Here is a 55,975-nt window from a genome sequence, read left to right as displayed (position 1 = left end):
CGTGCGCCTGGCAGACAATCGCCGGCTGTGCGTGGCGACTCGCACTTACCTGAAGCAACACGGCACACCGGCCCACCCCCACGATTTGTCCAAGTTTGACTGCCTGACCATGTCCAGCGATGCATCGCAAACGCGTGGCTGGGCCTTCCGGGTGCCCAAAGGCAATGGCCATGAGCTCGTTCACCTCAAACCCGGCGGCCCGCTGAATTGCTCGGACGGCCAGGTGCTGCATGACTGGTGTGTGGCAGGGTACGGTATTGCCTGGCGCAGCACCTGGGAGGTGGCGGCGGAGGTCGCAACCGGTGCGCTGGTGCCGGTGCTGGAGGACTTTGCAGCGCCGCCCAACGGCATTTACGCGGTGTTCCCTCACGCCAAGCATTTGCCCTTGCGTGTGCGCTTGTGGGTTGATTTTCTCAAGCACCATTTCGGCGAGTCCGGGTTTTGGCAGGCGCAATGAGCGCCCCCGATCAAATGGGCTTGAGGGGCGTGATCCTGTGCGCTGACGACTTCGCGGTGCATGAGAGCGCCTCGCGGGGTATTGCCGCACTGGCAGCGCTGGGTCGTCTCAGTGCAACCAGCGCCATGGTGTTGTCGCCGCGCTGGCCGCAGGATGTCGCCCTGTTGCAGGAGGTGCGTGGGCACATCGACGTCGGTTTGCACCTGGACTGGACCAGTGACTTTGCCATCGCCGCCGGGCACGGCAAGTCGCTGCGCGCGGCCATGCTCAAAGCCGCGCTCGGCGGCTTTGACCGAACCGCAGCGCGCGGCGTGATCGAGCGCCAGCTGGACGCGTTTGAGGCGCAGTGGATGGCACCGCCCGACTTTGTGGACGGCCACCAGCATGTGCAGCAGTTTGCCGGCATTCGCGAAGCGCTGGTGCAGGCGCTGGCCAGCCGCTACGGCGGCAAAAGCGATCACACGCCGTATGTGCGGATTTCGCGCGCGCCAGCGGCATCGGCCGATCTGAAAAGCCGGGTGATCGCCGCGATGGGCGCTTCTGCTCTTGAAACGATAGCTACCAAGGCAGGAATAACGGGGGCTGCGGCCTTGTTGGGCATATATGATTTCTCTGGCGATGGGGCACGTTATGCCAGTCTGATGGCGGGCTGGCTGCACGCCGCCCCGGCGCGCAGCATCATCATGTGCCACCCGGCGCTCGCGGATGAGGTCGGCGATGCCATCGGCGCGGCGCGCGCACGGGAGTTTGCCTACCTGGGCAGCGCGGACTTCCCCCAGGCGCTGGCGCACGCCGGCGTCCAGCTGGTTCGCGGTGTTTCACAGTAGCGGGGTACAGGATCAGGATCGCAACGCTGACCGCTAAAATTCGTTGGTGAATACCTCCCTGAACGAACGAAAAAAATCCTGGCTGACGCTGGCCGGGCTCTGGCTGCTGCTGCTGCTGATGGCCGCCATGCGGCCGCTGGCGGTGCCCGACGAGGGGCGCTACGGCGAGATCGGACGCTGGATGCTGCAAAGCGGCGACTGGCTCACCCCGCGCCTCAATGGCATTCCTTTCTTTCACAAGCCGCCCTACGTCTACTGGCTGGAGGCCATGTCGCTGGCCACCTTTGGCGTCAACGAACTGGCCCTGCGCCTGGTGCCCGCGCTGCACGTCGGCCTGATGCTGGTGGTGCTGTACCTGGCGGCGCGAACCATCAGTACGGAGCAGATCGCCCGCCGCGCCGCCCTCATGCTGGGCACCAGCATGACCTTTCTGGTGGGTGGCCAGTATGTGAACCACGACATGGCGGTGGCATCATGGATCGGCGTGGCCATCTGGTGTTTTGCCTTTGCCTTCATGGCGGGGGACAAACCGAATGCCACACTGGCGCGGCTGGGCTTTGTGGCCTGCGCCATGGGCATGCTCAGCAAGGGCCTGATCGGCATTGCGCTGCCGGGCCTGGTGATTTTCATCTGGCTGGTCTGGACCCGGCAGTTCAGGAAAGTGCTTTACCTGCCGTGGCTCAGCGGCCTGACGCTATTTGCCGTGATTGCGCTGCCGTGGTTTGTCGTCGCCCAGCAGAAGTACCCGCAGCTGTTTGACTACATGTTCATCAACCAGCACTTCAAACGGTACACCGCCACGACCTACAACAACCCGCAGCCCTGGTGGTTTTACCTGGCGTCGCTGGTGCTGCTGCTGTTTCCCTGGGTGTTCTTTGCATTGAACCAGCTTCGCCGGCAGACCAGCCAGACATCGGGCGCGGCGGCACCGCTGGCCAAGGCATGGTGGAGTCTGTGCTGGATCTGGGTGGCGGCCATCGTCGCCTTCTTCTCGATTCCCAATTCCAAGCTGGTGGGCTATGTGCTGCCGGTGATGCCGGCGCTGGCACTGCTGGCGGCACTGGGCTGGGAGCGCGTCATGGCGCACCGCGCCCGCGCCGGGCTCGTGTTTGTCGGCTTGTGCCTGCTGAACGTCGCCATCGCCCTCACCCTGGTCCTCAAGGTGGGCGACGTCACCCGCACCGGGCGTTCGCAGGACATCGCCCAGGCGCTGGCCTGTGCCGCCCGGCCCTCGGACACGGTCTACGTGTCGGATGCATTTCCCTACGACCTGCCGTTTTATGCCCAAACCACCCGCCCCATGGTCGTGCTGGGGAACTGGGCCGCCTTGCGTCAACAGGTGGGCGACGGCTGGCAGCGCGAGTTGTTTGAAGGGGCGGATTTTGATGCGCAGGCTGCCAGGCTTTTGCAGTCGCCTGAAGAACTGGCCAAGGCCGGTGCCGTGCCAGGAAACTGGTTTGCCACGCAGACCGGCAACCGCATAGCCGAGGGCCTGACGGGCTGGAAGCTTTTTTACCAGGGTGCCGGCTGGTCGCTTTACCAGTCCGCCACGGCGTCACCGGCGGAAGGCCCAAAAGCGGCTGAGCAAAAAGGTCTGCCCGGCTGCAAACAGCAGAGCAATAAATAGCGCCAGCAGCGAAGGCCAGTCCAGGGCGCGCAACAGTACGATAAAGACGGCTTCATTGCTGGCGAAGCCGGCCAGTGCGGTGATGGCAAACCGGCGCAGGCTGGTGCCCACGCTGGTGCCCGCATCCTTGAAACTCAGCAGCCGGTGTCCGGCAAAGCTCACCACAAAGGCAACGCAGAAGCCCAGGGCATTGGCCAGTTCGGGCCACATCTGATGCTGGGTCAGCGCAAAGACCCCCATGTGCGTCAGGGCGGCGGCGCCTCCGACGGCGAGAAACCACAAAGTTGACGCGCTCAAAGCAGGGACGTTTCCTGATGGGCCGAGGGCGATCCCATGGCCCCGGGCGCCGGTACGCGCGGCATCAGCCCGCCGCCTTCACGCTGGCTGATGAGGTAGGCGGGCCGCTGTTTGACCTCTTCGTAAATCCGGCCCACATATTCAGCCAGCACGCCAATGGAAAGCAGCTGGATGCCGCTGAAGAACATCATGCCAACCACGATCGTGGCATAGCCGGGGACCGCGATGCCGTTAACCCAATAGTCCACCACCACCCAGCTGCCATAGCCCAGGGCAAGTGCTGACAGTACCAACCCGACCAGCGTCAACGCCCGCAGGGGCGCAATGGAAAACGCCAGAATCCCGGTCAGCGCCAGCGAAAGCGACCCGCGCAGACCAAAATTGCTTTTTCCATCCGCGCGAGGCAACGGCTGGTAATCGATGGCCGTGCTGTTGAAACCGACCCAGGCGTACAGCCCTTTCATGAACCGGTTGCGTTCGGGCAGGCTCTTCAGGGCATCCACCACCTTGCGGTCCATTAGCCGGAAATCGCCCGCATTGGCCGGAATTTGCACGCGGTTGCCGAAATTGACCATCTTGTAGAAAAGCCCGGTCAGGCTCACCTGCAGCCCCGACTGGTCTTCGCGGGTTTTTCGCACCGCGTACACCACGTCCGAGCCCTGCCGCCATTTCTGCAGCATGTCAGGCAGCAGAGCCACCGGATGCTGGCCATCGGCGTCCATCAGGATCACGACCTCGCCCCGGGTGGCATCGATGCCGGCTGTGAGCGCGGGCTCCTTGCCGAAGTTGCGCGAGAGCTTGAGATAGACCACTTCACGGTGGGCGGCGCACAGGGTCTGCATGACCTGCGTGGTGTCGTCGCGACTGCCGTCATCCACCACAATCAACTCAATGCGGTCGCTCAGGGCAGTGAGTGTCGCCAAAATCCGCGGCACCACGGTGCCCAGATTGCGCGCTTCGTTGAAGGCGGGAATGACGCAAGAGATCGAGAGGGGCTGGTCAGAACGAGAAATCATGGCCGCATCATGCCAAAAGAAAACCCCGCCGGGCAAGACCGGCGGGGTTTTTTATGCGAACGACTTATTTCTTCGCTGCGGGCGCTGCAGCCGCTGGTTTGGCGGCCGCTTCGGGCTTCGCCGCTGCTTCCGGCTTGGCGCCGGCCTGTTCATCGGCCATGCACTTCTTGATGTGGCTGCTTTTCGCGGCGCCGGCGAGCTTCTTGTCCGCGGCGGACTTCTCACAAGCCGGGCTTGCGGCCGCAGGTTTGGCACTCAAACACTCTTTCATGAAGGCTTTTCGCTCATCTCCTTTTTTGTCACCCGCCTCCTTGTTGCACATGCCCATCTTGCTTTGCTGCTTGGTGGCGGCCTTGTCGTCCGCGGCGTGGGCAGCACCGAGGGAAAGGGACAAGCCCAAAGCGAGGAGGGTCAAAAACTTCTTCATTGTGTTTCCTTTAAAAGCGGGTTTGGAGGGAGATTCCGGCCGGAATTCGAACACACAACGCGCCGATTGGCAAACCTGAAGACAAAGCGTTACCGTTGCGCCGATTGGGCGCGACCGGCTCGCCCCGTAAAATGAAATCATGTTGTCTGTAAAAATTGAATTGCTCGAAGCCCTGCGCCATGCGCTGGAAAACCTGTCCCCCGGAGCAGGTGCCAAAGCCGCCTTTGAGTCGCCCAAGGTGGCCAGCCACGGCGACCTCGCCACCACAGCCGCCATGCAGCTGGCCAAACCGCTGAAGCTCAACCCGCGCCAACTGGCTGAAAATCTGCGCGCCGCATTGCTGACAGCAGCCCCTTTTCAGCGCTGGGTTGATGCGATCGATATTGCCGGCCCCGGCTTCATCAATATCAGGCTCAAGCCCGAGGCCAAGCAGCAAATCGTGCGTGAAGTGCTGGCGCGCGGCTCAAGCTTTGGCGGCCAGGCCACAACCGGCCACCGCATGCTGGTGGAATTTGTCTCGGCCAATCCGACGGGTCCGCTGCACGTGGGGCATGGCCGCCAGGCCGCCTTGGGCGATGCCATCTGCAACCTGTACCAGACCCAGGGTTGGGAGGTGTACCGCGAGTTCTATTACAACGACGCCGGGGTTCAGATTGGCACGCTCGCCACCAGCACCCAGCTGCGCGCCAGGGGCTTCAAGCCGGGCGACCCCGAGTGGCCCGAACAAGCCTACAACGGCGACTACATTGCCGACATTGCGGCCGACTTCTTGGCGAAAAAGACCGTCCACTCGGACGACCGCGAATACACCGCCTCGGGTGACGTGGAGGCGCTGGACGATATCCGCCTGTTCGCCGTGGCTTACTTGCGCCACGAGCAGGATCTGGACCTGAAGGCGTTCTCCGTCCGGTTCGACAACTACTACCTGGAGTCCAGCCTGTACCTGAGCGGCAAGGTCGATGACGTGGTGAAGAAATTGCACGACGCCGGCAAGACCTACGAGCACGATGGCGCGCTGTGGCTGAAGTCGACCGAGTATGGTGACGACAAGGACCGCGTCATGCGCAAGGGCGACGGCACCTACACCTACTTCGTGCCGGATGTGGCCTACCACATCACCAAGTGGGAACGGGGCTTTGAGAAGGTGGTCAACATTCAGGGCACCGATCACCACGGCACTATCTCAAGGGTGCGTGCCGGCCTGCAAGCCGCCGGCGTCGGCATCCCGCAAGGTTACCCGGACTACGTGCTGCACACGATGGTGCGCGTGGTGCGCGGCGGTGAGGAAGTGAAGATCTCCAAGCGGGCCGGCAGCTATGTGACGCTGCGCGACCTGATCGACTGGACCAGCAAGGACGCCGTGCGCTTCTTTCTGCTCAGCCGCAAGCCTGACACCGAATACACCTTTGACGTGGATCTGGCGGTGGCCAAGAACAACGACAACCCGGTGTACTACGTGCAGTACGCGCATGCCCGGATTTGTTCGGTGCTCGCGGCGTGGGGTGGCGACGTGGCCACGCTCCAGGATGTGGACCTCACGCCCCTGCAGAGCCCGCAGGCCCAGGCCCTCATGCTGCTGCTGGCCCGGTACCCCGAAATGCTGACCGCCGCGGCCGTGGATTTTGCACCGCACGACGTGACTTTTTACCTGCGCGAACTCGCCGCCTGCTACCACAGCTATTACGACGCGGAACGTATTCTGGTGGATGATGAAACGGTGAAACGGGCCCGGTTGGCACTGGTCGCCGCGACGGCGCAGGTGCTGCACAATGGCCTGGCGGTGCTGGGTGTGAGTGCCCCGCAAAAAATGTAAATTGAAATTGAAATGCAATACATGAAACAGCAACGCGGTGGAACTATTCTGGGCTTCGTCATTGGGGTAGTGGTAGGCCTCGGAGCGGCGCTGGCGGTTGCCGTCTACGTCACCAAGGTCCCGATTCCGTTCGTCAACAAAGGGCAAAGTCGCAGCGTTGATCAGGATGTTGCGGAGACCCAGAAGAACAAGAACTGGGACCCCAACGCCCCCTTGTACGGGAAAAATCCAGCCAAACCGGCCGCACCAGCGGTGACAGCGCCTGCGCCAACGCCTGACGTCGGCGCGGCGCCAGGCCCCGCGCCGAAAACCGAAGTGAAGCCGGCTGTGTCTGCAGACCCCCTGGGTGATCTGGCCAAAGCGCGCTCGTCTGGCACCACGGCTGAGCCGTTCGCCTACTTCGTTCAGGTCGGAGCCTTTCGCACCCCTGAAGACGCGGAAAGTCAGCGGGCCAAATTGTCACTCAGTGGCGTGGAAGCCAAAGTATCTGAACGTGAACAGTCGGGCCGCACGGTCTACCGGGTACGTGTCGGCCCCTTCGACAAAAAAGAGGATGCCGACAGGACCAAGGAAAGACTGGAGTCTGCCGGCATGGAGACGGCCTTGGTAAGGGTGCAGCGATAGCTGCGGCGGCGCTGAACTTTCCATGGTTGACCTGGTCTGATTGATTTAACAGGAGTGTTTGAAGATGAAGCGTCGTGATTTTTCCCTTGCCGGTGGCGTCGCGCTGGCGGCAGGTGCACTGGTATTGCCAGCAGCACGGGCCCAGACCACTACCCCGGCCCAGGTTCAGGGCAAAGCCCCGCAAGCAGGCGAAGACTATCTGGCGCTGGACAAGCGGGTGCCCGTGGACGCTCCTGCCGGCAAGATTGAAGTCATCGAATTCTTCTGGTACAGCTGTCCCCACTGCAATACCTTTGAGCCGGCACTCGATGCCTGGATCAAACGCGCGCCCAAAGACCTTGCGGTGCGACGGGTGCCGGTTGCCTTCCGCGACGATTTTGTGCCGCAGCAGCGCCTGTTCTATGCCCTGGAGGCCATGGGTTTGGTGGACCAGCTGCACCGCAAGGTGTTTGCCGCCATTCACGTTGAAAGACAAGACCTGGCCCGGGCCGACGCCATCGCCGCCTGGGTGGCCAAGCAAGGCGTGGACAAAGCGAAGTTCCTGGAGCACTACAACTCATTCTCGGTCGCGACCAAGGCGACGCGTGGCACCCAGCTGCAAAACGCCTACAAGGTCGAGGGCGTTCCCGCACTCGGCGTGGCAGGTCGTTTCTACACCGATGGCACACTCGCCAAGAACATGGATCGCGCCCTGCAGATCGTGGATTTTCTCGCCGCAGGCATCCGCAGCGGCCGATGAACTGACCCCGCCGACATCAACGCGGCACGAGCCCAAAAGCGGCTCTGCAGCCAGCTCGCGTCCGGGGTAACGCGCCCTTGCGTTAGCTCAAGCGCCCGCCGCTGAATCAGCGCAAGATGGGTCCATTGTCTGGGCATGATTTCCCGACCGTCTCAAACAATCTCGTGATCAGGACCGCCCGGGTGCTGTCCGGGTGGTAACACACTGAATCTGGTCGTTACAATGAAGAAACAAGTCGTTAATGCAAGATTCGTGCCTTTATGAAATCACCACTCCCCCCCCTGCTTCTGATCGCGGCCTTGGCCCTTTCCGGGGGTTGGGCCAACGCCGAAAAAGCCGACCGCAACAAGCCCATGAATGTGGAAGCGGATGCCTTGCGGCACGACGATCTGAACCAGACCAGTGTCTTTACCGGACGGGTGGTTTTGACCAAAGGCACCATCCTGATCCGCGGCGCCAGGATCGACGTACGCCAGGATGCCGAGGGTTATCAATTGGGCGTAGTGACCGCAGAGCCGGGCAAGCTCGCGTTCTTCCGGCAAAAACGGGAAGGCGTGGATGAATTCATTGAGGGCGAAGGCGAGATCATTGAGTACGACAGCCGGGCCGACACAGTGAAGTTCATCAAAACAGCGCAGCTGCGTCGCTATCAGGGTGCCAAGCTCAATGATGAGATGACCGGTGCCGTGATTGTTTACAACAACCTCACAGACGTCTTCACCATCGACGGCTCAGTAGCCAAGAGTAGCCCGGGTGCGCCGGCCGGGCGCGTGCGGGCCATGCTGACGCCAAAGCCTGACGCGGCGACGGCAGTTCCGCCGGCCAACGCCACAGCGCCGCAAGCGCCGGCCCCAGCGCTTCGCGCCACCACGACTCTAGGCGGGGAGAAGAAGTGACCGAAGACCTTGCCGTCAGTGTGACCCCTTCCCGGATCGACGCCGCCAGTGGCGAAAGCCGGCTCGAAGTCAGTCACCTGCAGAAGTTCTATGGCAGCCGCAAGGCCGTCAAGGATGTGTCCCTGGTAGTGCGCAAAGGCGAGATCGTCGGCCTGCTGGGTCCCAACGGCGCCGGCAAAACCACATCGTTCTACATGATCGTGGGTCTGGTGCACGCCAGTGCGGGTGACATCACCATTGATGGGCAGTCGGTGGAGCACATGCCCATCCACCAGCGGGCCCGGCTGGGCCTGAGTTACCTGCCGCAGGAAGCGTCCATTTTTCGCAAACTGAACGTGGAAGACAACGTGCGGGCGGTGCTGGAGTTGCAGCATGACGAGTCGGGCAAACCCCTGGCCAAGGCAGAGATCGAACGGCGCCTGACCGGTCTGCTGCAGGATCTGCGGGTGGAACACCTGCGGGAGACGCCGGCGCTGGCTTTGTCAGGCGGTGAGCGGCGCCGGGTGGAGATTGCGCGCGCGCTGGCCACCCAGCCGCGCTTCATCCTGCTGGACGAACCGTTTGCGGGGATCGACCCGATCGCCGTGATCGAGATCCAGCGCATCATCAGCTTCCTGAAGAACCGGGGCATCGGGGTATTGATCACCGACCACAATGTGCGCGAAACGCTGGGCATCTGTGACCATGCTTACATCATCAGCGATGGCACCGTGCTGGCGCAGGGCACCCCTTCCGAGATCGTCAATGATGCGAATGTGCGTCGCGTGTATCTCGGTGAACACTTCAAGATGTAGATGAAACAGGGTCTTTCACTTCGTGTTTCACAACACCTGGCGCTAACGCCGCAGTTGCAGCAGTCCATCAGGTTGTTGCAGCTGTCGACGCTGGAGCTCAGCCAGGAGGTTGACCAGATGCTGGATGAGAACCCGTTTCTGGAGCTTGGCGCCGACGAGCCGCCGCGCGAGGAGTTTGGCTTGGCGCAGGCCGACACGCCGGTTCGCAATGACGATCTTGACGCAGAATCTGCGACACATTCAGTAGCAGAGTACACAACCGAGACAAGGGTTAGCAACGAATCTGACAACGAAGTCACGCCACTCTCAGCAGACGATGGACAGAGCTGGGACGGCGACGGCAATGCGGTGATGTCCCCCGACGACAGCGAGTGGGGTGGCGACGCCAAGGCGCACAACAACAACCTCAACGGCAACGAAGACGCCGACGTGACCGAGATGGCGCGCACCCAGGAGTCGCTGCAGGCCCACCTGCATCGACAGGCGCTGGCCTTGCGCCTGAGTGAAGAAGACCGTGCGGCGCTGCGATTCCTGATCGAGTCGCTGAATGATGACGGTTACCTGGAAGACTCACTCACCTCACTGGCCGAGGGACTGGCCGGCAAGGATGAAGCGCAGATCGAACAACTGGTGCACCACTTCACGGTGGCCTTGTCCCTGCTGCAAAACCTGGAGCCTGCAGGCGTGGGTGCGCGGGATCTGGCTGAGTGCCTGACCTTGCAGTTGCAGGCCCTGCTGCAGCGGGGCGGTTCGGCCCCGAAAGAGAAGGCAACGGCGAATGTCGCCCTGCGCATTTGCGCCCAACCCATGGAGTTACTGGCCCGGCGTGACGTGAAGCGTCTGGTGCAGTTGTGCGGCGCCTCTGATGCCGCCGTGCGCGAAGCCATTGCGCTCATCGGCCGCCTGGAGCCCAAGCCGGGACGGCGTTTTGTCGATGTGGAGCGCAACGTCGTCGTGCCGGACGTGCTGGTCATCAAGGTCGGCAAAGGTGCGCAAGCCAAATTTCAGGTGCGACTCAATACGGATGTGATGCCGCGCCTGCGGGTGCACGACATCTACGCCAATGCCCTCAAGCAGCACAAGGGCGGCGGCAGCGACGCGGCAAGCTATGCCGCGCTGCAGCAGCGCCTGCAGGAGGCGCGCTGGTTCATCAAGAACATCCAGCAGCGCTTCGACACCATTCTCCGGGTCAGCAACGCCATCGTGGAGCGGCAAAAGAACTTCTTCACCCATGGTGAGCTGGCCATGCGCCCGCTGGTGCTGCGTGAAATTGCCGACGAGCTGGGCCTGCACGAGTCCACCATCAGCCGGGTGACCACCGCCAAATACATGGCGACGCCATTCGGCACCTTCGAGCTCAAGTATTTCTTTGGCTCCGGCCTGGGCACCGACTCGGGCGGCAACGCGTCCAGCACGGCAGTGCGAGCCCTGATCAAGCAGTTCATCAGCGCCGAGAGCGAGAAAAAACCGCTCAGTGACAACCAGATTTCCGAGATGCTCAAAGAGCAGGGCATCGAGTGTGCACGCCGCACCGTGGCCAAATACCGCGAGGGGCTCCGGATTGCCCCCGCCTCCTTGAGAAAAGCATTGTGAACCAACTTCAATTATTTTTGCCGTGCGCCGCCGGCGTGGAAGACTACCTGGCACCTGAAGTGCTGCGCATCACCGGCTTGCCGCCGGGCTGCGTGACCAAGCAGCGCGGCGGGGTCGCCGTGCGCACCTCGCTGGCGCATGCGATGCTGCTCAACCTCTACAGCCGCCTGGCCCAGCGCGTGCTGGTGCTGCTGTCGTTTACCGAGTACCGCAGCGAACAGGACCTGTACCGCGCCGCCAGCGAGGTGGCATGGGAGCGCTGGTTCACGCCACGGGAAAGCATCAAGGTGGAGGTGACGGCACAGCACAGCCCGCTGACCTCGCTGAACTTTGCAGCACTCAAGATCAAGGACGCCGTGTGCGACCGCTTCCGCGTCACCGCGGGCGGTGTGCGCCCCGACGTCAACACCCAGTGGCCCGATGCCCGCATCTACACCCACCTGACCACCGACCACTGCTCGCTCTACCTGGACACGTCGGGCGAGCCGCTGTTCAAGCGCGGCTGGCGCGAAGACAAAGGCGATGCGCCCCTGAAGGAAACCCTGGCCGCCGCCATGATCGCGGCCAGTGGCTGGGCCGACGGGGATGAAGATTTGTTGCCCTTGTATGACCCCTGCTGCGGCAGCGGCACGATCGCGATTGAAGCCGCGCAGATGGCCTGCAACATCGCCGCCGGCAGCCGCCGTCGATTCGCCTTCGAGAAGTATTTGCCGTTTCGCCGTGCGGAGTGGGATGCCATGAAGAAAGAAGCTGCTGACGCCGAAGTGGTGCGCGAACCCGGCCAAAAACCCATTATTTTTGGCAGTGACGTGGCGCACCGCATGGTCGACTTTGCGCAGCGCAACGCGCAGCGCGCCGGCGTCGCCGACGTGATCGAGTTCCGCGGTGGCGATGCCCTGCAGCGCATGCCGCCCTGTGAGACACCCGGTGTCATGCTGCTGAACCCACCCTACGGCGAGCGCATCGAGGTGGCGGGTGTGGCGAAAGGGGCGCACAACGCAGCGGACTTCGAGGTTGACGCGCAGGAGGGCCGCTTTGGCGCGCGCGAACTGGCGCATACCGAAGACGGCGGTGAGTTCTTCAGCCAGTTGGCGACGCATTGGAAGAAGAACTATCCCGGCTGGACGGCCTGGGTGCTGACGCCCGACCTCAAGCTGCCCAGCAAGATGCGCCTGAAGGAATCGCGCCGCGTGCCAATGTGGAACGGCCCCATTGAGTGCCGCATGTTCCGCTTCGACATGGTGAAGGGCTCGGCGCGGGTCAAATGATCGTCCTGGATACCAACATTGTCCTGGACGCCTTCGTCTTTGATGACCCGGACGCCCAGCCGCTGAAGGTGGCGCTGGCATCCAAAACAATCCAGTGGCTGGCCACGCAGCCCATGCGCGATGAGCTGGAGCGCGTGCTGACCTACCCCAAGATCATGGTGCGCCTCGCGTTCCACCAGATCGCGGCCAGCGACGTGCTGGCGCAGTTTGACACCCAGGTGCGACTGGTCGATCTGGCGCCCAAAGCCAGCGTGACCTGCCGGGATCCGGACGACCAGAAATTCATCGACCTCGCCGTCGCCCACAAAACCGTGCTCCTAAGCAAGGACCGCGCCGTGCTCTGTATGAAAAAACGCCTGCTAGCCCTTGGCGTGCGGGCGTACACAGCTATTGATTTTGTAGCGTCTGCCGGTGAAAGATAGGCACCCGCCCGGATCTCTCTCGCCTTTCTGGCTGGACCGGATTGCCACCTGATCAAACATAAACGGTTGACGCAGGTCATGGACATCGACCCCCAGAGCGGCTCATAGTGGAACTGTTGAATTTCAAGGAGCCACGACGATGAAACTGCTGACCGACCTTTTTACGACTGACTATGGCTTGATGAGCATTGCCGGTATTGCATTCATGCTCGGAATGGGCGTGTTTTTCATCCTCCTCTTCAAGCGCAAGATGGCAGAAGACGCCCGCGCTGCAGGCCTGAAGTAAGGGCGTATCCCGGTCTGGCAGAGGCCGGTTGTGCTAGGGCAGCGGCGGTGTCTGAGCCCTGCGTTTTGCAGCCAGTCGATGGTGGCAGGGCAAAATGCGGGTATTCCCCAATCCAACGCCAGACCGCGAACATGAACCAAGAAATCCCCCCTTCCCCTGCGAACGCTGCAGATGCCGCGCCTGTCCTTACGCCAGAGCCGCTGAGCCCGGACGAGTTTGACGAAATCGACACCATTCTGGACGAGCTTCGCACCCGCTACGACGAGACGCCGCAGTGGGAGTTTTGCGAAGGCTTCATGGCGGCGCTGATCTGCTGCCGCCGTGTCATCCCGTCGTCGGAGTACCTGCCGGTGCTGCTGGGCATTGGCGGCGAGGATGCGGAGGACGAGGGCTCGTTTGCCGATGACGCCCAGCACAAGCGATTCATGGACTTGTGGACACGGCGCTGGAATGAAGTGACGCAGGCACTCAATGCCGAAATCGAAGGACTGGACGACGAGGCCGCCTACCAGCCTGAGGTGATGGATGTGCGTGGCGCCATCGCGGCACTGCCGGAAGATGAGCGTGCGGCCATTGACATGGATGAGGTGCCTTCATTTGGCCAGGTGTGGGCGCTGGGCTTCATGTTTGCCGTCGAGTCCTGGCCTGACGAGTGGGCCGCGCCGCGCGACAAGGAAGCCGTCAAGTGGCTGAACGCGGCGCTGGAGGCCATCGTCGCCCTGACCGAAGACGATACCGAGCCCGCCACGATGTCCGTCTTTGAAGACGACGGGCCGCCCAGCGTCAGTCTCAAACGCCTGAACGCGTTCGCCGATGCGGTGTGGGCGGTCTACGACCTGCATGAACTGTGGCGCAACTTCGGTCCCCGCGTGGAGACTGTGCGCAAAGAGGCAACGCCGGGCCGCAACGACCCGTGTTTTTGCGGCAGCGGCAAGAAATACAAGAAGTGCCACGGCGCGAGCTGAGCCAGCATGACACTGCGGGTGCAGTGGCATCCATGTGAATTGCAGCGAGTTTGTGTTGCAGCATCAGTCTCAATAGACACACCGGATACACCGGTTGCTTCAACCCAGCGCGACAAGAAATCAATTGGTATGCCTACATCCCCCAAACGGGGGATAGTTTCGTGATGTCGGTCTAGGTAACATGACTTGGCGGAACTTCAGTCCAATACGAGGCCAAGCATTCATTCTGAGTGCGGAAGTGAAGCGGTTAGAAAAATATCACAGAGGAATAGGTTCACATGAGAATTCTTGCGATAGCACTAAGTGCATTGACGTTGGTTGCGTGCGGTGGTGGTGGCGGCGAAACGTCAACTGCAGCGGTGGCAACGCCATCGGCTGAAGGTGTTTACGGTGGTACGCTGACAGGCAGTACTAGTAGTGCATTTCAAATGCTGGTACTGGAAAACGGCGAATTCTGGTCTATGTACGGCATATCAACGCCAACAGCATTTGGTGTCGCAGGCTTTGTTCAAGGGTTGGGGACATCGAATAACGGCACTTTCACGTCGGCAAATGTGAAAGATTTTGGTTTCAGACCGGCTGCAGCTGGCACTGCAAGTGCCACGTACAACGCAACCGCCGGGACGATTGCGGGGACGGTTTCCACAACAGCAGGTCCTGTCACATTTAACGGCGGTCCAATCGCTGGCTCACTCTACAACTACAGCACACCTGCATCTTTGGCAACTGTGTCGGGTTCATGGTCAACCACCACCTTGACTGGTGAAACAGTCACATTGAATGTTGCGTCCACTGGTGCATTCACGGCAGCGGGCTCGTCTGGATGTCAATTCGCAGGAACAGTCACGCCACGAGCATCTGGCAAAAATGTGTTCAATGTCGCATTGACGTTTGGTGCGGCACCGTGTGCCCTACCGGGTCAGGCTGGATCAGGCATTGCTGTTGCGTATCCCTTAGCCAATGGCAAAACACAACTACTGGTGACGGCCATGGAAGGAAGTCGTACTTACGGTACAGCAGTGTTCGGCACTCGATAACACGCCAAGGCCCATTGTTGGCCGACGGCCGGCCCGGCGTCAGCCGCAAACGCCGGGCCGCAACGACCCGTGTTTTTGCGGCAGCGGCAAGAAATACAAGAAGTGCCACGGCGCGACTTGAGTGCTTCAGGGACGGGCAGAAATCGGGCAGGCGAGGCCTTAACATTGGGTGCATGAAAACAACCTACATCCTCGGCGCCATCCTCGCCTGCAGCGTCATCGGAACACTGGTCGGCGCCCGCTCAGCAAAAACCGCACTCCTGGTGATATCCGGAGCACTTTCCCTCTATGGCTTGGTTCGTCTATTGGGTTGAGCGCACTGGAGCGGCCTGACCTGATGCCCAACGTGAATACCTCGTGTACCGGCTCCCCGATGCCCCGTTAGCGGCGATCTGAGGTTTCATTGGGCGCAGACCAGTCGAATGGGTGCGGACCGAAATTCTTAATTGTCCTGCCCAAAAAAATCGAGCAACGCTGCCGCAGTGGGTAGCGGCAATTCTTCCGGAATGAAATGCCCGGCCGCCATAGCCTGACCGGTCACCTTGCCCGCGCACTGCGCCTGCCAGAGCGCCAGTGGTTTGAACAGGCGCTGCACCACGCCGCGCTCGCCCCACAGCACCAGCAGGTCGCAGGCAATTTTGTCGCCCCGGGCGCGGCTTTCGCGGTCGTGCGCCAGGTCGATGCCGGCGCTGGCGCGGTAGTCTTCGCACATGCTGTGGACGGTGGCGGGATTGCTGAAGCACCGCTCGTATTCAGCCAGCGCCGCGGGCTCGATGTAGTCCAGGCCGCGCGAGCCCCAGCCGCCGAGCTTGGCGTGCAAATAGGCCAGCGCGCTGCCGTTGATCATGGTCTCCGGCAGGGGCGCGGGCTGGATCAGGTGGAACCAGTGGTCGTAGGCGCAGGCAAATTCAAAGTCGGTCGCGTTGTACATATCCAGCGTGGGCGCAATGTCAATGACGCACAGTTGCTTGACGCGTGCGGGAAAATCGGTGGCCAACCGGTGGGCCACGCGCCCTCCCCGGTCATGTCCGCACAGATCAAATCCGTCAACCCCCAGGACATCCATGACCGCCACCATGTCCTGCGCCATGGTGCGCTTGCTGTAGTTGCTGTGATCCGGCAAGCCAGGAGGCTTGGAGGAGTCGCCATAGCCGCGCAAATCGGGCATGACCAGGTAGTAGTCCCGACCGAGTTGCCGCGCAACGCGGTTCCACATGGCGTGGGTTTGCGGAAAACCGTGCAGCAACAGCAGGGCCGGACGGTCGCCCGGCAGACCCGCCGAGACTCGCGCATAGATCTGCACGCCATTGACGTCGAAGTGACGGGTCTCAAACCCTTCAAACCAGTTCATGCTGACCTCCCGGCTGGACGCGCTTTTTGCCCCGACGCATCGTGGCGCAGGGTCAGGGTGTTCTGATTGATGTTCATGGTCGAAGGTTAAGGCAAATTTTCAAATCACGTCCGGCAGGGCCTGCGCGAGAAAATCGTAGACCGCCCGGATGCGGCGGTTCGTGCGTATCTCGCGGTGTACCGCCAGCCACATGGGCAGTGGCGGTATTTTCAGCAGACCCGGCAGCACCTGCACTACGTCCGGCTCATGGCGTGCCAGGTAATCCGCGCAGAAGCCTACCCCCAGCCCCGCGCGTACGGCCTGCCACTGCACGATGAAGTCGTCGCTGCGCAGCACAAACACCTCGCGCGTGACCGGGTAACCCATGGCCTGAAAGCCCTGCAGGATGGCTGTGTCGGTGTCGCTGCCGATGAGGTCATGGTGCAGCAGATCGGTGGGTTTACGCAGGGGTCCGCGGCGCGCCAGGTAGCTGCGATGCGCGTAGGCGCCCAGGCCCACCTCGCCGATTTTTCGGGCGACCAGCGAAGACTGGTCCGGCCGCACCATGCGCACCGCAATGTCGGCCTCACGACGCAGCAGGTTGCTGACCTGGTTGCTGGAGACCAGTTCGACCTGTATGTCGGGTAATGCCAGGCGCATGCGGGCCAGCAAGGGGGGCATCAGATTGACGGCCACCGGCACGCTGGCCGTGATGCGCACGGTGCCGGCAGTCTGCGTTTGCACACCCGAGAGGGTGCGCGCCAGCTGCAGGGCACCGGCCTCCATGCCCCGCGCCGCTTCACAAAGCTGCAGCGCCGTGGCCGTTGGCAACAAACCTCTGCCGGTGCGCTCGAACAGCACCACCCCGAGCTGGCTCTCCAGTTCGGCGATATGCCGCCCCACCGTCGGCTGGCTGATTCCCAGCACCCGCGCCGCACCCAGCAAGCTGCCCTGGTCCAAGGCCACCAGAAAGGAGCGCACCAGGTTCCAGTCAAAGCCGTGCTGCCACGAGGTATTCACAAATGCATCGCTGGTATAAACATTTATGCAATTGTGGGGCAAGCCATTTGTTTTGACAATTCAGCCATCGATCAACTCAAGGGAGATGAAGTCATGCAAGCAACGGTTCTGATTCTGGGCGCCCGTGGACGTTTTGGCCTGGCAGCCGGCCGCGCCTTTGCCGATGCCGGCTGGCGGGTGCTGGGGCAAATCCGCCCTGGCGCCGCTGTGCCAGCGGACACGCGCATCGAGTGGCTGGGCATTGATTTGAACGACACCCCGGCACTGCGCGCCGCAGCGCACGGTGCCGCCGTGGTGGTGCATGCCCTCAACCCGGCCTACAACCACCAGGCCTGGCGCGCACAGGTGGCGCCGATGATGGATGCCGCCATTGCCGTCACGCGCGCGCTGGATGCCACGCTGATGGTGCCCGGCAATGTCTACAACTTTGGTGCCGCCATGCCCCCGGTATTGCGCGAAGAGACACCCCAGGCGGCGCAGACGGTCAAGGGCCAGATCCGTATCGCCATGGAGGCGCAGTTGCAGCACGCCGGCGTGCGCGGCGTGGTCATCCGTGCCGGCGATTTTTTTGGCAGCGGCCGCGGCAGCTGGTTCAACTCGGTCATCGTGCGGGCCATCCACAAAGGCGTCTTCACCTACCCCGCCCGGGGCGACGTGGCAACGGCCTGGGCCTACCTGCCCGATCTGGCACGCACCTTTGTTGCCGTGGCGTGCAAGCGCGCGCAGCTGCGGCCTTTTGAGGTCTTTCATTTCGCCGGTTACAGCATCACCGCGCAACAGTGGCTGGAGGCACTGGAGCCGCTCGCGCAGGACCAGGGCTGGATCAAGCCCGGCGCCCACGTGAAGCGGCGTAGCCTGCCCTGGCCGCTGCTGCGCCTGGGCGCCTGGTTTGTCCCCACCTGGGCGGCTCTGGTGGAGATGCGCTATTTGTGGCGCACCCCGCATACCCTGGCCAATGACAAACTCACCGCCCTGATCGGGCCTGAACCCCACACGCCCCTGGCGCTGGCAGCGCAGGCCGCGCTGGCTGATCTGGGCCTCACCGTTCTTGCGCCGCCTCAAGTGCGGACGCCGCCAGCGCTTGCATGATGCTGGCGTCATTTCTTTTTTTGGAGACCCCATCATGCAACGCCGCCATTTCATTCGCATCGCCGGCGGGGGCGCCATTGCCGCCGCAACGGTGACCAGCGCGGGGCTGTCGGGCTGCAGCGCCGGCATGCCCGCTGAGGCCATCGAAGCCTGGCAGGGGCCCGGCCGCGATGCGGCGCCCGACGGCGATGTGCGGCGCTGGTTGCTGAGCTACGCCATTTTGGCGCCGCACTCGCACAACCTGCAGTCGTGGGTCGTCGACCTGGGCACACCCAACGAGATTCTGTTGAGCTGCGACTTGAAACGCCTGCTGCCGCAGACCGATCCGCAATCGCGCCAGATCATGATGAGCCACGGCACCTTTCTGGAGCTGCTGGACCTGGCCGCCCGGGAGCGCGGCTTGCGCGCCGACGTGGCGCTGTTTCCCCAGGGTGTGTTTGGCGCTGAGAAACTGGATGGCCGCCCGGTGGCGCGCATCCGCTTGTCGCCCGATGCGTCGGTGCAGAAAGACCCCTTGTTTGCCCAGATTCTGCGGCGCCACACCAACCGCAGCGCCTACGACCTCGCGCGGCCGGTACCGGCCGGGGCCTGGGCAGCGATGCTGGCGGCGGTGAAGCCCCATCCGCTGCGCTTTGGCTTTGCCGGCCCCGAGCAGGCGGACCGCTTGGCCGAGCACCGCAGGATTGCGGCCCAGGCCTGGCGCATCGAGCTGACCACGCCGCGCACCGTCATGGAGTCGTTTGCCGTGCTGCGCGTGGGAGCGTCCGAAGTTGCGGCGCATCGCGATGGCCTCTCGTTGCTGGATCCCATGGTGGTGCTGCTGGACCGGGTAGGCCTGTTCGACCGCAGCAAGGCGCCGGGGCCCGACGATTACGCCACCACCAGCCAGGTCAGGGATTTCGGCAAGACGCTGGACGCCACGCCGGGCTTCCTGTGGCTGGTGAGCGAAGGCAATGACCGCGCGACGCAAATCAACGCGGGCCGTGCCTATGCGCGGGTGCAGCTGGCGGCCACCGCGCAGGGCCTGTCCATGCAGCCGCTGTCGCAGGCCCTGCAGGAGTATGCCGAGCAGGAAAAACCGTACCAGGAGATCCACGCGCTGGCTGGTGCAGCCGGCCCGGGCCAGACGGTTCAGATGTGGGCCCGCGTGGGCTATGCACCACCGGTGCCGCCGGCACCGCGCCGACGGCTGCAGGATTTCATCCGCGCCTGAAACCCGCTCCGACCGCTTTGCTCAGCCGAGCAACTCCACCAGCCGCGTCAGGGCGTGCTGCACAGTCGCAGTCCGCACCGCGGCGCGGTCGCCCTCAAAGTGACATTTCTCGGTGATGACCTGGCCCGGCACCGCAAAGCCGAACCAGACCGTGCCCACCGGCTTGGCCGGGCTGCCGCCCGTGGGGCCGGCCACGCCGGTGACCGCCACCGCCACTTGCGCATGCGAATGCGCCAGCGCGCCCAGCACCATGGCCCGCGCCGCGCCTTCGCAGACGGCCCCGGCGCGCTTGAGCAGCCGCTCTTCGACGCCCAGCAACTCGGTCTTGGCGTCGTTGGAGTAGGTGACGAAGCCGCGTTCAAACCAGTTGCTGGAGCCGGCCAGGTCGGTGCAGGCGGCCGAAATCATGCCGCCAGTGCAGCTTTCGGCGGTGGCCAGTTTCAGCTCTTTCTTCAGAAGCAAATCAGCCAAAAGCTCACATAGAACGGGCGTTGGCAGCTCCTTTTCTGATAGCGTCTGCGTCATTGAAAAAATCTCCAGATGGCGATCACCAGCAGGGCACAAGCGGCCGCCACCACGTCGTCCAGCATGATGCCAAAGCCCGCCTTGCGCCAGGCGGCGCGGTCGGTCGCCACATTGACGTGATGAAACAGTTGGTCGGCCCAGCGCACGGGCCCGGGCTTGACCGCATCAAAGTAGCGGAACAGGCCAAACGCCACCAGCTGGCCCCACAAGCCGGTCGGCATGACCAGCCAGAGGATCAGCCAGAAAGCGGCAATCTCGTCCCACACCACGCTGCTGGGGTCGAGCACGCGCATGTTCCTGGCAGTCACCGTGCTGGCCCACCAGCCCAGCGGCAGCGAGACAGCCAGCAGGATGGCCCAGCGCGTGTCGTTCATCCAGGGTTGCAGCGCCAGGAAGGCCAGCCAGGCCCACAGGGTGCCGGCAGTGCCGGGCGCCACCGGACTCAGGCCGGAGCCAAAACCCATGGCAATGAAGTGCGCCGGGTGCGACAGCATGAAGCGGGCGCTGGGCCGCACAGGCCCCGATGCCACCGGGCTGGGTGTTAGCGGATTCTCAAAAGGAAACTCGTTCTGAAGCATGGCGCGATTATCGCGGAGGGGGGCTTGCCCCTTGCATCATCTCGGCCAGCCACAGGGCCCAGTAATCGATGCAGGCGCGGATTTTGGGCAGACGGTGGCGTTCTTGCAGCATCACGGCGTAGATGGGCACACTTGGGCTGTCAAAGTGGCCGGGCAGGACAGGCACCAGGGCACCGCGGGCCACCAGCGGTTGCGCCAGCAGATCATTGAGCCGGGCAATACCTACACCCTGCTCCACCAGCGTCAGCAGTACGGCAGAGTTGTCGGTGCGGGTGTGGCCCTGCACCACCAGTTCGGCCCCTTTGCCAGCGCCTGCCAGCGGCCAGTGATTGAGGGTGGGGCTGGCGCTGTTGCCAATGAGGCGATGGTGCTTCAGCTCATCGGGATGCTGCGGCGTGCCATGGGCGGCCAGGTAAGCGGGTGAGGCATAAAGCGCACGCCGGTTGGAGCCGATCTGGCGCGCCACCAGGGTTTCGCTGTTCGGCGTGCCGGTGCGGATAGCAATGTCAATGCCTTCGCGCGCCATGTCGGCCATGCGGTCGTCGGCGGCGATGTCGATGTGCAGTTGGGGGTATTGCCGGTAAAGCCCGCTCAGGCTGGGGGCTATGACCATTTGCGCCAGCAAGGGACTCATGCTCACGCGCACCCAGCCGCTCGGGCCACTGAGCTTGCCCGTCAGTTCGCTGCTGAGTTCCGCCGTGGTGTCCAGCAGACGCCGGCCATAGGCCAAAAAAGTGTCGCCCTCGTCGGTCAGGCTCAGGCCGTGCGTGCTGCGGTGCAGCAGGCGCACGCCGCAAGCCGCCTCCAGCCGGACCAATGAACGCGTCACCTGACTGACTGGCACATCGCGCTCGCGGGCGGCCGCCGACAGGGTCCCCAACTCGGCAATGCGGGCAAAAAGAGCGACGTCATCGAGCTGTAGTTGCATAAGTTAATTTTTGTCTTTGTTTTGCGAAAAATGCAAAAGCAATATGGTTTTTTTACGGTTTCCAGTGCTTGGATTATCCAATAAAGTTCAAACCATCGTCAACTCACCCGGAGCCCGCCATGTTCACAGACCGTCCCGATGCCGTCACCCTCGCCCGCCTGCACGATGAGGCCAAGGCCGAGGCAGTCCGCCTGCGCCGCGAGGCCATAGACGATTTCTGGCGTGGCGCCAATGCTGTGTGGCAGCGCTGCGTGGAGACCGGCCAGGCGACGGCAGAACGTAGCGCGGCGCGCTGGAAGGCCCGATTGATCCGTCGGACCCACGAGCGCACGGGCAGCGCACCCACCCCCAATCCAACTGTGCACTCAGGAGTTTGACCATGCCCACCCTTTATCTCAAAGTCTCACCCCGGCAAGTCCCGTCGCGCTACCGGGCACTGGCCGGTGCACTCACCCGTCTGACGGCCTTGCATCTGGGCAAACGCCCGGAAGTCACGGCCGTGATGATTGACGATGTGCCCGCCGCCCGCTGGCATGTCGGCGGCAGCGATGTGCAGGGCCCGACAGCGTTCCTGGAGATCAGCGTCACGGAGGGCACCAACACGGCGCAGGAGAAGGCCGCCTACATCGCCGCTGCGTTTGCAGAGCTGCAAAACCAGCTGGGAGAAGGCCAGTCGCTAGAGCCGGCCAGCTACGTCATCGTGCGGGAAGTCCCTGCCACCGACTGGGGCTACGGGGGGCAGACGCAGGCGGAACGGCGCCTGCTTGCCGCTGCGCAACCCTGATGACTGTCTGCGCGCGGTGGCCCGGCCGCCCGTTCAGGCGAAGTGGTCGAACGAGGTGTAGGTGTTGGCCACGGCTTGGCCCTGGCCGTCCACCAGGCGCAGACCGCGCGCCGGGTCAATGTGGCCAATGCGCGTGACGGGGGTCTGGCTGGTCCGGCCCGCGGCGGCGACGGCTTCACGCGCTGACGCCGGCGCGGTGAACAGCAACTCGTAATCGTCGCCCCCCGCCAGCGCCCAAGCCAGCCATTGATTCCGGCCGGGTTCAGTGTCAAATCGGCCTCCAGCCCCCGAATAATATGCACGAGCAGCTATCAATTTAATTGCAACATCAACATCCACGGTGGCCCCGACGCCGGACTGTTTCAGGATATGCCCCAGGTCGCCCAACAGGCCGTCGCTGACATCAATGGCCGCCGTGGCAATGCCGCGCAGCGCCAGGCCCAGCGCAACGCGCGGGGCAGGAGACTCCAGGCGCAAACGGGCGGCGTCCAACACCGGGGCAGGCACTGACACCGCGCCCCGCAACACCTCCAGCGCCAGCCCGGCGTCGCCCAGTGTGCCGCTGACGTACAGGTCGTCGCCGGGCTGGGCGCCGGATCGCAGCAGCGCCTGCGAGCGCCCGTCCAGCACCGGCACTTCGCCAAACACCGTGATGCAGATATTGAGCGGGCCCTGGGTGGTGTCGCCACCCACCAGTTCGCAGCCGTGCGCATCGGCCAAGGCCAGCAAGCCCTGTGAAAACGGCGCCAGCCAGGCGTCGTCGGCGCGCGGCAGGGCGAGGGCCAGGGTGAAGGCCAGCGGCCTGGCGCCACAGGCCGCGAGGTCACTCAAATTCACAGCCAGGGCTTTGTGGCCCAAGGCGCGCGGATCGACCGAGGGAAAGAAGTGGCGCCCCTCCACCAGCATGTCGCAGGAGATCGCCAGTTGCGTGCCGGGGGCAGGTTGCAAAATGGCGCAGTCGTCGCCGACGCCCAGCACAGCCTGCCGCGCCGGTCGCTTGAAATAGCGCTCGATCAGGTCAAATTCACCCACGACGTCAGTCCTTTACCGGCGTCTGCGACACGGCATCCCTTGTCGGCCAGAAAAAGCTCAACGGGGCATCACGCCAGCGACGCCGGATGACGGCCCCAATGCGTGCCCGGTCAACTCCGGTGACGTTGTGGGCGCGCAAGGCCAGCCGCAGAGCCAGATAAAAACTCACCCCCAGATTCAAGGCACCAATCACGGGCAGGGCCGCCACACTCCACCAAAGCGCGGGTTCGCGCACCACGTCCCACCCGATTGCTGCACACGCCGCGGCCAGTTGCCCGGCCGACAGGGTGACGTGACGCACGTCCAGCCCCAGTCCGAAAAAGCCGGTAAAGGCCGGGATCAGCCCCAGCATGAAACCCAGCGAGATATTGGAGGCGAAACCTGAAACATTGGCGCGGGTGAAATCGGCCCAGCGCCTGGCGCGTTCCACGCCCAACACAGCGGTGATGCGCGGGTTGTAGCGCATGGCGGAATCGAGCCGGTGCAACACAAACCAGTTCTCCACCCAACCGGCGATGATGCTCGCCGCAAACAGCAGCACGCCGGTGAACGCCGCAAACAGGGCGGTTGGCCCGAGCAGCGTCAAGGAATGAAACACATATTCCGCGCCTTTGGCGTCAATCATGGAGCGGCCCATGGTCAGTTGCAGGGCGCCGGATATCAGCAGCACCGCCGGGAACACCATCAGCACATTGCCCAGCACCGCCGCCACCTGGGAGCGCACCAGATGGGTGACCTCATCCGCAAAGTCGTCCAGGGCGCGTGGACCGCTGAGGTCCTTGAGCTTGGCGGCCATGGCCGGCGCCGTCATGGCCGGCTGCTTGGTGGCCAGCGTGAAGTGCAGCAACTGGATGAGCACAAAGCTCGCCGCGTACACCACACCCGCCCAAAAACCACCCCAGAAGGCCGAGAGTCCGATGGTCATCACCAGAAACTTCAGCCAGGTTGTCAACGCGGTCAGTGCGCCGCCGCCGGCCGCCTTGCCCAGCATGTCGCGGTATTCCGCCAGGGTCCGGGTAATGTAGTGCTCGCCCGTCTCAGAACTGCGCTCGGCCACCTTGGCCGCCAGCATGGAGGAGTTGGAGGCAATCAGTGCGCGCACGCTGCGCCGCTCCTGGCCCACCGTCACCAGGTGCGACAGCAGCCGCGCGGTGCTGGCCGCGGGGTGAACCGACATCAGGCAGTCCAGCAGGGCGCGAATACGCAGCACCCGCTCGCGCAGCTGACGCAGCTGAAACACCAGGTTCACTGAAATGCCGTGCGCGTCCAGATGGGTGTAGACCGAGGCCGCCGCACCGCGACAGGCTTCGAGCCGTTCGCGAAACTGCTGCAGCGCCGCCTGGCGTTCGTCGCTGTCGTTGTCCGGTGCGGCCAGGTACACGTCGCGTAGCGTTTCAAAGTCGCGCATCAGGCAATGAAAGGGGCCCGCGTCGCGGGCTGGCGCGCTCATGCGCAGGCGCAGTTCGGGCGAAAACCCGGTGGCACTGACCTGGCTGGTGCAAAACGTGATGGCCTCCAGCACCGTGCCCTGCCACCGCGAGATGCTTGGCGGCGCGCAGGCAGCTGGCGCCGCCTGAGGTGTCTGCAGCAGCGATGCAATGCGTGCCAGCGCGGCCTCATCGAGCGCGGCCAGCCAGCGAGCGTCAAAACCGTGGGACAGGACCAAGGAAAACAGCGCGGAGGCATCCGCTGTTTCCGGCGTGCCCGGCAGCACTTTTTGGCGAATGCGTTCCGCGAACTCGCTGACAAAGGCACTGCGCGAGGAAAATCCGTAGTCGGCCAGCAGCGTGGTGCCATCAATGGTTTCGACCAGGGTCTGCCACCACGCCTGCACGCGCGCCTGCATCTCGGGCCGGGCCTGCACGGCGTCCAGCAAGAGCTGGACCCGGGCAATCGATGCCGGGACCGAACTGCAGTCGCCGCGCAGCCATTCAAACAGAGAAATCAGCCACAAGTGCCGCTGCACCAGTGCAGCCCGGGGGTCGATGGCATCCAGCAACTTCGGCAGATCGTGCATGGATTTCATGCGGGGCAGGAACGTCAATGCAGGGTGCGCGTGCCGCCGCCCGCACTCAGGGCATCCAGCACAAACATCGGCACGTCGGTGTCAAACTTTTCACCGTCCTCGGCGACACAGAAGAAGCTGCCGTGCATGGTGCCGGTGGGTGTGCGCAGGCGCGTGCCGCTGGTGTACTCGAAGGTCTGGCCCGGTTTGAGCAGCGGCTGCTGCCCCACCACACCCAGCCCCTTGACCTTTTCGGTGTGGCCGTTGGCGTCGTTGACGTTCCAGGTGCGCGAGATCAGCTGCGCCGGTACATCGCCAGTATTGGTGATGGTGATGGTGTAAGAGAAGACATACAGCCCTTGCTCCGGGGCCGATTGCTCGGCCAGATACTGGGGTAAGACTTCAACTCGAAATTGGTACTTGGACATGCTGCAATGCTACCTGCGAAAATACCCTTCCTGAAGACCCCGTCTTTTCATCCCGACTGCCCACCAGCCTATTAAGGTTTATCGCCATGACCTACCGCATCGCCCCGTCCATTCTCTCTGCCGACTTTGCCCGCCTGGGCGATGAGGTCAAGAACGTCATCGCCGCCGGCAGCGACTGGATCCACTTTGACGTGATGGACAACCATTACGTCCCCAACCTCACCTTCGGCCCCATGATTTGCAGCGCCCTCAAACCGCACGCCAAAACCGCGGCCGGCGTGGCAGTGCCAATCGATGTGCACCTTATGGTGCAACCCGTTGATGCCCTGGCGGCGGCCTTTGCCGAGGCCGGCGCCGACCTCATCAGCTTTCACCCTGATGCCTCGGGCCATGTACACCGCAGCATTCAGGCCATCAAGTCCAAAGGCTGCAAGGCCGGTCTGGTGTTTAACCCGGCCGAGCCGCTGGACGTGCTGGACTGGGTGATCGACGACATCGACCTGGTGCTCATCATGAGTGTCAACCCCGGCTTTGGAGGTCAGAGCTTCATTGACTCGGCACTGCGCAAGATCGAAGACGTGCGCCGGCGCATCACCGCCAGCGGCAAGGACATTCGCCTGGAGGTCGATGGTGGCATCAAGGTCGACAACATCCGCCGCGTGGCGGATGCCGGGGCTGACACCTTCGTGGCGGGCAGTGCCATCTTCGGCAAACCCGACTACAAGTCGGTGATTGACGCCATGCGCGCGGCACTGTCCTGAACGGGCAACCCGGCCCGCCCTTCTGGTAGCATCATCCAATTCTTTCAAGGCAGCCAAAGGTAACGCTTTCGTGGGCAGTGTCCATGCATGACTTGTGTCAGCAATCCCAAATCCGCTTGCGCTGCGGATGTGGGATTCTCACGAGTGACATCCTTGACAAAGCCCGGCCTGCCTTCCTTCATCCAGACGGCGCTTCATCGTGACGCCGCTTCAGTTATGGAGTGGGCTGACGATGCTGTTGCTGGCCGCTCTGGCCATCACCATGCGCAAACCCGCCGCGCGTGCACTCCAGCGCTTGTATCGGGCCCTGACCACGCAGACGCAGGAGATGAAACGCCTGGCATTGGTCGCGGAACGCACCAGCAACTGGGTTCTCACCACCACGCCTGATCGCGTCGTTCTCTGGGCCAACCAGGCCGCCTTGCAGGGACTGGGCTTGACCGAGTCTGAAGCCGTTGGAAAGAATCTTCTGGCCTATGCCGCATCGCAAGGCAACGATGCGCAGGAAATGGCGCTGTTGGCTGACGAACTGGACCGTGGCCTGAGTGTCAAGATGGAGATTCTGGTCAGAGCCCACAACGGCCAGAACATCTGGCTGGATGTGGAATACCAGCCCACCTACGATGAGCACCGCAAGCTGTCCGGCTATATGGTGATGGGACTGGACATTACGGAGCGGGTCAATCAGCGCCACAAAATGACCGCCGTGTTCAATGCCCTGCCCGTCGGCGTGGTCGTGCAGTCAAGTACCGGCGAGGTGATTGACTGCAACCCGGCCACCAGCGAGATATCGGGCCTGAGCCGCGACGAGCTGATGGGGCTTGCCTCGACATCGGTGGCCGGCGGCAGTGTGCGCGATGACCTGACGCCCTACCCGACCTCCGAGCTGCCCACGGCGCGCACGTTGCGCACCGGCGAGGGCCTGCGGGGTGAATCACTGGGGCATATCAAGCCCAACGGGGAAATGCGCTGGTTGATGGTGAATACCGAGCCCTTGCGCGACGCACAGGGGGATCTGTCGGGCGTCGTGTCTTCGATGGTCGACGTAACGGAACAGCGCGAGCAACAGCAGCTGCTCGCTCTGGCGGTGGATGGCGCCGGTCTGGGCACCTGGCAATGGGACATTGCGGCTGATGAAATGACATGCAACGACCGGCTGCTGGAGATTTTTGGCTGCCGTCGTGGCGATGTCGAGATGACGTCAAAGGGCTTCTACAGACTGATTCATCCGGAGGATGTGCCGGCCTGGATGTCCTTGATGAAGGAACAGATGGTTACCCCGGGCATGCAAAGGCGGTTTGAAATCCGCATCCGCCACGGCAATGGTCTTTGGGTCTGGATGATGTTCAGCGGCGCTGTTGTCACCCGGGGCCCGGAGGGCCGGCCGCTGCGCATGGCAGGCGTATGCATTGACATCAATGCCAAACGCCTGCTGGAAGAGCAGCTCCGCGAAATGGCCCGGACGGACACTCTGACCCAGATGCCCAACCGTGCCGTCGTGATGGAGCGGGTGCGCGACGCCATCATCCGGGCGCGGGCCGAGCCGGGCTACAACTTTGCGGTCCTGTTCATGGATTTTGACCGCTTCAAGCAGGTCAACGATACCCTGGGGCACAGCGTGGGCGATGAACTGCTGCGCCAGATTGCCCAACGCCTGCAGCAGAGTCTGCGTCCCGGCGACTCCTACACCCCCAGCAGCGACTTCAGCCAGATGGCCGCGCGCATTGGCGGAGATGAATTCGTGGTGGTGCTGGACGACATTCGTGGCGATCTGGATGCTGAAATTGTGGCCTCCCGCCTGCTCGATGTGCTGGCGCAACCCTATGTGATCGAGTCGCACACCGTCAATTCCAGCGTCAGCATCGGCATCGTGACGTCGACCCATGCAGCCGACGACGTCGAAGCCGTTCTGCGCGACGCCGACATTGCCATGTACGAGGCCAAGCGGACCGGACGCGGACGTTATGTCCTGTTCGAACCCTCCATGCACAAGCGTGTGCGGGATGATGTGACGCTGGAGGCGGAGTTGCGCCGGGCCCTGCGCCAGGATGAACTGTTTGTGGTGTACCAGCCTCTGGTCGACCTGGTCAGCGGGGAGCTGGCGGGCATGGAGGCACTGGTGCGCTGGCAGCACCCGCTACGCGGCCTGGTATCGCCGGTTGAATTCATCCCCGTCGCCGAGGCTTGCGGTCTGATTGAGTCAATCGGGCACTTTGTGCTGCAAACCGCCTGTGCTGAGTTCGAGCATCTGCAGGCCCTGCTGGGCCGGGAGGCGCCGCGCTCGGTGTCGGTCAACCTGTCACGTGCACAGCTGCGTGACCCCGCGCTGGTTGGCAATGTGCGCGACGTGCTGCGCGCCAGCGGCATGGAAGCCGCCCAACTGCAGCTGGAGGTCACCGAGAGCCTGGCCGCCCAGGACAGCGTCGTGCAAGCCAGATTGCAGGAGCTTCGGTCGCTGGGCGTGACCCTGGCGCTGGATGACTTCGGCACCGGCTATTCGTCCTTGTCCTGTCTGCACGAACTCCCGGTGCACACAGTCAAGATTGACCGCTCCTTTGTCAGTATGGCGCAGACCAGTGACTACCACCGGGTGCTGATTGAAGCCACCATCCTCATGGCCGAGACCCTGGGCATGAACACCGTGGCCGAAGGCATTGAGACCACCGGGCAAGCCGACCTGATGCGGGCACTGCGCTGCAACAAGGGTCAGGGCTTCCTGTTCAGCAGGCCACTGGGGCTGGTCGCGCTGATTCAGTGGATTTCAGCGCATGCAGCGAAAGCGCCTTCACGATCGGAACAAGTGCACGCTGGCGTCACGGTTGCGCCAACTTAGGCAGATCCAGGATGATTGACACCGGTGCGTCAGCACTGGCCGCCAGGGCCGCGCTACGCGGTGCCACAGACTGCAGCACCAGGGCGTTGTCCACGAGGGTGCCCACCCGATAGGGTCTGGCGGGTTTGCCGTCAACGGAGATCAGGGCGTAGCCCCCTTTGGCGCGGTCTGCCACCACGCCGGTCAGTTTGAACCGACTGGCCGCAGTGTCGATTGTCACGGCCTGCGCAGCGGCGATGCCGGTCTGACCGCCGCCCAGCAGGCGTGCCACCACTTGCGGATCTCCCTGGCTGGGCCCGGCAAAATTGACGGCTGCGCCTAGGCGCGCAGGTGCTGGCGCAGTCCACTTCAGAACCCAAAAGGTGGCGCTGGCGGCGGCCAATGCGGCAACCGAGAACGTGGCAATCCGCAGCCACCAGATACTATGCGAATGAGTTTGCATAAAACAATTATCAATGAAGTGACCCGATGATCCCGATCAAGATTGAATCCGCATACCGCGGCACCGCCGACTGCCGCCACTGTGGAATTCGCGACATGGTGTTGTTTGGCGACCTTGATGAGCCTGACTTCGACATGCTTCATGTGCCCATTGACCAACTTGAGTTGAAAGAAGCGGCGTCGCTCTATGCCGAGCGTAGCCCGTCGCAGGGCATATTCACCCTGCGCACCGGCATGATCAAACTGGTGCGCGTGACCACCGACGGACGGCAGCGCATTGTGCGGGTGCTGCGTCCCGGCGATGTGGCAGGGCTCGAAGCACTGGCCACATCACGCTACGACAGCGAGGCGGTTGCCTTGACCGACGTGGCCGTCTGCCGGATTCCGCTGGACGTGATTCACACGCTGGAGGCCAGCAGCGAGCACCTTCACCGCCGGCTCACGTTGAAGTGGCAACAGGCACTCAAGGAGGCCGATGACTGGCTGGCCGACCTCAACTTTGGAACTGCAAGGCAACGGGTCTGCAACTTCATTCTCAAGATGCGAAGCCCAACCGATAGTCGAGTTGCCATGCTTTTTTCTCGCGACGACATGGGCGCCATGCTGGACCTGAAACCCGAAACCATCAGCCGCGAAGTCACCCGGCTGGTGCGCGAGGAAGTGATTGAGCCGCTGGACAAACTCGGGCGCATCTACCGGGTGCTGCAACTGGAGCGCTTGCAGACCGTGTGACGGCGCTCAACGCCAGCGCTAGCTTACTTCTTGCCGCCGGGGCCTCCGCCCATCCCACCACCCATGCCGCCCCCTGCCCCGCCGCCGGCAGCTGGGCGGGGTCCAGGTCCAGCGCCTCGCGCAGGCGGCTCATCGGGCAGCGAGACACCCTTGGCGCGGGCACGCTCCTGCATCTGTTTGTGATGCTCCAGACGGTAGGCTTCACGCTCCTGTTCCGTCTTCATGCTACGCATCCGCGCCTGGTATTCGTTGCGCTCGCCGTCCGTCATGAACTGGCTGCCATAGATCTGGTCCTGGGTGCGAAGTTGTGTGCGGTCCTGGGTTTTATCCTGCGCCACAGCACTGGTGGTCACCACCGCGGCCGACAGTGCAACTGCAGCAACTAGCGCCAGACCCGTCAAATTTACTTTGCGTTTCAACATGGTTAACTCCTTTGTCATCAATAAAAAGAGTCCGGGAAATGAAATTCTCCCAAGACCGTGGTGTATCGAATACACAGTTGTTAGTCTGATCGCAAATACCCCACCTGGTACTGATATAAATCAAGAGTAATCCAGCGCCGCAACCCTAGACTTTTACAAATGCTTACGGTTGTAAGCTTTTCGACGGTCCATTTTTTTAGGAAAACCGCATGAAACTTGAACTGAAACACGGCAAGGTCGCCATTGCACTCACCGCTGTGGCGGTAGCGACCGCGGCGATTGCCGCAACACTCATCCAGCTTGACGCGCCCGTCGTTGTATCGACCAGCGATCCTGCCAATAACGCCTACAAGGCCAAGATGGGCTGGATTTCGTACAAATCGGATCCAGCGGTTCCGCAATACGACGTCAAAGCCCAGTTGCTGGTCTATGCCGATGGTCCTGCCGGTGCGCAAAACATCTGGATTGCGCGTTCGACCGACAACGGCGCCACCTGGACGCAAACGCAAGTCACGAACAACGGCGGCAACGCCATCAGCGTGACTGACCCGGTCACCACCGTGACGGAAGCTTTCACTGTCACAAACAACAAACCCAACATCTTCGTGCCCCCGATTGGCGTTCTGAACGCAGGCAAAGGGGCGGACGCTTTACTGACGTGGACCAGTTCGGATTGCGAGGGCGTTGCGACACAAAAAATCAATACCAACCTGGTTACCCTGACGGGACACAACCAACCCTACATGTGCCTGTGGGCAGCGCGATCTGTTAACGGCGGGACGAGTTGGTCTCTGCAGCGCCTGACGGATGGCTCGATGGATCCGGACGAAGATGTCCCGGCGGGATCCGTGCAATACACGACGGACACAGCATCGACCGGTCACTTTGCCATCACGTTCCAGGCTGACCCCAAGGGTCTTCAGCTGGGCGATGCCGAGGGTTCGGGCGATGGCGCCTCGGGTGCCAACGTCAGCCCAGGCACCAACATCTGGTACACCTACCTGTCCAAAACCGGTTTCGAGGCGGGCACGGCCTTTCCTGCACCGGTCCAAGTCAGTGACAACAATGACACGGCGACAGGCACGCCCGGTGCATCCCGCGCCAACCTTGCCATCAGCGGCAGCACCGCCGTCATTGCCTACGAAGAAACCAAGGGTGACGGCACCAGCGGCAAGCAGATCATTTATCACAACTTCCCCGCCAGCAGTTATCCGAACCTCGACAACAACAAGGCCGGCACCGGGATCAGCAACACCGCCAACAACGCCCGTCGCGTCCGTTTCCTGCTGCAAGGCAACGAAGCGCTCGATACCGCAGGGGACAAGGACGGCGATGCAGCCGACGGCGACACCAAGGGCGTCCACGTGATGCTGCTCTGGCGCGAAACCACACTCACCACGCCGGCAGCGGCTTCGGATGTGGTCGTTCGCCGCGGGATCAAGAACACGGCGTTACGCGGCACTCTCTCTACTGGTTTTGCCCCGGCCGATGTGCTGGCGGACACCGCGATCAACCTCAGCGATCCGACCGCCGCATCCCTGACCGACAACTCTCTGGCACAACGCGGCGTGTTGCGGGGTGACTTCGCCGCCATTGCGTACGACATGACGCCGGACAAGGCTGCCGCCGATGCCTATACCGCCACCTACAACCTGTACGTCAAGCGATCGACCGACGGCGGCAACACTTGGGGTGCGGCAAGAAATATGTCCAACATCACGAACCCGGCCCTGCGTGTCGTCGAACCTCGTCTCGTGGGCACACCGGGCACGATCAAGCTGCCCACTGCGGTGGCGACATCCGATGCGACCGATGTGCAAAACCGCAATGTGATGTTTGCGTCCTGGGGTACGGAAACGAATTCGGCCACGCCGCTGCCGCAGGATATCTACCTGACCCGCAGCACGGACCAGGGCGCCACTTTCGAAACGGTACAACTGCTGGCTGGGGATGGCGGCGCTACTTTGCAGGCGTCGGAAGCCCAGCTGCGCTCGCCGCCTGACGGCAAGACTCTCGGAGCCCTGTGGATGCAGAAAAGCGGGACTGCGACTGATGTGATCTACCGCAACGGTACTGAGGGTACGGTCGCTGATCCGGTGGTTCCACCCGTCACACCGACCACATCAACCGCAACCAGCGACAGTGGCGGTGGTTGCACCATGGCCGCCGGCCAGGCACCGTTCGACCCGATGCTGCCGGCGCTGGCTGCGCTGGGCCTGATCGGCGTGGGCCTGCGCCGCGCACGTCGTAGCTAAACATCCTTGCTGCACCGGGGCTGGCAAGCCCCGGTGTCTGGTAGGAAGCAAAGTGTCGCCCGTTACCGGGCGGCATTTATTTCATGACTGAACCGTCAGGTCCTCGCACCGCAGTGAGGGCAAGCGTTCTGTTTTTTTATTTGACTGAAGAGAGATGAATTTATGACACGCACGAAACCACGAGCACGACGCGCCACTGCGGTGAACCTTGCGGTCGCCGGCATGCTGCTGACGACCAGCCTGTATGCGGGCGAGATCAACAACTCGAACAACACCGCCGGCCTGCTTGGGGCCTGCGGGGTGGATAACCCTGCCACCACGGATGTCGACGAATCGAAAACCACCGCCTGCGTGGGCGCCTGGAATCTCGACAATGTGGACGTGAAACTGGTCCGTACGGTCGACGGCACCGAGTTCGGAACGTTTGACAAAGCCACGGGCGCCTACTCGGCCATGGCGATTGGGGACAGCTTTGTGAGCTACATCAAGGATGCGGCTAACACGATCATGGCCAAGCTGACCGGCAAGGTCTGGCCAGTCGGCGAGCCTGCCGGCATCAAGGCGGTCTATGGCGATACCGCCACCAAAAACGGCAAGCCACAAAACTGCCTGATCAATACCTCCTACTTGAGTGCTGCCGAAACCGGCAATGCCGCTGCGGCGTACCTGGACAGTGCGACTCCGCAACCAGTCATCTGCTCCAGCGAGTTCCAGACGCACAAGCGGTTCAAGATTGCCATGCAACCGGCGACCGTGGATGGCGTGGCGAATGGTGGAGAGGGCAAACCCATCGATCTGCTCTTCAATGTGGCGAACAGTGGCGGTCTGCAGCCCTATCAGGTATTCAGCAAGATCAACAACTACACCGGCGTGCGCCTCAAGGGCTACAAAGTTGTGGTCGGCACAGGCTTGGGGGCCAGCTTCCAGTCTGCAGCCAACCTGGGCATTGAGAACAATCTGCACATTTCCCTCGGCATCGCCGAGGGAGGCACGAAAATCTCAGGCGTCTTTACGCGTGACGGCTCGGATATTTTTGACGCTGTCGAAGGCTTGGCGACCTTCTCGCACGGTCTGTTCGGTCCACAGCAGCTGCCTCATTTCCCGACTAACGGTTTCTTTGATATCCGTACTGCCGGATTTGGCGTGGTACAGGAGTGCTCGAAGGCGGGCAGCTGTGCTACCACCTACATCGACCCGGTCAGTGGAGTCCCTGGCTTGAACCCGTACGACACCATCAAATCAACCACCGCGTTGCCGAGCAACTACACGGCGTTGTTTGGTGACTGGCTGCCAAGCAAATGGCAGCCCAAAGGCATTTTCTGGGACTTCGACAACAATCCAAGCACCGATGCCGATCTCGTCGCCTGGTGGGACGGCACCAATTGGCGCAAGAACAACGACTCGGGTTCTGCCATCGTCAGTGATGCCGAATTCAAGGCGTGGCAAGCAGACAAGCTCTACGCCATTGACGACATTGAGGACGTGCTGAATCTGGGCCTCAACTACATCGTCAAGGTGGGTAATGGTCTTGGTGATAGCAACGCTGACGGCAAAGAGGATTTCACGATCCGCATCATTCCCGTGGTTGCCGATTCGCAGGTTGCACCCAGCTATGTGGGCACGACACCGACACCGCTGGAGGGCACGACACCCACACCGCTGGTGGTTCCGACCGCCGCCGTGGCTGCTTCCAGCAGCAGCGGTGGCGGTTGCACCACGGCCACCGGCAATGCACCGTTCGACCCCATGCTGCCACTGTTGGCTGCACTGGGTGTGATCGGTCTGGGCGTGCGCCGCCTGCGCCGTCGCTAAACTGGGGACGCGACCGGGGCTGAAAGGTCCTGGTGCATCACGCAAAGCGCCGTCCGGTAACAGACGGCGCTTTTTTCATGGGAAGATGAGAACCGTGCATTCAACGCAGCCAACCCTTATGCAGGAGTGCGGCCTCACCTGGCCCAAACCCGCCCTGACCGCCTGGCCGCCAGACGCGCATCTGGCGCTGGCCGTACTGCTGGCGCTGCCGGCCTGGCTGGCGCTGGGTCTACTGGTGGGTGGGCGCATGCACGCACCGGTGGGCTGGGTCGCCTGGGCCTCGTTTGCGCTGGTGCAACCGCTGCTGGAAGAGCTGGTGTTTCGCGGCATCCTGCAGGGGCAGGCACTGCGGCTGACCAGCCCCAGTGGCCAGCCGCGCCGACTGGGGCCGCTCACGCTGGCCAATCTGCTGGTAACGCTGGGGTTTGTAGCGCTGCATCTGCGGGCGCAGCCGCTGGCCTGGGCGCTGGCGGTGGTGGTGCCATCACTGGTGTTGGGCCACCTGCGGGAGCGCATGGGAAGCGTCTGGCCGGCCGTGCTGATGCATGCCATTTACAACACCGGTTTCGGGCTGACCGCCTGGCTGGCACAGCGATAAAAAAGATCACCCCCCGCAGGTCTCCGCGGGTGCGCTGGCAATCGCATCCCATTCAGCCTGGGTGATGACCTGCGGCACATAGGTCACTCCTTGCGCGAGCAGATTCCCGTTGAAGGCGCGCAAGTGGTTGCCCGAGCCGCACAGCAGGCTGCTGTACACGTTCACGATATCCGCCTCGTCCGTAACGGCCTTCTTCTCGTTGATGTCGTGGATGTCGGTTTCCTCGATCAACGCGCCGACTTTGAGCGCTTCAATCAGGTTGGGCCGCCCCATGGCAATCAGTGTGTTGTAGAGGGTCTGGAGCGCGGGGTCTTCAAACTCACCCGGCGCTTTGCCCGCCGCCGGATCAGCGATACCGTACTTGGTCAATAGCGCCAAAATGGTTTCAGTGTGGGTGGTCTCACTCAGCGCGATCTGGCTGAAGACATTGGCACCCCAGAGGTCAAACAGGGCCACATAGACGTCGTGCGCCAGCTTCTCTTCCTCGCGCATGAACTTCAGGCCGGCGATTTCTTCCGGCGACAGGCTTGTCACAGTTGCCGCCGGGTCTGCCAGCCGGTCCGTCGCGGCCTGGGCTGCCAGCGTCGCGGGGATGGCTGTATTCGCAAGGTCACCACCACCGCCGCCACACGCGGCCAATGCCGCTACACCCAATGTGACGCCCATGTAACGCAAAAATTGCTTTCGTTGCATTTTTCGTCCTTCAATGCGATGCAAAGGCACCGCTCATGCAGGCAGAGTAGGGGCGCACTCCGCCAATGCAACTGAGCTATCTCAGTCGATTGGGCGAGGATGTAAGCCGATGTGTCAATACACGTGCGTCACGGTAACGCGCAGTTACAGTTTTGCGGCACAAACCGGCGGGTGCCAACCCGCATCGGACGACGACCCACTGCGCGCTCCGGGTGGCGCAGAGTGGCAAATTCATCGGCTGGCTCTGACAATTCTCAGGGGCTAAATGCGACGCAGAAACCATACTGGAAAGAATGAACATCGGGATGTCCAATGTTCATCTGCGAAAGGCATGGCATGCAGGGCAAGCGCTTGAGAAAGCAAACGGGTGGATCGGCTGCTGCAGTGGCAGCGGGGCTGGTGCTGGCAGTGACCGCGTGCGGAGGTGGAGGTAGTGGCAGCGGGGGAGGCTCGGAGACGCCCGCAACGACGCTGGTCAGTCCTGGTGCGCCAGCTTCGCCCAGTGTCGCGGTCTTCACGGCCGCCACGGCTCCTGCCAGGCTCTCGGCATGGAACCTCATTCTGAGCAACGGCCAGACCCTTTCCCTCCAGCAGGGCGTGCAGCCCTACAGCCTGAATACGGCGCTGTTCTCCGACTACTCACACAAATTCCGCACGCTGTGGCTTCCCAAAGGCACCCAGATTGGCTATATGGCGGAGGGGCAGCTGCAGTTTCCGGTCGGCGCCATCATCAGCAAGACGTTTTTCTACCCCAAGGCCGTCGCCTCTGCACCGGGATTGGTAGGGGCCGCGCAGACAGACCAGGTGGACGGCGGCGAAACCGTCGATCTGGTGAACAACCGCCTGATCGAGACGCGCCTGATGGTGCGTGAGCCCAGTGGCCGTTGGGGCGCGGTCACCTATGTGTGGGACGCCGACCAGAAGGATGCGACATTGGTGCGCGCGGGCCAGAACGTCAGCGTCGAGCTGGTATCCGCGCAGGGGGCGCGCACCCCGTTCACCTATGCCGTTCCCAGCGACAACCAGTGCCTGACGTGTCATGCAACGAATGTGAGCACAGGCACTTTTGAAGCCATCGGCCCCAAGGCCAACAACCTCAACCGTGACTACGCCTACACCACCGGCAGCGCGAACCAGCTGGACACGCTGGCGGCGCTGCAGTTGCTGGCCGGCTATTTGGCACCGGCCCCCCGGATGGTGGTGTGGAATGACGTGCTGGCAGCGCCCGTTGCGGCGCGCGCCCGGGCCTATCTGGACGTGAATTGCGCCTCTTGCCACAGCGCCACGGGCCGGTCGGCCAACACAGGTCTCTGGCTGGAGCTGGCGGTGACGGATACAACCCGTCTGGGCGTCTGCAAGCCACCGGTGGGCGGACAGCGTAGCGGCCAGTTCAACTACGACATCACGCCCGGCAATGCAGATGCGTCCTTCCTCTTTTACCGTATCGGCAACTACCGCAGCGGTGTCAATCCGCCCAGCGTGGCCATGCCTGAACTGGGCCGGCACGTGCTTCATGCAGAAGGCAACGCGCTAGTGCGCGACTGGATCAACGGCATGGCGCCGGCTTGCCCCCCGTAATACATCGCCCGGCGGGCGCACATTGGCACAGGGAGACGGTCGCCAGCCAAGTGCCCCTGGAGTCACCCGCCGCAGGTTTCAGGTAGTGCGTTGGCAATCGCGTCCCATTCGGCCTGGGTGATGACCGTGGGCACATAGGTCACCCCCAGCGCCAGCAGCTGTGTATTGAAGGCACGCAGGTGGTTGCGCGAACCGCACAGCAGGCTGTCATACACCTGCACGATGTCCACCTCGTCGGTGACGGCCTTCTTGGCGTTGATGTCGTGGATGTCGGTTTCTTCGATCAGGGCGCCGACTTTGAGCGCCTCGATCAGACTGACCTGCCCCATGCCGATCAGTGTGTTGTACAAGGTCTGGAGAGCAGGGTCTGTAAATTCACCAGGCAATTTCCCTGCCGCCGGATCGGCTATGCCGTACTTGACCAGCAGCGCCAGAATAGCTTCGGTGTGGGTAGTCTCGCTCAGCGCGATCAGGCTGAAGACAGTGGCATTGGGATTGGCGCCCCACAGGCCATACAGGTACACATAAACATCGTGGGCCAGCTTCTCTTCTTCGCGCATGAACTTCAGGCCCGCAATTTCTTCAGGCGACAGGATGCCTACCGTTGCAGCGGGGGCTGTACTGACAAAGTCACTACCCCCTCCGCATGCCGTCAACACCGGACCCAAAGCGGCTACGCTCAACGCAGCCCCCGTGTAGCGCAGGAACTGCTTTCGTTTCATTGCGACTTCACCTGATTGTGTGTTTTCAAAAGAATCTGCTCCGCGTGTCGCCAATCGAGCCTTCAAGGCTGTTGATTCAACGGTACAACGTAGAAATTCTAGATTCTGAGTAGCAAAAACGTGTTGCGTAATGTCAATGAAAAAGGCCGGGCAATTGCCCGGCCTTTTGATGCGGCTGTGGCGCCGCGATGCTTACTTGAACACCACCAGGCCACCTGCGCCAGCAGCCACGTAGACGCGGCCGTTGTTGATGGCGGTCGCTGACGCCCCACCCACGACGCCCTTGATGGCCATCATGGTCGGTGCGGCCACGTTGCTCCAATCGAGCTTGACCACACCGGACTCGCCGTAGGCCACGTAGAAAAGCAGCCTGGGCTTGTCAAGCACGTACACCTGCCCGGCCTCGTTACGGATCGGCACGTTCGCCGGGAAGTACTGCGGCGTCATGTACAGCGCGCCACCCTCCTCGGCTTCATAACCTGTCAGTTTCTGCAGCTTGAGGTAACCCACCGCGGTTGGCCGGCATTCGCCCACGCCACCCTGTTTGGCGCTCAGCTTGGTCACGTCGGTGATGGTGGCGCAGACATCAGCGGCCTGGCCGGTCGGCACCTTGAGCGGACGCTCCTCGGTGGCGGGCCGGATCAGGTCGGTCATGCGGTAGGCCACCAGACCAAAGCTGTCGTAGCTGAAGTAAGCGATGTCGTCCACCACATGTACGTCCACGCTCTTGCCGTCGGCGGCGCCGAATGCGTTGTCGTCATCGGCCTTGAGCGGCTCAAAAGTCTTGATCAGCTTGTTGATCCCCAAGTCCGCAGCGTTTCCGCTGGCCAGGAAGGCCGTCATGTCAACCACCGAGATGCCGTAAGCACCTGCCGCCACCACCGCATACGTCTTGCCAGTGGCCGAGTTGGTCCACAGCTTGACAGTCGCCGCACGACCCAGCGGGGGCTTGCCGCTCGTCCCCAGCGAGTCGCCGATGTTGGCGACCACGCTCGCGTCCGTGCCGGCAGCTGCCGTCGTGTCATACACCGTCACACCGTTGTCGCCGTCAGCCACGATGGCGTACTTGCCAGAGAAGACCACGCCGTAGGCATGGTCTTGACCGGTCACCTTGTTTATGCCGACGCTGCCGGCTTCGGTGTTGTGCTCGAAGATGTTGCCGTACGCGTTCAGCAGTGCGGGTGCGCCTACCGCTGCGCTACCGCCGGTGACGGCCGACACATCAACCCGACGCATGCCCAAGCTCTGGCTCATCACGTACGCCTTGGTCGGATCACTGCCGAAGCCTACCTTGAAGGCGTGCGGCGTTGGCGCCACGTTGATGCCCGGCGTGGGGTACTCGTCTGTCAGCGTGTTGGCCACGAGATGCAGGTCGTCGATGGGGCTAAGGCCATTGGCGATGCGCCAGACACTCATGCCGTGCGGGCCGTCGGCCAGATACAGGTGGTTGCCAGACACTGTCACGCCCTCGGCGTGGCCGATCGCGATCGCCTCCCCGGCGCTGCCATCAATCTTCGCGCCCACCTCGTTGGTGCTCACCAAGTTCACCGGTACGGCGAAGCGGTTGGCCACTGCCACGTTGCTGCTCGTCAGATTGACAAAGTCGACGAAGCTCACGCCGCCGGCGCCGGAAGATTGCACCGCATCCACCTGGCCTGCAGCAGCAGGATTCCTTGTGGGCATCAGGAACAGCGCGCCGCCGTGGCCGTTGATCTCACCCGTAGCCAGCATCGCCGGGCCGGGGTAGTTACCGTTGGTTGCCACCAGGAACGCCGGCATCGACTCGTCACCCACCACCACGGGTGTCATGTCGTAGGACTTGACGAACTCGTAGTCAGGCCAATACACCCTTGGCTCGGCAACACCATTGATCTTGTTATTGTCAAACGGCCCTCCGGCATTCTTCCACTGTGTGGCCGGGGCCTCGGCACCGCTGACCACCACCAGACCAGCGAAGTGGTCGGTGTAGTAAGCGCGGTACTTGTTGGGATCGGTCGGGTCAGTCACCACGCGCACGTCCATCACGCCGGCTTCCTTGAGCATGCCGGAGCCGAAGTGCGACAGAATGCTTTTCTTGTCGACATTGATCGGCGGCTCGTCCGGGCCATGGGCCGGAACTGCCGGCACGTAGCCCGCATAGACCGGCTTGACGCTTGCCGTCGCGTTGGTGACGTCCACCGCCACCAAGCCGCCCAAAGAGTAGGCCACGTAAGCCATGGTCTTGCTGCCGGGCAGGTCCACCAACTCCATGGTGCGGGCGTAGTAGTAATACTTGCCGTAGCGGTCGAACTCAGCCCAAGGGTAGAAAACACGATCGTTCTTGTTACCCAACTCTTCGGCTGCCTGCAGGTGGGTTGGCATGCCATCGGCATCGACACCCCCGGCGACCACGCCTGCTGTCAAAGAGGCATCAGGGCAGGAAATCTTGCGTTTCGGATAGCCGAACCAGTCTTCTTGTGCCGTGTTGGTGCAGTCGGCATACAGGTTGTAGGCACCTGCAGGCGTCAGGTCAGCCGGGTCGAATATGCCGATGCCGAGGAAGCCCAGCGCCGCATACAGCTTGCCGCCGTGCTCCTTCAGGCTAACCGGCCCGCCCCATGGATTCTCGCCGGCGTACTTGAGCGTCCATTTCTGTGCAGTAAAGGCGGAAAGTGCGCCACCATCCGTGCCACCCATCAAGTTCGACAGCGCGGTCTTCTGGATGCCATAGGACCCGTTGGCGATGAACAACTGGTCGTCGCTGGCATCGGTGGGGGTGGCCTGATCGTCATAGACCAGCAGGTCATTCACCGCGCCCGAGGTGCGGTCAGTTGTTGATGCTGGCTCGGTAAAGACTGTGCCGCCACCGTCCGAATAGGTGTACGCGGGCGTCATGTAGTTCACCGTCATGGTGCGCAGATAAGCCGCCGAAGTCAGTGCCCCGGGGGTGGTGAGATCGACCACGCCAATGCCTTTGCTTCCCATGGACAGCAAGGCGTAGTTCTTGCCGCCGTAGTCTTTGACCACCGTGATGTGCTGGATGTAGCCCGGCACAGTGATTTCGGACACCGTGTCCTTGCTCATGCCGACTTTGGTCACCGCGAAGCGGTTGGCCATGCTGTACAGCGTCCAGTCCGTCGTGCCATCGTTGTACAGCGTCACGGCCTGCGTAGCGCCGCCAATCTGCGCCGCTTGGGCGTTCAGGTTGGCCTCGATGATGTCCAAGGGGACTGGGCTGGTCGAGGAGCTGGTGCCTGAGCCGGAGCCGCACCCTCCCAAAACCAACGCGACTGCGGATGCAGCCGCCAGGCATGCTGTGCGCATGCCCCTACCAGACCAGAGCTGTGAAGTTCTATTTTTCATAACGGGTTCTCGGTTAACACAATAAAAACAAGTGGTCTACACAACCCACGCCGCAGCGTGGGTTGATCTAACGCTTTCCGCTCAGCGGCGCGCCGCTTGCTGGCGCCGACGACGTAGGAACACACCACCGATGGCAGTGGCCAGCAAGGCCAGCAGGCCCGGGTCAAATTCAGCATCGGGGTTGACGGTGCAGCCGCCACCACCGCCACCGCCTGTCGTGCCAGTCGTGTCAGTTGGAGGCGTGGTCGGAGGGATCACGATGGTCGGTTCTTCATAAGCGCCGATGTCCGGCGTGGCGTCGCGGGTGATGCCACGCTGGTCCAACGTCACCCCCGCAACCGCTACCCCCGCGCCCAGGGCCGGGCTGCCGGCCAGCAGGGCGTGCGTCTGCGTCAGGCCCGGTGCGTTCAAGGCCAGCGCACCGATCTTCGGATCCACATTGTTTTGGTCGGTCGTATCCATCAAAAACGAGACGGTTATGTTGCAAGTCGTGTCGGTGGCGCCGCTCAGGTTATGACCCAACGAGGTAACCGTGATGCCACCACCACCACTTGTCGTGCCGCAGTTGGCCGGAGGCAACGCTGCGATAGTGGCGGCGTCCGGCACCACAAATGAATCGCTGAGGGGATCCGTTGCGGGAACAAGGGGATCGTATGGCAACCCCTTTTTGTTGCCGGCCAGCAGGACATTCTTCAACGTCAAAACCCCTGAACCAGAGGGAAAGGTGTTGATGCCGGAACCTGACGTTGGGGAGTCCGCGCCAGCCACGTTGTTCGCGATCGTCACAAAATTCAGATTGACGGAGCCGTTGGTGTAGAGCCCGGCACCAACGTCCCTGCCAAAATTGCCGCTGAGGGTGGAGTTAACCAGGTTCACGGTCACGCCCGAGCGGTTGCTGATGGCGCCGCCGCCGATCGCCCTGTTGCCGCTGAACGTGGTGCGACTGATAGCCACGGCATTGGAACCTGTGGTGAAAATGCCACCACCACCCTCGGCTCTGTTGCCGCTGAGCGTCGAGTTGGTGATCGACGTATTACCTTCGTTATATATACCGCCACCGTTAGTGGTGGCCCTGTTATTGCTAAGGACGACGTTCGTGGCAGTTGTTGGAGCCGCGATGTATGCGCCGCCTCCATCCCCCTGAGCACTGTTGCCATCGATGATGACGTCAGTCAGCGCAAGCGTGTAGGCAGTCGCTCCGGATTCCCCACCCGTGGAGCCGCCTAGGCCACCTGTATTGGCGTTTGCCGCGCCGGTCAGCGAGGTGTCAATCTCGACCACATTGGCTGCCGCGCCAAGCGCCAGCGCACCGCCAGCCCGCCGCAAGTAGTAATGCAAGTTCGGATACGCCATCGGATCCGTGTTCGGCCCCAGATCAACCTCGAAGGTCTTGCCGCTGGCGAGGGTGACCCCCTGAATCACCACATCCACATTCAGGGTCAGGGCGTTCGTGGTGTAAATATGAAAAATCCGGTCGGTATTGGCGGGGACCGTTTCAAGAGGATCCCACTCGATTCGGGTGGTACCCGAACCCGCCCCGATGATCTTCACGCTCTTGAGCACGTCGAGATCGCCGACGCTGGCGTCCGGCACGTTGCTCTCCGCTGCCGTTTCAGCGGTGCCCACGGCCGTCTCGTCCAGCCCACCCTTCGCCAGTCTGTAGGTGCCAGCCGGGAGGTTGATGGTGTCGTTTACGCCCCACGCTTGAGTGAGATCGGCGTGGCAGCCCCCTACATCTCCACCGGAATTCACCGAAAGCACGGCGTCTCGTAGTGAACAGGTCGAACCATTGGAATCGTCGGCGAGTGTGTCCACCGTGTAGGTTGCCGCATACGCCCCGGGTGCCACAAAAGCACCCATGAGCGCCAAAGTCAGCAATGAACGCCTGGCCTGGAAAGAAGTGTGTTTCATGGCTACGGTCCCCTTTTAAAAAACTGAGTTGAAAAACATGAAGAAGAAAAGGCTCAAAGACGCGGCGTCTGAGGTCGTCGATGCAATGCCAGCGCGCGATGAGCTGACCAAAGGCCAGAGTTTGTGATTTGCATATGTACCTCCCCCGGTATCTAGATATGTGTAAATTATTGTTGCCATGCTCTACAGGCGAACTGATGTAGATCAATGAAGACGCCCCAGCCAGGCAAATATCATTGATAAATATCAAGGTCGGTAACCCACCCCGGAAATTGCCGTTAAAGTGGCCCCTATTTATGAGTAACCCAAACCGCATGAACGCAAATTCCGCAACACTGAAGCGCCATGTTGAACGTGGCTTTACGCTGATCGAGCTCATGGTGGTGCTGTTGATCATTGGGGTTTTGGCCGCGCTGATCGTGCCCAACGTGCTGGACCGGGCCGACGACGCGCGGGTAACCGCCGCCAAGACCGACGCCAACAACCTGATGCAGGCGCTCAAACTCTACAAGCTGGACAACCAGCGCTACCCCAGTGCCGAGCAGGGCCTGCAGGCGTTGCTTACCAAACCCACGGTCGCCCCGGTGCCCGGGAACTGGAAGCCCTATGTCGACAAGCTGCCCAATGACCCCTGGGGCCAGGCTTATCTCTACCTCAACCCCGGCGTCAAGGGTGAAGTCGATGTGATGTCCTTCGGTGCCGACGGGCAGGCCGGCGGCGAGGGCAAGAATGCAGATATCGGCAGCTGGCAATAGCGCCGGCTTCACGCTGCTGGAGCTGCTGGTGGTGGTCGCCATCATGGCCATGGCCTCGGCAGGCGTGGGTTTGGCGATGCGCGATTCCTCCCAGGTCCAGCTCGACCGCGAGGCGCAGCGTCTGGCCGCGCTGCTGGAGTCGGCCCGTGCTCGCTCGCGGGTGAGCGGTGTGCCGGTGCACTGGCGCGCCAACCCCGGCGGATTTCGTTTTGACGGCCTGGCGCCTTCGACCTTGCCGGAGCAATGGCTCGATGGCGATACAGGCGTGGTAGGCACACCTTCCCTGCTGCTGGGGCCGGAGCCGATCATCGGGCCGCAGGAGCTGCTGCTCGTGTCGCAGGGCCAGCCCGGTCAACAGGTTCGCTTGGCGACCGATGGCGTGCGCCCGTTTGCTGTGCAAGCGGCCGCGCAGTGAAGCAGGCCGCCAACGCTCCAACCATGGCAATGCACCGCCGAATGCGCGGCTTTACCCTGGTCGAGGTGCTGGTGGCGCTGGGCATTGTGGCCATCTCCCTGATGGCCGGCTTGCAGGCCACCGCCGCCCTGACGCGCCACGCGCAGCGCCAGTCGGACGTGTTGCTGGCCCAGATCTGCGCTGAAAATGAACTCATCAAGACCCGGCTGACCCGACAGATGCCCGGCGTGGGCGACAGCAGCGTTGCCTGTGAGCAGGCCGGTCGCGTCCTGACCGTGGTTGTGGCCGTGCGGCCCACGCCCAACCCGAATTTTCGTCGGGTGGATGCGCAGGTGCTGGATGGGGAAGCCTCGGTGTTGCGCTTTTCCACCGTGGTGGGGCGCTACTGATGCGACCGCGTCCGGCCCAAGGCTTCACGCTGATCGAACTGCTGGTGGCGATCAGCCTGATGGCATTGATGGCCGTCCTGAGCTGGCGCGGCCTCGACGGCATGACGCGCGCCCAGGCGCAGCTGCGCCAGCACTCGGACGAGGTGCTGGCACTGCAGGCCGGGCTGGCGCAGTGGGCGGCCGATCTGGACGCGCTGGCACCACAGCCCAACACCCCGAGCCTCGACTGGGACGGTCGTGCCCTGCGCATCGTGCGCCGGGGCACGGCCACACCCGGCGAGGGATTGAGCGTGGTGGCCTGGTCGCGGCGCAGCATCGACGGCACCGGCCAGTGGCTGCGATGGCAGTCGCCGCCGTTGACAACGCGCGGCGAGTTGCAGCTGGCATGGCAAAAGGCCGCGCAGTGGGCCCAGAACCCTGGCGATGAAGACCGCAAACGTGAGGTGCGCATCGTGCCCCTGGATCGGTGGCAGGTGTTCTACTACCGCGGCGACGCATGGAGCAATCCGCTCTCCAGCGAAGGCGCGGCCACGGCGGCCAAAGCGGCGACCGATCCCCTTGTTCCCGTTGTCCCCGACGGTATTCGCCTGGTGCTGAGTCTGACACCGGGCCAGGCCATCACGGGCACCTTGACGCGCGACTGGCTGCGTCCAACCCTGGGGGGTGGCAAATGAGGTGCCGGCCCCAGCAACCGACCCGCAGGGCACAAGGCGGTGCCGCCATCCTGACGGCCATGCTGACGGTGGTGCTGGTGGCAACCCTGGCTTCGACCGTGCTCTGGCAGCAATGGCGCGGCGTGGAAGTGGAAGCAGCGGAGCGCAGCCGCACGCAGTCGGCGTGGGTGCTGACCGGTGCGCTGGATTGGGCCCGCCTGATCCTGCGCGAAGACGCACGCAAAGGCGGGGCCGACCATCTGGGCGAGCCGTGGGCCGTGCCGCTGGAAGAAGCCCGCCTGTCGACATTTCTGGCCGCCGATCGGACCGATGCCCAGGAATCCGACGCTGCGCAGGAAGCTTTTCTGTCCGGGCAGATCGTCGATTTGCAGTCACGACTGAACGTCGTCAACCTGGTACAGGACGGAAAGATCAGCGAACCCAGCCGCCTTGCTTTTGCCCGGCTTTTTGAACTTCTGAATCTGCCCGCCAGCGAGCTGGCGGCCATGGCGGAAAACCTGCGCCTCGCGCAGGAAAACCGTCCTGAAGCGGGGTCCAATCCGGCGGCGCCACTGTGGCCGCAGGAGGCCGACCAATTGGCCTGGTTTGGCCTGTCGCCGCGAACCGTTGCCATGCTTCGCCCCTACATCACCATTCTGCCGGTGCACACACCCGTGAACCTCAACACCGCCTCGGCGGAAGTGATCTACGCCAGCGTCGAGGCCTTTGACCTGGCGGAGGCCCAGCGCCTGGTGCGCTCCCGCGACATGACGCACCTGGCCGCGCTGAGTGACGCTGTCAAGGCCGGTGGCAACGCCGCAGCGCAGTTCAATGAGGCGCAGCACAGCGTGACATCGCGTTTCTTTGAAGTGCGCGGCGCCCTTCGGGTGGAGCAGACCCGGGTGCAAGAGCAATCCCTGGTGCAGCGTGATGGCATGAACGTGACCACGCTGTGGCGCAAGCGCGGCGTGGCGCAAACGACCGCCTCTCTACAATGACGAGGACCAAGACCCGCGCATGACCACCCTTATCGTCACCCTTCCCCCGGCGCCTTTCGATGCGGCCACCCTGTACGACCATGTATTGACTGTCGATGGCAGCACGGTGGACGAGCACTCGCGGGCACCGGTCGCCCTGTTGCCGACGGTGGATGACAGAGGCGGCGAGGTAGTGGCCCTGGTGAGCGCGCGCAACCTGTCCTGGCATCCGGTACAACTGCCCCGGGGAACGCTGGGCCGACGTTTTTTCCAGGAAGGTGGCGCCTCGCGCCTGCGTGCGGTGCTCGAAGGACTGCTGGAGGAGCGGCTGCTGGACGACACGTCGCAGCTGCATTTTGCGATCGAGCCGCAGCCCCGCGCCGATGCGCCGGTGTGGGTGGCGGTGTGTGACCGTGCCTGGTTGCGCGGTGCACTGCAAGCGCTGGAGCAGGCTGGGCGAACCGTGGCCCGCATCGTCCCGGAGTTCGCGCCCGACTCACTCACCGACGCGGTCTATGTGATGGGCGAACCCGACGATGCGCAGATGGTATTCACCGCCCGGGGCGGTGTGGCGGTGTGGCCCTTGTCCGCAGCGTCAGTGGCACTGTTGAACTGGCCCGACACGGCCGGCATTGTGGCCGAACCCGCCGTAGCGGCCCTGGCAGAGCAGCTTTTCCAGCGCAACGTCACGCTGCAGCAAAGTGCGCAGCGCCGTCTGCTGGCGATTCAGTCGCCCTGGAACCTGGCGCAATTTGACCTGCTGAGCTCCAGTCGCACCCGAACTTGGAAGCGTTTGTCGGCCGGGCTGGGCAGCCTGGTGCGGGCGCCCCGCTGGCGCGCAGCCCGTGTCGCGCTGCTGGCCTTGCTGGCGGTCAACCTCGTCGGCTTGAACGCCTGGGCCCGGAAAGAGGAAGCCCGGATCAACGCAAAACGGGTGGCCATTCGCGAGGTGCTGACCAGCACCTTTCCCAATGTGCGGGTGGTGGTGGACGCGCCGCTGCAGATGGCCCGCGAAGTGGCTGCACTGCAACGGGCCAGCGGCGTCGCGACGGGGCGCGACATGGAGACCATGTTGGGCATGTTTGGCGCCCTGGCCTTCGCCAATAAAGCACCAGATGCTATTGAATTTGTAGCGGGCGAAGTTCGAATGAAAGGGCTCAAGCTGCCGGCCGCGGACATGTCGCAGCTTGCCTTCAAACTGCAGGCGCAGGGCTACGCGGCCACTGCCGAGGGCGACAACGTTATCATCAAACAGGTTTCGGCACCATGAAATTGCCCCCCCTCCTTCAAGCCCGCTGGAACGGGATTTCCCGCCGCGAGCAGCATCTGATGCTGGCCGCACTGGCGCTGGTGCTGGCTGCTTTGTTGTGGTGGGTTGGTCTGGCGCCGGCGCTGGCAACCCTGCGGGCTGCCGAGAGCCAGCACCTGTCACTGGACGCGCAACTGCAGCAGGTGCAGCGCCTGCAGCAGCAGGTCAAGACATTGCAGGCCCAGCCCCGGATGGCGCCTGACGACGCCCGGCGCATGCTGGAAGCGTCTGTCAAACAACAGTTTGGTGCCACGGCGCAGATGGCTGTGGCGGGTGAGCGGGTGACGGTCACGCTCAAGGGGGCCTCGGCCGATGCCCTGGCGCAGTGGCTGGCGCAGGCTCGCCTGAATGCGCGCGTCGCGCCCTCCGAGGCGCGCCTGACGCGAAGCGGCGCAGGCACATGGGATGGCACCCTGGTGCTGAGCCTTGGCACGCCCTGAGCTTGCGCTTGAGCGCACACACCGTCGTCCCATGCCCCGCATCAAACAACGCACTTCTCAAGCGACATCCCCGTGGGCATGGGCTCTGGCGGGGGCTTTGCTGGGCCTGGTGCTGGCGACGCTGCTGAATGCGCCGGCCCGCTGGTTGACGGCGGCTTTGCAGCAGGGATCGGGCGGACGGGTTGTTTTTCAGGATGCCCGCGGCACGGTCTGGAACGGGTCGGCTCAGCTGGTGCTGTCCGGCGGTGCCGGCAGTGCGGACGCCGCCGCCTTGCCCGGCCGGCTGGCGTGGTTGATTCGCCCCAACTGGTCCGGTGTGCTTGTCCGTCTGCACGCCGACTGCTGCATGGAGCAGCCATTGCGATTGAGCCTGCTGCCACGCTGGGGCGGCGCCCGGCTGGTGCTGGCCGACAGCCTGTCCCAATGGCCGGCGCAATGGCTGGCCGGGCTGGGTACGCCGTGGAACACGGTGCAGCCCGAGGGTCAACTGATCTTGGCAACGCAGGGGCTCGCGCTGGAGTGGACCGAGGGGCGCATGTCGATGGCCGGGCGTGCCCAGCTGGATGCCACGCAGATCTCCTCACGCCTCTCCACCCTGAGGCCCATGGGCAGCTACCGTGTCATCCTGATGGGGGGTGCGACGCCCTCCTTTGCGCTTGAAACACTGGAGGGCAGCCTACAATTGGTCGGCAGCGGCCAATGGGTAGGATCAAAACTACGGTTTGAGGGGACGGCGAGCGCCAGCCCTGAGCGCCTGGATGCCTTGTCCAATCTTCTGAACATCATCGGGCGCCGCGACGGCGCACGCTCCATCATGAAAGTGGGTTGATTCCGCATGAAATTCCGCATCTTTCGGCCCGCATCACATGCTATTCATTCAATAGCTACTTGCGCTTTATTGGCGGGGGCCATAGGCCTTTTTTCTCTAAACCTGCAAGCGCAGACCAACCCCGAAGCGAGCAGAACTGGCGAGTTCGTCACACTGAACTTCAGCAATGCCGAGATTGAGGCCGTGGCACGCACCATGGCCAGCATCACGGGCTTCAACGTCGTGGTCGACCCGCGCGTCAAGGGAACTCTCTCACTGGTCACGGACAAACCGGTGAGCCCCCGGGTGGCCATGAACCAGTTCCTGGCCGCACTGCGCCTGCAGGGTTTCACCATGGTGGAGTCCGCCGGCTTGTACAAAGTGGTGCCGGAAGCGGATGCCAAGCTGCAAAGTGGCGCGGTGTCAGTCGGCGATGGCGCAAGCGGCGGTGCCATGGGCAACCAGATCACGACGCAGATTTTTCGGCTGAACTTCGAGTCAGCCAACAACCTGGTGCCGATACTGCGCCCGCTGATCAGCCCCAACAACACGATCAACGCCAACCCTGGCAACAATTCGCTGGTCATCACCGACTATGCCGACAACCTGCGCCGCATGGCACGCATCATTGCCGCCATGGACGTGTCCAACGCCACCGAGGTCGAGGTGCTGCCGCTCAGACACGCCATTGCCGTCGATCTGGCGCCGCTGGTGCTGCGGCTGGTGGAGTCGTCTGGCGGACCGGCGCCAGCGGGTCAAGCCGACACCTCATACAAGACCCTGCTGGTGGCCGAACCGCGCAGCAATACCCTGATCCTGCGCGCCGCCAACCCGGCGCGGCTGGCGTTGGTCAAATCGTTGGTGGACAAGCTCGACCAGCCGGCAGCCGCGGGCACCAATGGCGCGGCCGGCAACATTCATGTGGTGTACCTCAAGAATGCCGACGCCACCAAACTGGCGGCCACCTTGCGCGCCGCCATGAGCGGCGAGACCCGCGTGGCGGCGGCGCCCAGCGCCACACCAACAGCAGGGGCAGTGAGCAGCTCACCTGCCGCAGCGGCGACGTCGGGCGGGCAGGTGCAGGCCGACCCCGCCACCAATGCGCTCATCATCACCGCGCCCGAGCCGCAATACCGCCAGTTGCGCGCGGTCATCGACCAACTCGATGCACGACGGGCCCAGGTGTTTGTGGAAAGCCTGATCGCCGAAGTCAGCGCCGACCGGGCTGCCGAATTCGGCATTCAGTGGCAGGGCGCGCTGGGTAAAAACGGTGACACCGTCATTGGCTTGCTGGGAACCAACTTCGGCGCCGGCGGTAACAACATCATCAACCTGGCAACGCAGGGTGCCACGGGCTCCGTGGCGCCAGGGCGTGGCTTCAACATCGGCGCCGCGCGACAGACCAATGGGGTCTACGTGCTGGGCTTTCTGGCGCGTTTTCTGGAGGAAAGCGGCAGCGGCAACGTACTCTCGACACCCAATTTGCTGACACTGGACAACGAGGAGGCCAAAATCGTGATTGGCCAGAACGTTCCGTTTGTGACCGGCCAATTCACCAACACCGGCAGCAGCAGCAACACCGTCAATCCGTTCCAGACCATCGAGCGCAAGGACGTGGGCCTGACCCTCAAGGTCAAGCCGCAGATCAGCGAAAACGGCACCGTCAAACTGGCGATTTACCAGGAGGTGTCCAGCGTGCTGGCCTCGACCGTCAACGCCAGCAACGGCCCTACCACCAACAAGCGCACCATCGAATCCAATGTGCTGGTGGAAGATGGCGCCATCGTGGTGCTGGGCGGCCTGTTGCAGGACGAGTATTCCGGCAACCAGGAGAAAGTGCCGGTGATAGGCGACGTGCCCTTCTTTGGCAACCTGTTCAAAAGCGAGGCACGCACCCGCAAGAAAACCAACCTGATGGTGTTTTTGCGTCCGGTGGTGGTGCGCGACGCGCAGGCCACCGAACGGCTGTCACTGGATCGCTATGACTTGATGCGCTCGGGTCTCCGGGACTCGCAACCGGTGCCGAGCCAGTTGGTGCCGATCAATGAGGCCCCTCTGTTGCCTGCCCCGCCCGTCGCCCGCCCGGCGCCAGCACCGGCCCCCACAACGCAACCCTGAGTGGGCTGAAAGGCTGCCATGCGCTACCCGCTGCCCTACGCGTTTGCCCGAACCCACCAGTTGCTGCTGGAGGACCAGTCCGGTGACCTGACGCTGTGCGTGCACCCGGACTCGGGAGCCAATGCCCTGGGCGAGGTCATGCGCAAGTACCCGGTGCGCCATCTGCAGGCGCTGGCTGCCCCGGCCCTGATTCAGCGCATCAGTGCCGCCTACGCCCAGGGTGAGTCGAGTGCCGCGGCCGTGGTGAGCGAGGTGGAGAGTGACGCCGACCTGTCGCGCATGATGCAGGATCTGCCGGCGATCGAGGATCTGCTGGAAACCTCGGACGACGCACCCATCATTCGCATGCTCAATGCGCTGCTGACACAGGCCGCGCGTGACGGCGCCAGCGACATCCACATCGAGCCCTATGAGCGCCACTCCAGTGTGCGTTTTCGCGTCGACGGTACCCTGCGCGAAGTGGTGCAACCCAACCGGGCGCTGCATGCCGCATTGATTTCGCGCCTGAAGATCATGGCCGATCTGGATATTGCGGAGCGGCGCCTGCCGCAGGACGGCCGCATTTCCCTGCGCATTGGCACGCGTGCCGTGGATGTGCGCGTCAGCACCCTGCCCAGCGCGCATGGTGAGCGCGCGGTGCTGCGCCTGCTCGACAAATCGGAAGACCGCCTGAGCCTGGAAGCGCTGGGCATGCAGGGCGAAGTGCTGCGGCGCTTCGAACACCTCGTGACGCAGCCCCACGGCATCATCCTGGTCACCGGCCCCACCGGCTCGGGCAAGACCACCACGCTGTACGCCGCCCTGAGCCGCCTGGACGCCGGGCGTAGCAACATCATGACGGTGGAAGACCCGATTGAGTATGAGCTGGCGGGCGTTGGGCAGACCCAGGTCAACGCCAAGATCGACCTCACCTTTGCCAAGGCCTTGCGCGCCATATTGCGGCAGGACCCGGATGTCATCATGATCGGCGAGATCCGCGATTTCGAGACCGCCCAGATTGCGATCCAGGCCTCGCTCACCGGCCATCTGGTGCTGGCCACACTGCATACCAACGACGCGACGAGTGCAGTGACGCGGCTGACCGACATGGGCGTGGAGCCATTTCTGCTGAGCTCATCGCTGCTGGGCGTGCTGGCGCAGCGGCTGGTGCGCAAGCTCTGCCTGCACTGCCGCGTGAACGTGGCCGGCGCGTGGACTGCGCCGGGCTGCGATCGCTGTGGCCAGACCGGCTACGCGGGTCGCAGTGGCGTGTTTGAACTGCTGGTCACGGATGACGCCATCCGCGCCCAGATTCACAGCCGTGCCTCGGAGGCCGACATTCGCGCTGCCGCCCTGGCCGCCGGCATGACCCTGATGCGCGAGGACGGGGAACGGCTGATTCAAAGTGGCGTCACCTCGCGCGAAGAGCTGGTGCGCGTCACGCGCGACTGATATGGTGCCCCCACGCTTGTCACTTCGTGTGCTGCGCTGCCCTCCGAGGGGGCCGGCCCTGCTTGGGGCGGCCCGGCGCTGCGGCCCGTCTGCGGGATAAGCCAGAGCAACACGATGCCGGTCTATTCATTTGAAGCGCTGACTGCCGAGGGACAAACCCGCAAAGGCGTGATCGAGGCCGACTCCGCCCGATCAGCGCGCGGCATGTTGCGCGGCCAGGCCATGGTGCCGCTCAACGTCGAGGCCGTGGGCGCCGAGGGCGGTCAGGTACCGGGCAAGAGCGCAATCCTGGGGCGTACCGACAGGTTCAGGCGGCGTGTCTTCAACGCCACCGGTCTGGGCATCTGGACGCGCCAGCTGGCCGGCCTGGTGTCCTCAGGGCTGCCCCTGGAGCGGGCCTTGACCTCCCTGTCCGATGAAGCCGAGTCAGAGCCGCAACGTCATCTGGTCGCCACCCTGCGCGCCGAGGTGAACGGCGGATCAACCTTTGCCAAGGCGCTGGCGCAGCATCCGCATGAGTTCTCGGCCATCTACGGTGCCGTCATTGGTGCGGGCGAACAGAGCGGCAACCTGGGCCTGGTGCTGGAACGCCTGGCCGATGACCTGGAAGAGCAGCAGGCACTGAAAGCCAAACTCATTGGCGCGGCGCTCTACCCGGCCATCGTGTCCCTGGTGGCAATTGTGATCGTGCTGTTTCTGGTGACCTACGTGGTACCCCAAGTGGCGACTGTGTTTGCCGGCAGCAAGCGGGCACTGCCCCTTTTGACGGTCCTCATGATCGGCATGAGCGACTTTGTGCGGAGCTATGGCTGGCTCATGTTGATTGCCATTGTCCTCATGGCGATTGGCGCCCGTTTGGCGCTGGCCAATGCGATTTTTCGGGAGCGCTTTGACGCGGCCTGGCTGACGCTGCCGATTCTGGGCAAGCTGGCGCGCAGTTACAACACGGCACGTTTTGCCAGCACGCTGGCCATGCTGGCGGCTGCGGGTGTACCTATCCTGAAGGCGCTGGCGGCCGCAGCCGAGACGCTGTCCAACCGCGCGATGCGCGCCGACGCGCTGGACGCGCTGGTGCTGGTGCGCGAAGGTGCTCCGCTGGCCTCGGCCCTGTCGCAGAAGAAACGCTTTCCCGCATTGTTGAGCATGTTCGCCCGCCTGGGCGAGCAGACCGGCCAACTGCCCCTGATGCTCCAGCGTGCCGCCAGGCAACTGAGCGCCGAAGTGGCGCGTCGCGCCATGCAACTGGCCACGCTGCTGGAGCCGCTGCTCATCGTGGCCATGGGCGTTGTCGTGATGCTGATCGTGCTGGCCGTTCTGTTACCGATCATTCAACTCAACCAACTGGTCAAATGACGCGCGTGTTCGGGCAGTTTGATGTGGACGCCGTCATCGTGGATCTCGACGGCACGATGGTCGACACCCTCGATGATTTCTGTGTGGCGCTCAACCGCATGCTGGGCGACTTGCCGGCCCCTTTTGGCAACCACCGGATCGATCGCGCCACCGTCGCCCGCCTGGTCGGAAAAGGCTCGGAGCATCTAATAAAAATGGTCCTGGCGCACGTCAACAGGGCGCAGGAAGCTATTAATTCAGGAGCAAGCGCAGCGGTGTCGGATGCCCTGGAGAGTACCTGGCCGGAGCACCTCTACCCCCAGGCCTGGCAAAGTTACCAGGGCCATTACCTGGCCGTCAATGGACAGCACGCGACGCTCTACCCGGGGGTTCAGGCTGGCCTGGAGCAGCTCCAGGCTGCCGGTTTGAAAATGGCCTGCCTGACCAACAAGCCCACGGCGTTTGCCGTCGCCCTGCTCAAGGCCAAGGGGCTGGACGGCTTTTTTGAGGTAACGTTTGGCGGCGATGCCTTCGAGCGCAAGAAACCGGACCCCCTGCCCTTGCTCAAGACCTGTGAAGCGCTGCATTGCGCGCCGCACCGGACTCTGATGATTGGCGACTCCAGCAATGACGCCCGTGCCGCGCGTGCCGCGAATTGCCCGGTGCTGCTGGTCACCTACGGCTACAACCACGGCGAGCCCGTGCGCGCCGTGGACGCCGACGCCTTCACCGATTCACTGCAATTCCCGGCTTCGTCATAGCGCGATCAGGCTGGGGGCTTGCTGCGCTCCTGGCAGCGGCTCCCTTGGGAATGCCGGCGCCGCGACGATCGGTTCCCTTGTAGGGTGGCGCGCCGGGTTTGTGAGACCGGACCGCGGCACCTGGAAGGGCAATGCCCTGGTGGCCCTCGTTCGCCCCCGCCTTGAACACCGCCACCACCTGCACCAGTTCCTGTGCCTGCGACTTGAGGCTGCTGGCCGCCGCCGCCATTTGCTCGACCAGCGCAGCGTTCTGCTGGGTGGCCTGGTCCATCTGGGTGACCGCTTCGCCGACCTGCGCCACGCCGGAGGCCTGTTCGCTGCTGGCAGCACTGATCTCGCCCATGATGTCGGTGACGCGGCGAATGCTGCTGACCACCTCGGTCATGGTGGTGCCGGCCTGGTCCACCAGGGTGGTGCCGTGTTCGACGCGCTCCACACTGGCGTTGATGAGTGATTTGATTTCCTTG

The 55,975-nt window shown here is 63.1% G+C and carries 56 protein-coding genes and 1 pseudogene (1 of these 57 cut by a window edge); 39 read left to right on the top strand and 18 right to left on the bottom strand.

Annotation, left to right across the window (positions count from 1 at the left end):
- The 3 genes in view from Q7T10_RS11265 to Q7T10_RS11255 are tightly spaced (at most 46 nt apart) and all read left to right on the top strand, a layout consistent with a single transcriptional unit that may run on beyond the window.
- Positions 1–457: the end of a LysR family transcriptional regulator gene (locus tag Q7T10_RS11265; RefSeq protein WP_304748220.1), read on the top strand. The gene continues 464 nt to the left of window position 1, outside the view; only the last 457 of its 921 coding nucleotides appear in the window; its start codon lies beyond the left edge, outside the window; its stop codon occupies positions 455–457.
- Positions 454–1,284 carry a ChbG/HpnK family deacetylase gene (locus Q7T10_RS11260; RefSeq protein WP_304748218.1) on the top strand — a complete coding sequence of 277 codons (831 nt, stop codon included), beginning with the start codon at positions 454–456 and terminating at the stop codon, positions 1,282–1,284. Before Q7T10_RS11265 ends, Q7T10_RS11260 begins: the two co-directional genes overlap by 4 nt.
- Before the next feature lie 46 nt (positions 1,285–1,330).
- Positions 1,331–2,911: a glycosyltransferase family 39 protein gene (locus Q7T10_RS11255; protein ID WP_304748214.1), complete on the top strand. Its 1,581-nt coding sequence runs from the start codon at positions 1,331–1,333 to the stop codon at positions 2,909–2,911.
- Here Q7T10_RS11255 and Q7T10_RS11250 read toward each other — a convergent pair.
- From Q7T10_RS11250 to Q7T10_RS11240, 3 genes are all read right to left on the bottom strand, one after another.
- Positions 2,840–3,208 (bottom strand): GtrA family protein, encoded by a 369-nt coding sequence (locus Q7T10_RS11250; RefSeq protein ID WP_304748212.1) that lies wholly within the window; start codon positions 3,206–3,208, stop codon positions 2,840–2,842. The two genes, Q7T10_RS11255 and Q7T10_RS11250, sit on opposite strands and share 72 nt — an antisense overlap.
- The gene (locus Q7T10_RS11245) at positions 3,205–4,224 is read right to left on the bottom strand and encodes a glycosyltransferase family 2 protein (RefSeq protein WP_304748210.1); all 1,020 of its coding nucleotides are present in this window, start codon (positions 4,222–4,224) and stop codon (positions 3,205–3,207) included. The genes Q7T10_RS11250 and Q7T10_RS11245 overlap by 4 nt, the downstream gene beginning before the upstream one ends.
- 64 nt (positions 4,225–4,288) lie before the next feature.
- Positions 4,289–4,792 carry a PsiF family protein gene (locus Q7T10_RS11240; protein ID WP_370653759.1) on the bottom strand — a complete coding sequence of 168 codons (504 nt, stop codon included), beginning with the start codon at positions 4,790–4,792 and terminating at the stop codon, positions 4,289–4,291.
- On the opposite strand from Q7T10_RS11240, the gene argS reads away from it, so the two are divergent.
- From argS to Q7T10_RS11175, 13 genes and pseudogenes are all read left to right on the top strand, one after another.
- Positions 4,791–6,464, top strand: a complete 1,674-nt coding sequence (argS, locus tag Q7T10_RS11235; protein WP_304748208.1) for an arginine--tRNA ligase — start codon at positions 4,791–4,793, stop codon at positions 6,462–6,464. The genes Q7T10_RS11240 and argS overlap by 2 nt on opposite strands.
- Before the next feature lie 21 nt (positions 6,465–6,485).
- Positions 6,486–7,088 (top strand): SPOR domain-containing protein, encoded by a 603-nt coding sequence (locus Q7T10_RS11230; RefSeq protein ID WP_304748227.1) that lies wholly within the window; start codon positions 6,486–6,488, stop codon positions 7,086–7,088.
- 64 nt (positions 7,089–7,152) lie between these two features.
- Entirely contained in the window at positions 7,153–7,827 is a 675-nt protein-coding gene (locus tag Q7T10_RS11225; protein WP_304748206.1) for a thiol:disulfide interchange protein DsbA/DsbL, read from the top strand.
- A gap of 260 nt (positions 7,828–8,087) precedes the next feature.
- Positions 8,088–8,723, top strand: coding sequence for a lipopolysaccharide transport periplasmic protein LptA (gene lptA / locus Q7T10_RS11220; protein ID WP_304748204.1), 636 nt, complete (start codon positions 8,088–8,090; stop codon positions 8,721–8,723).
- A complete protein-coding gene (gene lptB, locus Q7T10_RS11215) occupies positions 8,720–9,517 on the top strand; it encodes an LPS export ABC transporter ATP-binding protein (protein ID WP_304748202.1) in 798 nt (265 codons plus the stop codon). Before lptA ends, lptB begins: the two co-directional genes overlap by 4 nt.
- A complete protein-coding gene (locus Q7T10_RS11210; RefSeq protein ID WP_304748201.1) occupies positions 9,518–11,110 on the top strand; it encodes an RNA polymerase factor sigma-54 in 1,593 nt (530 codons plus the stop codon).
- Positions 11,107–12,378 carry a class I SAM-dependent RNA methyltransferase gene (locus Q7T10_RS11205; protein WP_304748200.1) on the top strand — a complete coding sequence of 424 codons (1,272 nt, stop codon included), beginning with the start codon at positions 11,107–11,109 and terminating at the stop codon, positions 12,376–12,378. The genes Q7T10_RS11210 and Q7T10_RS11205 overlap by 4 nt, the downstream gene beginning before the upstream one ends.
- Positions 12,375–12,800, top strand: a complete 426-nt coding sequence (locus Q7T10_RS11200; RefSeq protein ID WP_304748199.1) for a putative toxin-antitoxin system toxin component, PIN family — start codon at positions 12,375–12,377, stop codon at positions 12,798–12,800. The genes Q7T10_RS11205 and Q7T10_RS11200 overlap by 4 nt, the downstream gene beginning before the upstream one ends.
- 139 nt (positions 12,801–12,939) lie before the next feature.
- A complete protein-coding gene (locus Q7T10_RS11195) occupies positions 12,940–13,086 on the top strand; it encodes a DUF3149 domain-containing protein (RefSeq protein WP_304748197.1) in 147 nt (48 codons plus the stop codon).
- A gap of 131 nt (positions 13,087–13,217) precedes the next feature.
- Entirely contained in the window at positions 13,218–14,051 is an 834-nt protein-coding gene (locus Q7T10_RS11190) for a UPF0149 family protein (protein WP_304748196.1), read from the top strand.
- 278 nt (positions 14,052–14,329) lie between these two features.
- Positions 14,330–15,088, top strand: coding sequence for a hypothetical protein (locus Q7T10_RS11185; protein WP_304748195.1), 759 nt, complete (start codon positions 14,330–14,332; stop codon positions 15,086–15,088).
- Between the two features lie 37 nt (positions 15,089–15,125).
- Positions 15,126–15,209, top strand: a pseudogene (locus Q7T10_RS11180) (SEC-C metal-binding domain-containing protein); the annotation flags it as partial.
- Positions 15,210–15,261: 52 nt separating this feature from the next.
- Positions 15,262–15,402, top strand: coding sequence for a hypothetical protein (locus Q7T10_RS11175; protein ID WP_304748192.1), 141 nt, complete (start codon positions 15,262–15,264; stop codon positions 15,400–15,402).
- A gap of 128 nt (positions 15,403–15,530) precedes the next feature.
- Here Q7T10_RS11175 and Q7T10_RS11170 read toward each other — a convergent pair whose 3' ends face one another.
- On the bottom strand, positions 15,531–16,439 hold the full coding sequence (locus Q7T10_RS11170; protein WP_304748191.1) for an alpha/beta fold hydrolase: 909 nt from the start codon (positions 16,437–16,439) through the stop codon (positions 15,531–15,533).
- 99 nt (positions 16,440–16,538) lie between these two features.
- A complete protein-coding gene (locus Q7T10_RS11165) occupies positions 16,539–17,438 on the bottom strand; it encodes a LysR family transcriptional regulator (protein ID WP_304748189.1) in 900 nt (299 codons plus the stop codon).
- Positions 17,439–17,531: 93 nt separating this feature from the next.
- Between Q7T10_RS11165 and Q7T10_RS11160 the strand changes: the two genes are divergently transcribed.
- Together Q7T10_RS11160 and Q7T10_RS11155 are read left to right on the top strand one after the other, a co-directional pair.
- Positions 17,532–18,527: an NAD-dependent epimerase/dehydratase family protein gene (locus Q7T10_RS11160; protein ID WP_304748188.1), complete on the top strand. Its 996-nt coding sequence runs from the start codon at positions 17,532–17,534 to the stop codon at positions 18,525–18,527.
- Between the two features lie 34 nt (positions 18,528–18,561).
- On the top strand, positions 18,562–19,740 hold the full coding sequence (locus tag Q7T10_RS11155) for a twin-arginine translocation pathway signal protein (RefSeq protein ID WP_304748186.1): 1,179 nt from the start codon (positions 18,562–18,564) through the stop codon (positions 19,738–19,740).
- Positions 19,741–19,761: 21 nt separating this feature from the next.
- Here Q7T10_RS11155 and Q7T10_RS11150 read toward each other — a convergent pair whose 3' ends face one another.
- Genes Q7T10_RS11150 through Q7T10_RS11140 form a run of 3 tightly spaced genes read right to left on the bottom strand, consistent with a single transcriptional unit; the run spans position 19,762 to position 21,771 of the window.
- Complete coding sequence (locus tag Q7T10_RS11150) at positions 19,762–20,265, bottom strand: CinA family protein (RefSeq protein WP_304748184.1); 504 nt, start codon at positions 20,263–20,265, stop codon at positions 19,762–19,764.
- A complete protein-coding gene (locus Q7T10_RS11145; protein WP_304748183.1) occupies positions 20,262–20,843 on the bottom strand; it encodes a phosphatidylglycerophosphatase A in 582 nt (193 codons plus the stop codon). The genes Q7T10_RS11150 and Q7T10_RS11145 overlap by 4 nt, the downstream gene beginning before the upstream one ends.
- 7 nt (positions 20,844–20,850) lie before the next feature.
- Positions 20,851–21,771 carry a LysR family transcriptional regulator gene (locus Q7T10_RS11140; RefSeq protein ID WP_304748181.1) on the bottom strand — a complete coding sequence of 307 codons (921 nt, stop codon included), beginning with the start codon at positions 21,769–21,771 and terminating at the stop codon, positions 20,851–20,853.
- Between the two features lie 119 nt (positions 21,772–21,890).
- Between Q7T10_RS11140 and Q7T10_RS11135 the strand changes: the two genes are divergently transcribed.
- Both Q7T10_RS11135 and Q7T10_RS11130 read left to right on the top strand, forming a co-directional pair.
- Positions 21,891–22,148: a hypothetical protein gene (locus tag Q7T10_RS11135; RefSeq protein WP_304748179.1), complete on the top strand. Its 258-nt coding sequence runs from the start codon at positions 21,891–21,893 to the stop codon at positions 22,146–22,148.
- Positions 22,149–22,150: 2 nt separating this feature from the next.
- Positions 22,151–22,555, top strand: a complete 405-nt coding sequence (locus Q7T10_RS11130; RefSeq protein WP_304748178.1) for a 4-oxalocrotonate tautomerase — start codon at positions 22,151–22,153, stop codon at positions 22,553–22,555.
- A 33-nt stretch (positions 22,556–22,588) separates the two neighbouring features.
- Here Q7T10_RS11130 and thiL read toward each other — a convergent pair whose 3' ends face one another.
- The 3 genes from thiL to apaG are packed head-to-tail and all read right to left on the bottom strand — an operon-like array spanning position 22,589 to position 26,020.
- Positions 22,589–23,587 carry a thiamine-phosphate kinase gene (gene thiL, locus Q7T10_RS11125; protein WP_304748176.1) on the bottom strand — a complete coding sequence of 333 codons (999 nt, stop codon included), beginning with the start codon at positions 23,585–23,587 and terminating at the stop codon, positions 22,589–22,591.
- A gap of 4 nt (positions 23,588–23,591) precedes the next feature.
- On the bottom strand, positions 23,592–25,613 hold the full coding sequence (locus Q7T10_RS11120) for a site-specific recombinase (protein WP_370653758.1): 2,022 nt from the start codon (positions 25,611–25,613) through the stop codon (positions 23,592–23,594).
- 14 nt (positions 25,614–25,627) lie between these two features.
- Positions 25,628–26,020, bottom strand: coding sequence for a Co2+/Mg2+ efflux protein ApaG (gene apaG / locus Q7T10_RS11115; RefSeq protein ID WP_304748174.1), 393 nt, complete (start codon positions 26,018–26,020; stop codon positions 25,628–25,630).
- Positions 26,021–26,100: 80 nt separating this feature from the next.
- Between apaG and rpe the strand changes: the two genes are divergently transcribed.
- Complete coding sequence (gene rpe, locus Q7T10_RS11110; protein ID WP_304748224.1) at positions 26,101–26,781, top strand: ribulose-phosphate 3-epimerase; 681 nt, start codon at positions 26,101–26,103, stop codon at positions 26,779–26,781.
- 232 nt (positions 26,782–27,013) lie between these two features.
- The gene (locus Q7T10_RS11105) at positions 27,014–29,614 is read left to right on the top strand and encodes an EAL domain-containing protein (protein ID WP_304748173.1); all 2,601 of its coding nucleotides are present in this window, start codon (positions 27,014–27,016) and stop codon (positions 29,612–29,614) included.
- Here the strand turns inward: Q7T10_RS11105 and Q7T10_RS11100 are convergent.
- A complete protein-coding gene (locus Q7T10_RS11100) occupies positions 29,595–30,056 on the bottom strand; it encodes a type II secretion system protein N (RefSeq protein WP_304748170.1) in 462 nt (153 codons plus the stop codon). The genes Q7T10_RS11105 and Q7T10_RS11100 overlap by 20 nt on opposite strands.
- Positions 30,057–30,082: 26 nt before the next feature.
- Here Q7T10_RS11100 and Q7T10_RS11095 point away from each other — a divergent pair, with 26 nt between their 5' ends.
- Positions 30,083–30,787, top strand: coding sequence for a Crp/Fnr family transcriptional regulator (locus Q7T10_RS11095; protein ID WP_304748167.1), 705 nt, complete (start codon positions 30,083–30,085; stop codon positions 30,785–30,787).
- A 23-nt stretch (positions 30,788–30,810) separates the two neighbouring features.
- Here the strand turns inward: Q7T10_RS11095 and Q7T10_RS11090 are convergent, their stop codons facing one another.
- Positions 30,811–31,209 (bottom strand): hypothetical protein, encoded by a 399-nt coding sequence (locus tag Q7T10_RS11090; protein WP_304748164.1) that lies wholly within the window; start codon positions 31,207–31,209, stop codon positions 30,811–30,813.
- A 209-nt stretch (positions 31,210–31,418) separates the two neighbouring features.
- Between Q7T10_RS11090 and Q7T10_RS11085 the strand changes: the two genes are divergently transcribed.
- The 3 genes from Q7T10_RS11085 to mrtJ all read left to right on the top strand — a co-directional run bounded on the left by Q7T10_RS11085 (position 31,419) and on the right by mrtJ (position 35,874).
- Entirely contained in the window at positions 31,419–33,464 is a 2,046-nt protein-coding gene (locus Q7T10_RS11085) for a choice-of-anchor O protein (protein ID WP_304748162.1), read from the top strand.
- A 162-nt stretch (positions 33,465–33,626) separates the two neighbouring features.
- Positions 33,627–35,276, top strand: coding sequence for a choice-of-anchor F family protein (locus Q7T10_RS11080; RefSeq protein ID WP_304748160.1), 1,650 nt, complete (start codon positions 33,627–33,629; stop codon positions 35,274–35,276).
- A gap of 94 nt (positions 35,277–35,370) precedes the next feature.
- A complete protein-coding gene (gene mrtJ / locus Q7T10_RS11075; protein WP_304748158.1) occupies positions 35,371–35,874 on the top strand; it encodes a JDVT-CTERM system glutamic-type intramembrane protease in 504 nt (167 codons plus the stop codon).
- Positions 35,875–35,880: 6 nt separating this feature from the next.
- On the opposite strand, the gene Q7T10_RS11070 is transcribed toward mrtJ, so the two are convergent.
- Positions 35,881–36,567, bottom strand: a complete 687-nt coding sequence (locus Q7T10_RS11070; RefSeq protein ID WP_304748156.1) for a DUF2202 domain-containing protein — start codon at positions 36,565–36,567, stop codon at positions 35,881–35,883.
- A gap of 312 nt (positions 36,568–36,879) precedes the next feature.
- Here Q7T10_RS11070 and Q7T10_RS11065 point away from each other — a divergent pair, with 312 nt between their 5' ends.
- Positions 36,880–38,145 carry an SO2930 family diheme c-type cytochrome gene (locus Q7T10_RS11065; protein WP_304748155.1) on the top strand — a complete coding sequence of 422 codons (1,266 nt, stop codon included), beginning with the start codon at positions 36,880–36,882 and terminating at the stop codon, positions 38,143–38,145.
- 62 nt (positions 38,146–38,207) lie between these two features.
- Here Q7T10_RS11065 and Q7T10_RS11060 read toward each other — a convergent pair whose 3' ends face one another.
- The 3 genes from Q7T10_RS11060 to Q7T10_RS11050 form a co-directional block, all read right to left on the bottom strand.
- Positions 38,208–38,867: a DUF2202 domain-containing protein gene (locus Q7T10_RS11060; protein WP_304748153.1), complete on the bottom strand. Its 660-nt coding sequence runs from the start codon at positions 38,865–38,867 to the stop codon at positions 38,208–38,210.
- Between the two features lie 192 nt (positions 38,868–39,059).
- Positions 39,060–42,071: a hypothetical protein gene (locus Q7T10_RS11055; protein WP_304748151.1), complete on the bottom strand. Its 3,012-nt coding sequence runs from the start codon at positions 42,069–42,071 to the stop codon at positions 39,060–39,062.
- A 219-nt stretch (positions 42,072–42,290) separates the two neighbouring features.
- Positions 42,291–44,120, bottom strand: a complete 1,830-nt coding sequence (locus Q7T10_RS11050; RefSeq protein WP_304748149.1) for a choice-of-anchor Q domain-containing protein — start codon at positions 44,118–44,120, stop codon at positions 42,291–42,293.
- A gap of 314 nt (positions 44,121–44,434) precedes the next feature.
- Between Q7T10_RS11050 and gspG the strand changes: the two genes are divergently transcribed.
- The 12 genes from gspG to gph all read left to right on the top strand — a co-directional run bounded on the left by gspG (position 44,435) and on the right by gph (position 55,508).
- Entirely contained in the window at positions 44,435–44,875 is a 441-nt protein-coding gene (gene gspG / locus Q7T10_RS11045; RefSeq protein ID WP_304748145.1) for a type II secretion system major pseudopilin GspG, read from the top strand.
- Entirely contained in the window at positions 44,850–45,290 is a 441-nt protein-coding gene (locus Q7T10_RS11040) for a prepilin-type N-terminal cleavage/methylation domain-containing protein (protein ID WP_304748143.1), read from the top strand. Before gspG ends, Q7T10_RS11040 begins: the two co-directional genes overlap by 26 nt.
- Positions 45,291–45,313: 23 nt before the next feature.
- Entirely contained in the window at positions 45,314–45,679 is a 366-nt protein-coding gene (gspI, locus tag Q7T10_RS11035) for a type II secretion system minor pseudopilin GspI (protein WP_304748141.1), read from the top strand.
- Entirely contained in the window at positions 45,679–46,353 is a 675-nt protein-coding gene (locus tag Q7T10_RS11030; RefSeq protein WP_304748140.1) for a type II secretion system protein J, read from the top strand. Before gspI ends, Q7T10_RS11030 begins: the two co-directional genes overlap by 1 nt.
- Positions 46,350–47,330 (top strand): type II secretion system minor pseudopilin GspK, encoded by a 981-nt coding sequence (gspK, locus tag Q7T10_RS11025; protein WP_304748138.1) that lies wholly within the window; start codon positions 46,350–46,352, stop codon positions 47,328–47,330. The genes Q7T10_RS11030 and gspK overlap by 4 nt, the downstream gene beginning before the upstream one ends.
- Before the next feature lie 19 nt (positions 47,331–47,349).
- Positions 47,350–48,579: a type II secretion system protein GspL gene (gene gspL, locus Q7T10_RS11020; protein WP_304748135.1), complete on the top strand. Its 1,230-nt coding sequence runs from the start codon at positions 47,350–47,352 to the stop codon at positions 48,577–48,579.
- On the top strand, positions 48,576–49,058 hold the full coding sequence (gene gspM, locus Q7T10_RS11015; protein ID WP_304748133.1) for a type II secretion system protein GspM: 483 nt from the start codon (positions 48,576–48,578) through the stop codon (positions 49,056–49,058). Before gspL ends, gspM begins: the two co-directional genes overlap by 4 nt.
- Positions 49,059–49,089: 31 nt before the next feature.
- Positions 49,090–49,887 (top strand): type II secretion system protein N, encoded by a 798-nt coding sequence (gene gspN / locus Q7T10_RS11010; protein ID WP_304748131.1) that lies wholly within the window; start codon positions 49,090–49,092, stop codon positions 49,885–49,887.
- 6 nt (positions 49,888–49,893) lie between these two features.
- Positions 49,894–51,984: a type II secretion system secretin GspD gene (gspD, locus tag Q7T10_RS11005; RefSeq protein WP_304748129.1), complete on the top strand. Its 2,091-nt coding sequence runs from the start codon at positions 49,894–49,896 to the stop codon at positions 51,982–51,984.
- Positions 51,985–52,002: 18 nt separating this feature from the next.
- A complete protein-coding gene (gene gspE / locus Q7T10_RS11000; RefSeq protein ID WP_304748127.1) occupies positions 52,003–53,415 on the top strand; it encodes a type II secretion system ATPase GspE in 1,413 nt (470 codons plus the stop codon).
- A gap of 114 nt (positions 53,416–53,529) precedes the next feature.
- Positions 53,530–54,768, top strand: coding sequence for a type II secretion system inner membrane protein GspF (gene gspF / locus Q7T10_RS10995; RefSeq protein ID WP_304748125.1), 1,239 nt, complete (start codon positions 53,530–53,532; stop codon positions 54,766–54,768).
- Positions 54,765–55,508, top strand: coding sequence for a phosphoglycolate phosphatase (gene gph / locus Q7T10_RS10990; RefSeq protein ID WP_304748123.1), 744 nt, complete (start codon positions 54,765–54,767; stop codon positions 55,506–55,508). The genes gspF and gph overlap by 4 nt, the downstream gene beginning before the upstream one ends.
- On the opposite strand, the gene Q7T10_RS10985 is transcribed toward gph, so the two are convergent.
- A partial coding sequence (locus Q7T10_RS10985; protein ID WP_304748121.1) for a methyl-accepting chemotaxis protein occupies positions 55,474–55,975 on the bottom strand: 502 nt, incomplete at its 5' end. The two genes, gph and Q7T10_RS10985, sit on opposite strands and share 35 nt — an antisense overlap.

Source organism: Rhodoferax sp. (assembly GCF_030646845.1).
Taxonomy (GTDB): Bacteria; Pseudomonadota; Gammaproteobacteria; order Burkholderiales; family Burkholderiaceae_C; genus Rhodoferax.
The sequence above is the reverse complement of the archived record's forward strand: the minus strand, read 5'-3'. Positions and strand labels throughout refer to the sequence as shown.

What these genes read in the sequence shown, in the direction of transcription:
- Q7T10_RS11260 (WP_304748218.1), top strand. Translation starts at nt 454, where the DNA reads ATGAGCGCCCCCGATCAAATGGGCTTGAGGGGCGTGATCCTGTGCGCT.
- Q7T10_RS11245 (WP_304748210.1), bottom strand. Translation starts at nt 4,224, where the DNA reads ATGATTTCTCGTTCTGACCAGCCCCTCTCGATCTCTTGCGTCATTCCC.
- argS (WP_304748208.1), top strand. Translation starts at nt 4,791, where the DNA reads ATGTTGTCTGTAAAAATTGAATTGCTCGAAGCCCTGCGCCATGCGCTG.
- Q7T10_RS11240 (WP_370653759.1), bottom strand. Translation starts at nt 4,792, where the DNA reads ATGATTTCATTTTACGGGGCGAGCCGGTCGCGCCCAATCGGCGCAACG.
- Q7T10_RS11230 (WP_304748227.1), top strand. Translation starts at nt 6,486, where the DNA reads ATGAAACAGCAACGCGGTGGAACTATTCTGGGCTTCGTCATTGGGGTA.
- Q7T10_RS11225 (WP_304748206.1), top strand. Translation starts at nt 7,153, where the DNA reads ATGAAGCGTCGTGATTTTTCCCTTGCCGGTGGCGTCGCGCTGGCGGCA.
- lptA (WP_304748204.1), top strand. Translation starts at nt 8,088, where the DNA reads ATGAAATCACCACTCCCCCCCCTGCTTCTGATCGCGGCCTTGGCCCTT.
- Q7T10_RS11210 (WP_304748201.1), top strand. Translation starts at nt 9,518, where the DNA reads ATGAAACAGGGTCTTTCACTTCGTGTTTCACAACACCTGGCGCTAACG.
- Q7T10_RS11200 (WP_304748199.1), top strand. Translation starts at nt 12,375, where the DNA reads ATGATCGTCCTGGATACCAACATTGTCCTGGACGCCTTCGTCTTTGAT.
- Q7T10_RS11195 (WP_304748197.1), top strand. Translation starts at nt 12,940, where the DNA reads ATGAAACTGCTGACCGACCTTTTTACGACTGACTATGGCTTGATGAGC.
- Q7T10_RS11190 (WP_304748196.1), top strand. Translation starts at nt 13,218, where the DNA reads ATGAACCAAGAAATCCCCCCTTCCCCTGCGAACGCTGCAGATGCCGCG.
- Q7T10_RS11185 (WP_304748195.1), top strand. Translation starts at nt 14,330, where the DNA reads ATGAGAATTCTTGCGATAGCACTAAGTGCATTGACGTTGGTTGCGTGC.
- Q7T10_RS11175 (WP_304748192.1), top strand. Translation starts at nt 15,262, where the DNA reads ATGAAAACAACCTACATCCTCGGCGCCATCCTCGCCTGCAGCGTCATC.
- Q7T10_RS11170 (WP_304748191.1), bottom strand. Translation starts at nt 16,439, where the DNA reads ATGAACTGGTTTGAAGGGTTTGAGACCCGTCACTTCGACGTCAATGGC.
- Q7T10_RS11160 (WP_304748188.1), top strand. Translation starts at nt 17,532, where the DNA reads ATGCAAGCAACGGTTCTGATTCTGGGCGCCCGTGGACGTTTTGGCCTG.
- Q7T10_RS11155 (WP_304748186.1), top strand. Translation starts at nt 18,562, where the DNA reads ATGCAACGCCGCCATTTCATTCGCATCGCCGGCGGGGGCGCCATTGCC.
- Q7T10_RS11150 (WP_304748184.1), bottom strand. Translation starts at nt 20,265, where the DNA reads ATGACGCAGACGCTATCAGAAAAGGAGCTGCCAACGCCCGTTCTATGT.
- Q7T10_RS11145 (WP_304748183.1), bottom strand. Translation starts at nt 20,843, where the DNA reads ATGCTTCAGAACGAGTTTCCTTTTGAGAATCCGCTAACACCCAGCCCG.
- Q7T10_RS11140 (WP_304748181.1), bottom strand. Translation starts at nt 21,771, where the DNA reads ATGCAACTACAGCTCGATGACGTCGCTCTTTTTGCCCGCATTGCCGAG.
- Q7T10_RS11135 (WP_304748179.1), top strand. Translation starts at nt 21,891, where the DNA reads ATGTTCACAGACCGTCCCGATGCCGTCACCCTCGCCCGCCTGCACGAT.
- Q7T10_RS11130 (WP_304748178.1), top strand. Translation starts at nt 22,151, where the DNA reads ATGCCCACCCTTTATCTCAAAGTCTCACCCCGGCAAGTCCCGTCGCGC.
- Q7T10_RS11120 (WP_370653758.1), bottom strand. Translation starts at nt 25,613, where the DNA reads ATGAAATCCATGCACGATCTGCCGAAGTTGCTGGATGCCATCGACCCC.
- apaG (WP_304748174.1), bottom strand. Translation starts at nt 26,020, where the DNA reads ATGTCCAAGTACCAATTTCGAGTTGAAGTCTTACCCCAGTATCTGGCC.
- Q7T10_RS11105 (WP_304748173.1), top strand. Translation starts at nt 27,014, where the DNA reads ATGCTGTTGCTGGCCGCTCTGGCCATCACCATGCGCAAACCCGCCGCG.
- Q7T10_RS11100 (WP_304748170.1), bottom strand. Translation starts at nt 30,056, where the DNA reads ATGCAAACTCATTCGCATAGTATCTGGTGGCTGCGGATTGCCACGTTC.
- Q7T10_RS11095 (WP_304748167.1), top strand. Translation starts at nt 30,083, where the DNA reads ATGATCCCGATCAAGATTGAATCCGCATACCGCGGCACCGCCGACTGC.
- Q7T10_RS11090 (WP_304748164.1), bottom strand. Translation starts at nt 31,209, where the DNA reads ATGTTGAAACGCAAAGTAAATTTGACGGGTCTGGCGCTAGTTGCTGCA.
- Q7T10_RS11085 (WP_304748162.1), top strand. Translation starts at nt 31,419, where the DNA reads ATGAAACTTGAACTGAAACACGGCAAGGTCGCCATTGCACTCACCGCT.
- Q7T10_RS11080 (WP_304748160.1), top strand. Translation starts at nt 33,627, where the DNA reads ATGACACGCACGAAACCACGAGCACGACGCGCCACTGCGGTGAACCTT.
- Q7T10_RS11070 (WP_304748156.1), bottom strand. Translation starts at nt 36,567, where the DNA reads ATGCAACGAAAGCAATTTTTGCGTTACATGGGCGTCACATTGGGTGTA.
- Q7T10_RS11065 (WP_304748155.1), top strand. Translation starts at nt 36,880, where the DNA reads ATGTTCATCTGCGAAAGGCATGGCATGCAGGGCAAGCGCTTGAGAAAG.
- Q7T10_RS11060 (WP_304748153.1), bottom strand. Translation starts at nt 38,867, where the DNA reads ATGAAACGAAAGCAGTTCCTGCGCTACACGGGGGCTGCGTTGAGCGTA.
- Q7T10_RS11050 (WP_304748149.1), bottom strand. Translation starts at nt 44,120, where the DNA reads ATGAAACACACTTCTTTCCAGGCCAGGCGTTCATTGCTGACTTTGGCG.
- gspG (WP_304748145.1), top strand. Translation starts at nt 44,435, where the DNA reads ATGAACGCAAATTCCGCAACACTGAAGCGCCATGTTGAACGTGGCTTT.
- Q7T10_RS11040 (WP_304748143.1), top strand. Translation starts at nt 44,850, where the DNA reads ATGCAGATATCGGCAGCTGGCAATAGCGCCGGCTTCACGCTGCTGGAG.
- gspI (WP_304748141.1), top strand. Translation starts at nt 45,314, where the DNA reads ATGGCAATGCACCGCCGAATGCGCGGCTTTACCCTGGTCGAGGTGCTG.
- Q7T10_RS11030 (WP_304748140.1), top strand. Translation starts at nt 45,679, where the DNA reads ATGCGACCGCGTCCGGCCCAAGGCTTCACGCTGATCGAACTGCTGGTG.
- gspK (WP_304748138.1), top strand. Translation starts at nt 46,350, where the DNA reads ATGAGGTGCCGGCCCCAGCAACCGACCCGCAGGGCACAAGGCGGTGCC.
- gspL (WP_304748135.1), top strand. Translation starts at nt 47,350, where the DNA reads ATGACCACCCTTATCGTCACCCTTCCCCCGGCGCCTTTCGATGCGGCC.
- gspM (WP_304748133.1), top strand. Translation starts at nt 48,576, where the DNA reads ATGAAATTGCCCCCCCTCCTTCAAGCCCGCTGGAACGGGATTTCCCGC.
- gspN (WP_304748131.1), top strand. Translation starts at nt 49,090, where the DNA reads ATGCCCCGCATCAAACAACGCACTTCTCAAGCGACATCCCCGTGGGCA.
- gspD (WP_304748129.1), top strand. Translation starts at nt 49,894, where the DNA reads ATGAAATTCCGCATCTTTCGGCCCGCATCACATGCTATTCATTCAATA.
- gspE (WP_304748127.1), top strand. Translation starts at nt 52,003, where the DNA reads ATGCGCTACCCGCTGCCCTACGCGTTTGCCCGAACCCACCAGTTGCTG.
- gspF (WP_304748125.1), top strand. Translation starts at nt 53,530, where the DNA reads ATGCCGGTCTATTCATTTGAAGCGCTGACTGCCGAGGGACAAACCCGC.
- gph (WP_304748123.1), top strand. Translation starts at nt 54,765, where the DNA reads ATGACGCGCGTGTTCGGGCAGTTTGATGTGGACGCCGTCATCGTGGAT.